Origin of the sequence: Streptomyces sp. AC512_CC834 (genome assembly GCF_019049325.1) — a bacterium.
In the GTDB taxonomy this organism is placed as follows: domain Bacteria; phylum Actinomycetota; class Actinomycetes; order Streptomycetales; family Streptomycetaceae; genus Streptomyces.
The window spans coordinates 42,630-98,461 of the sequence record NZ_JAGMUO010000113.1; the positions used below are offsets into that span (position 1 = coordinate 42,630).

General features: G+C 71.7%; 51 protein-coding genes and 2 pseudogenes (1 of these 53 only partly in view). 19 read left to right on the plus strand and 34 right to left on the minus strand.

Features of this window, described 5'->3' with window-relative positions; all coding sequences use genetic code 11:
- From KUM40_RS41825 to uvrC, 11 genes and pseudogenes are all read right to left on the minus strand, one after another.
- A pseudogene (locus KUM40_RS41825) lies at positions 1-523 on the minus strand (glucose-6-phosphate isomerase); the annotation flags it as partial.
- 103 nt (positions 524-626) lie between these two features.
- A complete protein-coding gene (locus tag KUM40_RS35195) occupies positions 627-962 on the minus strand; it encodes an RNA polymerase-binding protein RbpA (RefSeq protein ID WP_078491545.1) in 336 nt (111 codons plus the stop codon).
- Positions 963-1,162: 200 nt separating this feature from the next.
- On the minus strand, positions 1,163-1,399 hold the full coding sequence (gene secG / locus KUM40_RS35200) for a preprotein translocase subunit SecG (protein ID WP_078535794.1): 237 nt from the start codon (positions 1,397-1,399) through the stop codon (positions 1,163-1,165).
- A gap of 135 nt (positions 1,400-1,534) precedes the next feature.
- Entirely contained in the window at positions 1,535-2,311 is a 777-nt protein-coding gene (gene tpiA / locus KUM40_RS35205) for a triose-phosphate isomerase (RefSeq protein WP_217170371.1), read from the minus strand.
- Between the two features lie 4 nt (positions 2,312-2,315).
- The gene (pgk, locus tag KUM40_RS35210) at positions 2,316-3,527 is read right to left on the minus strand and encodes a phosphoglycerate kinase (RefSeq protein WP_217170372.1); all 1,212 of its coding nucleotides are present in this window, start codon (positions 3,525-3,527) and stop codon (positions 2,316-2,318) included.
- Positions 3,528-3,660: 133 nt separating this feature from the next.
- Positions 3,661-4,671, minus strand: a complete 1,011-nt coding sequence (gene gap / locus KUM40_RS35215; protein WP_217170373.1) for a type I glyceraldehyde-3-phosphate dehydrogenase — start codon at positions 4,669-4,671, stop codon at positions 3,661-3,663.
- Positions 4,672-4,897: 226 nt separating this feature from the next.
- Complete coding sequence (locus KUM40_RS35220) at positions 4,898-7,897, minus strand: M14 family metallopeptidase (RefSeq protein ID WP_217170374.1); 3,000 nt, start codon at positions 7,895-7,897, stop codon at positions 4,898-4,900.
- 318 nt (positions 7,898-8,215) lie between these two features.
- Entirely contained in the window at positions 8,216-9,208 is a 993-nt protein-coding gene (whiA, locus tag KUM40_RS35225) for a DNA-binding protein WhiA (protein ID WP_217170375.1), read from the minus strand.
- Positions 9,199-10,290, minus strand: coding sequence for a uridine diphosphate-N-acetylglucosamine-binding protein YvcK (yvcK, locus tag KUM40_RS35230; protein ID WP_217170376.1), 1,092 nt, complete (start codon positions 10,288-10,290; stop codon positions 9,199-9,201). The genes whiA and yvcK overlap by 10 nt, the downstream gene beginning before the upstream one ends.
- Positions 10,291-10,297: 7 nt before the next feature.
- The gene (gene rapZ, locus KUM40_RS35235) at positions 10,298-11,368 is read right to left on the minus strand and encodes an RNase adapter RapZ (RefSeq protein WP_217170377.1); all 1,071 of its coding nucleotides are present in this window, start codon (positions 11,366-11,368) and stop codon (positions 10,298-10,300) included.
- Positions 11,365-13,884, minus strand: coding sequence for an excinuclease ABC subunit UvrC (gene uvrC / locus KUM40_RS35240; RefSeq protein WP_217170378.1), 2,520 nt, complete (start codon positions 13,882-13,884; stop codon positions 11,365-11,367). Before uvrC ends, rapZ begins: the two co-directional genes overlap by 4 nt.
- 350 nt (positions 13,885-14,234) lie before the next feature.
- On the opposite strand from uvrC, the gene KUM40_RS35245 reads away from it, so the two are divergent.
- Positions 14,235-15,185, plus strand: a complete 951-nt coding sequence (locus KUM40_RS35245) for a hypothetical protein (RefSeq protein ID WP_217170379.1) — start codon at positions 14,235-14,237, stop codon at positions 15,183-15,185.
- 17 nt (positions 15,186-15,202) lie between these two features.
- Here KUM40_RS35245 and KUM40_RS35250 read toward each other — a convergent pair whose 3' ends face one another.
- Positions 15,203-15,628, minus strand: a complete 426-nt coding sequence (locus KUM40_RS35250; protein ID WP_217170380.1) for a Rieske (2Fe-2S) protein — start codon at positions 15,626-15,628, stop codon at positions 15,203-15,205.
- Positions 15,629-15,853: 225 nt separating this feature from the next.
- On the opposite strand from KUM40_RS35250, the gene KUM40_RS35255 reads away from it, so the two are divergent.
- Together KUM40_RS35255 and KUM40_RS35260 are read left to right on the plus strand one after the other, a co-directional pair.
- Positions 15,854-16,999: a LacI family DNA-binding transcriptional regulator gene (locus tag KUM40_RS35255; protein WP_217170508.1), complete on the plus strand. Its 1,146-nt coding sequence runs from the start codon at positions 15,854-15,856 to the stop codon at positions 16,997-16,999.
- Positions 16,980-17,888: a carbohydrate kinase gene (locus KUM40_RS35260; RefSeq protein ID WP_217170381.1), complete on the plus strand. Its 909-nt coding sequence runs from the start codon at positions 16,980-16,982 to the stop codon at positions 17,886-17,888. The genes KUM40_RS35255 and KUM40_RS35260 overlap by 20 nt, the downstream gene beginning before the upstream one ends.
- 34 nt (positions 17,889-17,922) lie before the next feature.
- Here the strand turns inward: KUM40_RS35260 and KUM40_RS35265 are convergent, their stop codons facing one another.
- On the minus strand, positions 17,923-18,786 hold the full coding sequence (locus tag KUM40_RS35265) for a helix-turn-helix domain-containing protein (protein ID WP_217170382.1): 864 nt from the start codon (positions 18,784-18,786) through the stop codon (positions 17,923-17,925).
- Positions 18,787-18,887: 101 nt separating this feature from the next.
- On the opposite strand from KUM40_RS35265, the gene KUM40_RS35270 reads away from it, so the two are divergent.
- Positions 18,888-19,451 (plus strand): YceI family protein, encoded by a 564-nt coding sequence (locus KUM40_RS35270; protein WP_217170383.1) that lies wholly within the window; start codon positions 18,888-18,890, stop codon positions 19,449-19,451.
- Between the two features lie 68 nt (positions 19,452-19,519).
- On the opposite strand, the gene uvrA is transcribed toward KUM40_RS35270, so the two are convergent.
- On the minus strand, positions 19,520-22,591 hold the full coding sequence (uvrA, locus tag KUM40_RS35275; protein WP_217170384.1) for an excinuclease ABC subunit UvrA: 3,072 nt from the start codon (positions 22,589-22,591) through the stop codon (positions 19,520-19,522).
- A 223-nt stretch (positions 22,592-22,814) separates the two neighbouring features.
- Here uvrA and KUM40_RS35280 point away from each other — a divergent pair, with 223 nt between their 5' ends.
- Together KUM40_RS35280 and KUM40_RS35285 are read left to right on the plus strand one after the other, a co-directional pair.
- Positions 22,815-23,501, plus strand: coding sequence for a maleylpyruvate isomerase family mycothiol-dependent enzyme (locus KUM40_RS35280; protein WP_217170385.1), 687 nt, complete (start codon positions 22,815-22,817; stop codon positions 23,499-23,501).
- 54 nt (positions 23,502-23,555) lie between these two features.
- Positions 23,556-24,212, plus strand: a complete 657-nt coding sequence (locus KUM40_RS35285; protein ID WP_217170386.1) for an MBL fold metallo-hydrolase — start codon at positions 23,556-23,558, stop codon at positions 24,210-24,212.
- 205 nt (positions 24,213-24,417) lie between these two features.
- On the opposite strand, the gene aroQ is transcribed toward KUM40_RS35285, so the two are convergent.
- Entirely contained in the window at positions 24,418-24,891 is a 474-nt protein-coding gene (gene aroQ, locus KUM40_RS35290) for a type II 3-dehydroquinate dehydratase (RefSeq protein ID WP_217170387.1), read from the minus strand.
- Positions 24,892-24,995: 104 nt separating this feature from the next.
- On the opposite strand from aroQ, the gene KUM40_RS35295 reads away from it, so the two are divergent.
- Positions 24,996-26,042 (plus strand): S66 peptidase family protein, encoded by a 1,047-nt coding sequence (locus KUM40_RS35295; RefSeq protein ID WP_217170388.1) that lies wholly within the window; start codon positions 24,996-24,998, stop codon positions 26,040-26,042.
- 48 nt (positions 26,043-26,090) lie between these two features.
- On the opposite strand, the gene KUM40_RS35300 is transcribed toward KUM40_RS35295, so the two are convergent.
- The 6 genes from KUM40_RS35300 to KUM40_RS35325 all read right to left on the minus strand — a co-directional run bounded on the left by KUM40_RS35300 (position 26,091) and on the right by KUM40_RS35325 (position 34,546).
- Positions 26,091-27,191, minus strand: coding sequence for a calcium:proton antiporter (locus KUM40_RS35300; protein ID WP_217170389.1), 1,101 nt, complete (start codon positions 27,189-27,191; stop codon positions 26,091-26,093).
- A gap of 169 nt (positions 27,192-27,360) precedes the next feature.
- Positions 27,361-28,362 carry a TerC/Alx family metal homeostasis membrane protein gene (locus tag KUM40_RS35305; RefSeq protein WP_217170390.1) on the minus strand — a complete coding sequence of 334 codons (1,002 nt, stop codon included), beginning with the start codon at positions 28,360-28,362 and terminating at the stop codon, positions 27,361-27,363.
- A 251-nt stretch (positions 28,363-28,613) separates the two neighbouring features.
- Positions 28,614-30,674 carry a TerD family protein gene (locus KUM40_RS35310; RefSeq protein WP_217170391.1) on the minus strand — a complete coding sequence of 687 codons (2,061 nt, stop codon included), beginning with the start codon at positions 30,672-30,674 and terminating at the stop codon, positions 28,614-28,616.
- A gap of 94 nt (positions 30,675-30,768) precedes the next feature.
- On the minus strand, positions 30,769-31,347 hold the full coding sequence (locus tag KUM40_RS35315; protein WP_217170392.1) for a TerD family protein: 579 nt from the start codon (positions 31,345-31,347) through the stop codon (positions 30,769-30,771).
- Positions 31,348-31,488: 141 nt separating this feature from the next.
- Complete coding sequence (uvrB, locus tag KUM40_RS35320; RefSeq protein WP_217170393.1) at positions 31,489-33,627, minus strand: excinuclease ABC subunit UvrB; 2,139 nt, start codon at positions 33,625-33,627, stop codon at positions 31,489-31,491.
- A gap of 40 nt (positions 33,628-33,667) precedes the next feature.
- Positions 33,668-34,546, minus strand: coding sequence for an MHYT domain-containing protein (locus KUM40_RS35325; protein ID WP_217170394.1), 879 nt, complete (start codon positions 34,544-34,546; stop codon positions 33,668-33,670).
- A gap of 291 nt (positions 34,547-34,837) precedes the next feature.
- On the opposite strand from KUM40_RS35325, the gene KUM40_RS35330 reads away from it, so the two are divergent.
- Positions 34,838-35,707, plus strand: coding sequence for a glycerophosphodiester phosphodiesterase family protein (locus tag KUM40_RS35330; RefSeq protein ID WP_217170395.1), 870 nt, complete (start codon positions 34,838-34,840; stop codon positions 35,705-35,707).
- 37 nt (positions 35,708-35,744) lie between these two features.
- The gene (locus tag KUM40_RS35335) at positions 35,745-36,299 is read left to right on the plus strand and encodes a methylated-DNA--[protein]-cysteine S-methyltransferase (protein WP_217170396.1); all 555 of its coding nucleotides are present in this window, start codon (positions 35,745-35,747) and stop codon (positions 36,297-36,299) included.
- Positions 36,300-36,340: 41 nt separating this feature from the next.
- On the opposite strand, the gene KUM40_RS35340 is transcribed toward KUM40_RS35335, so the two are convergent.
- Positions 36,341-36,769: a VOC family protein gene (locus KUM40_RS35340; RefSeq protein WP_217170397.1), complete on the minus strand. Its 429-nt coding sequence runs from the start codon at positions 36,767-36,769 to the stop codon at positions 36,341-36,343.
- A 149-nt stretch (positions 36,770-36,918) separates the two neighbouring features.
- Between KUM40_RS35340 and KUM40_RS35345 the strand changes: the two genes are divergently transcribed.
- Both KUM40_RS35345 and KUM40_RS35350 read left to right on the plus strand, forming a co-directional pair.
- Positions 36,919-37,824, plus strand: a complete 906-nt coding sequence (locus KUM40_RS35345) for a pseudouridine-5'-phosphate glycosidase (protein ID WP_217170398.1) — start codon at positions 36,919-36,921, stop codon at positions 37,822-37,824.
- On the plus strand, positions 37,821-38,741 hold the full coding sequence (locus tag KUM40_RS35350) for a carbohydrate kinase family protein (protein WP_217170399.1): 921 nt from the start codon (positions 37,821-37,823) through the stop codon (positions 38,739-38,741). The genes KUM40_RS35345 and KUM40_RS35350 overlap by 4 nt, the downstream gene beginning before the upstream one ends.
- A gap of 192 nt (positions 38,742-38,933) precedes the next feature.
- Here the strand turns inward: KUM40_RS35350 and KUM40_RS35355 are convergent, their stop codons facing one another.
- Complete coding sequence (locus tag KUM40_RS35355; RefSeq protein WP_217170400.1) at positions 38,934-39,728, minus strand: methyltransferase domain-containing protein; 795 nt, start codon at positions 39,726-39,728, stop codon at positions 38,934-38,936.
- 235 nt (positions 39,729-39,963) lie between these two features.
- Here KUM40_RS35355 and KUM40_RS35360 point away from each other — a divergent pair, with 235 nt between their 5' ends.
- The gene (locus KUM40_RS35360; protein WP_217170401.1) at positions 39,964-41,091 is read left to right on the plus strand and encodes a magnesium and cobalt transport protein CorA; all 1,128 of its coding nucleotides are present in this window, start codon (positions 39,964-39,966) and stop codon (positions 41,089-41,091) included.
- Between the two features lie 34 nt (positions 41,092-41,125).
- Here the strand turns inward: KUM40_RS35360 and KUM40_RS35365 are convergent, their stop codons facing one another.
- On the minus strand, positions 41,126-41,758 hold the full coding sequence (locus KUM40_RS35365; protein ID WP_217170402.1) for a uridine kinase: 633 nt from the start codon (positions 41,756-41,758) through the stop codon (positions 41,126-41,128).
- 172 nt (positions 41,759-41,930) lie between these two features.
- On the opposite strand from KUM40_RS35365, the gene KUM40_RS35370 reads away from it, so the two are divergent.
- Positions 41,931-42,410 carry a DUF1772 domain-containing protein gene (locus KUM40_RS35370; RefSeq protein WP_217170403.1) on the plus strand — a complete coding sequence of 160 codons (480 nt, stop codon included), beginning with the start codon at positions 41,931-41,933 and terminating at the stop codon, positions 42,408-42,410.
- A 150-nt stretch (positions 42,411-42,560) separates the two neighbouring features.
- Positions 42,561-44,051 carry a glutamate synthase subunit beta gene (locus KUM40_RS35375; protein ID WP_217170404.1) on the plus strand — a complete coding sequence of 497 codons (1,491 nt, stop codon included), beginning with the start codon at positions 42,561-42,563 and terminating at the stop codon, positions 44,049-44,051.
- A gap of 141 nt (positions 44,052-44,192) precedes the next feature.
- Here KUM40_RS35375 and KUM40_RS35380 read toward each other — a convergent pair.
- From KUM40_RS35380 to KUM40_RS35390, 3 genes and pseudogenes are all read right to left on the minus strand, one after another.
- A pseudogene (locus KUM40_RS35380) lies at positions 44,193-44,595 on the minus strand (SAM-dependent methyltransferase).
- Between the two features lie 44 nt (positions 44,596-44,639).
- Complete coding sequence (locus KUM40_RS35385; protein WP_217170405.1) at positions 44,640-44,915, minus strand: DUF397 domain-containing protein; 276 nt, start codon at positions 44,913-44,915, stop codon at positions 44,640-44,642.
- Positions 44,916-45,776 (minus strand): helix-turn-helix transcriptional regulator, encoded by an 861-nt coding sequence (locus KUM40_RS35390; protein ID WP_217170406.1) that lies wholly within the window; start codon positions 45,774-45,776, stop codon positions 44,916-44,918.
- 257 nt (positions 45,777-46,033) lie between these two features.
- On the opposite strand from KUM40_RS35390, the gene KUM40_RS35395 reads away from it, so the two are divergent.
- A complete protein-coding gene (locus tag KUM40_RS35395) occupies positions 46,034-46,675 on the plus strand; it encodes an ATP-binding protein (RefSeq protein WP_217170407.1) in 642 nt (213 codons plus the stop codon).
- Entirely contained in the window at positions 46,672-47,106 is a 435-nt protein-coding gene (locus tag KUM40_RS35400) for a hypothetical protein (protein ID WP_217170408.1), read from the plus strand. Before KUM40_RS35395 ends, KUM40_RS35400 begins: the two co-directional genes overlap by 4 nt.
- Before the next feature lie 45 nt (positions 47,107-47,151).
- Here the strand turns inward: KUM40_RS35400 and KUM40_RS35405 are convergent, their stop codons facing one another.
- The 5 genes from KUM40_RS35405 to KUM40_RS35425 all read right to left on the minus strand — a co-directional run bounded on the left by KUM40_RS35405 (position 47,152) and on the right by KUM40_RS35425 (position 52,750).
- Positions 47,152-47,340, minus strand: coding sequence for a hypothetical protein (locus tag KUM40_RS35405; RefSeq protein ID WP_217170409.1), 189 nt, complete (start codon positions 47,338-47,340; stop codon positions 47,152-47,154).
- 155 nt (positions 47,341-47,495) lie between these two features.
- Positions 47,496-48,185 carry a DUF899 domain-containing protein gene (locus tag KUM40_RS35410; protein WP_217170410.1) on the minus strand — a complete coding sequence of 230 codons (690 nt, stop codon included), beginning with the start codon at positions 48,183-48,185 and terminating at the stop codon, positions 47,496-47,498.
- 141 nt (positions 48,186-48,326) lie between these two features.
- Positions 48,327-49,691 (minus strand): amidohydrolase, encoded by a 1,365-nt coding sequence (locus KUM40_RS35415; protein ID WP_217170411.1) that lies wholly within the window; start codon positions 49,689-49,691, stop codon positions 48,327-48,329.
- 53 nt (positions 49,692-49,744) lie between these two features.
- On the minus strand, positions 49,745-51,634 hold the full coding sequence (locus KUM40_RS35420) for an FUSC family protein (protein ID WP_217170412.1): 1,890 nt from the start codon (positions 51,632-51,634) through the stop codon (positions 49,745-49,747).
- A gap of 342 nt (positions 51,635-51,976) precedes the next feature.
- The gene (locus KUM40_RS35425) at positions 51,977-52,750 is read right to left on the minus strand and encodes a nucleotidyltransferase domain-containing protein (protein WP_217170413.1); all 774 of its coding nucleotides are present in this window, start codon (positions 52,748-52,750) and stop codon (positions 51,977-51,979) included.
- Positions 52,751-52,935: 185 nt separating this feature from the next.
- Here KUM40_RS35425 and KUM40_RS35430 point away from each other — a divergent pair, with 185 nt between their 5' ends.
- Positions 52,936-53,349: a RidA family protein gene (locus KUM40_RS35430; protein WP_217170414.1), complete on the plus strand. Its 414-nt coding sequence runs from the start codon at positions 52,936-52,938 to the stop codon at positions 53,347-53,349.
- Entirely contained in the window at positions 53,346-53,630 is a 285-nt protein-coding gene (locus tag KUM40_RS35435; protein ID WP_217170415.1) for a hypothetical protein, read from the plus strand. The genes KUM40_RS35430 and KUM40_RS35435 overlap by 4 nt, the downstream gene beginning before the upstream one ends.
- 26 nt (positions 53,631-53,656) lie before the next feature.
- On the opposite strand, the gene pip is transcribed toward KUM40_RS35435, so the two are convergent.
- A complete protein-coding gene (gene pip / locus KUM40_RS35440; RefSeq protein ID WP_217170416.1) occupies positions 53,657-54,622 on the minus strand; it encodes a prolyl aminopeptidase in 966 nt (321 codons plus the stop codon).
- Between the two features lie 57 nt (positions 54,623-54,679).
- Entirely contained in the window at positions 54,680-55,393 is a 714-nt protein-coding gene (locus KUM40_RS35445; protein ID WP_217170417.1) for a uracil-DNA glycosylase, read from the minus strand.
- Between the two features lie 112 nt (positions 55,394-55,505).
- Here KUM40_RS35445 and KUM40_RS35450 point away from each other — a divergent pair, with 112 nt between their 5' ends.
- A protein-coding gene (locus KUM40_RS35450; protein WP_217170418.1) for an RNA-binding S4 domain-containing protein crosses the window boundary here: on the plus strand, positions 55,506-55,832 show its 5' portion. 216 nt of this gene lie beyond the right edge of the window; 327 of the gene's 543 nt are visible here — the first part of the coding sequence; it begins with the start codon at positions 55,506-55,508; the stop codon falls past the right edge of the window.

The following is a 55,832-nucleotide window of genomic DNA, read 5'->3' on the forward strand; positions in this document are numbered from 1 at the left end:
CGAAGGCGCGCAGCGCCTCGTACGCCATCGCAGGGCCCAGGTCGGAGCCGCCGATGCCGATGTTGACGACGTTGCGGATGCGCCTGCCGGTGTGGCCGGTCCACTCACCACCGCGGACCCGGTCGGCGAAGTCGGCCATCTTGTCGAGCACGGCGTGGACCTTGGGGACGACGTTCTCGCCGTCGACCTCGATCACCGCGTCCCGCGGGGCGCGCAGGGCGGTGTGCAGGACGGCGCGGTCCTCGGTGATGTTGATCCGCTCGCCGCGGAACATGGCGTCGCGCAGCCCGAACACGTCGGTGGCGGCGGCCAGTTCCTGGAGCAGGGCCAGCGTCTCGTCGGTGACGAGGTTCTTCGAGTAGTCGACGTACAGGTCTCCCACGCGGAGCGTGCGGCCGGTGGCGCGCTCCGGGTCGGCGGCGAACAGCTCGCGCAGCCGCACCTCGCCGAGCTGCTCGCGGTGCTTGGCCAGCGCGGCCCATTCGGGCGTCTGGTTGAGCCTGGTACGGCCGTCTGCGTTCATGTCGGACGTCAGCCTTCTTCCTCGGGTGTCCCAGCCGTCCCTGCTGTCCCGGCTGTTCCAACCTAGTTGATCAGGAAATGAAGGCGATCGGCGCGGACGGAGGCTAGATCTCGCCGCGCAACTTGGCGAGCGCCTCGGCGAGGATCGCCTCGCCGTCCTCGTCGCTGCGGCGCTCGCGCACGTACGCGAGGTGGGTCTTGTAGGGCTCGGTGCGCGGCGGGTCCGGTGGGTTGTCCCGGTCCTGTCCGGCGGGGAAGCCGCAGCGCGGGCAGTCCCAGGTCTCCGGGACCTGGGCGTCGCTCGCGAAGCTCGGCTGTGTCTCGTGTCCGTTGGAGCACCAGAAGGAGATGCGCAGACGCGGCGCGGACTCGCCACGCTCGGCCTCGCCCATCGGCCCCGCCCCGACCCGGCTTCCCCGGATCGCGTTGCCACTTGCCACGGTCGTAACTCCCTGCGTGATGGTGCCGCGAAGCGAGTCGGCGTTTCGCTTCGCTGCGAGCGCCTCAGTCTACGTAAGGCCCAACGCGCGTCCAGTGATTGGAGTTACAAGCCCCAGCACGCAGACGCAAGCCCCATGATAGGCGGCGCCGTGGAGCGCGTACCGGACATGGGGCTTTACGTGCACAAGTGCGGGACGGGTCAGTTGTTCGCCTTCATCAGCAGGCCGAGCACCATGATGCACGCGAACCAGCACAGACCGACCACCACGGTGATCCGGTCGAGGTTGCGCTCGGCGACCGAGGAGCCACCGACGGACGACTGCATGCCGCCACCGAACATGTCGGAGAGGCCGCCGCCCTTCCCCTTGTGCATCAGCACCAGCAGCATCAGCAGCAGGCTGAAGACGATCAGGGCGATCGAGAACCCCAAAACCACGGCTGGACCAACTTCCTCGGATTCGGATGAACGACGGGGGCACGGTGACAGCAGGCCACCATGCCCCCGCAAGGGTACGACGTATCGCGGCTGGCGCATACTCACTGGTCGATCTGCCGACCGACCTGCCGCCGGCTACTGGTCGCGGAAGCGGACGATCTTGACGAACTCGTCCGAGTCCAGCGAGGCGCCGCCGACCAAGGCGCCGTCGATGTCGGGCTTCGACATGATCTCGGCGACGTTGCCGGACTTGACGGAGCCGCCGTACTGGATGCGGACCTTGTCGGCCAGCTCCTGCGAGTACAGCTCGGCGAGCTTGCCGCGGACGGCCGCGCAGACCTCCTGGGCGTCGTCGGCGCCGCAGACCTTGCCGGTGCCGATGGCCCACACGGGCTCGTAGGCGATCACGACCGTCTCGGCCTGCTCGGCCGGGAGGTCCTTCAGGCCGCCCTCGACCTGGGCGAGGGTGTGGTCGACGTGGTTGCCCGCCTCACGGACGTCCAGCTCCTCGCCGACGCACAGGATCGGGGTCAGACCGTGCTTGTAGGCGGCCTTGACCTTGGCGTTGACGAGCGTGTCGCTCTCGCTGTGGTACTGGCGGCGCTCGGAGTGGCCGATCGCGACGTAGGTGCAGCGCAGCTTGGCCAGCATCGGGCCGGAGATCTCGCCGGTGTAGGCGCCGCCGTCGTGGGCGGAGATGTCCTGGGGGCCGTACTTGATCTTGAGCTTGTCGTGCTCGACCAGGGTCTGCACCGAGCGCAGGTCGGTGAAGGGTACGAGGACGGAGACCTCGACGGCGTCGTAGTCCTTGTCCGCGAGGGCGAAGGCGAGCTTCTGGACGTGGGCGATGGCCTCGAGGTGGTTGAGGTTCATCTTCCAGTTGCCCGCCATCAGCGGCGTGCGGGTGGTCATCGGGTCAGTCCTCCAGTGCGGCGAGGCCGGGGAGCGTCTTGCCCTCGAGGTATTCGAGGGAGGCGCCGCCGCCGGTCGAGATGTGGCCGAATGCGTTCTCGTCGAAGCCGAGCGTGCGCACGGCCGCGGCGGAGTCGCCGCCGCCGACCACGGTGAAGCCCGGGCCGTCGACGAGTGCCTGGGCGACCGCTTTGGTGCCCTCGGCGTAGTCGGGGTGCTCGAAGACGCCCATGGGCCCGTTCCAGAAGACGGTGGCGGCGTCGGCGAGCTTGGACGCGTACAGATTGCCGGACTCGGGACCGATGTCCAGGCCCATCCGGTCCGCCGGGACGGCGTCCGCGGCGACGGTGGTGGCGTCGGCCGGGGCCTTGGTCTTGAGGTCCGGGAACCCGGGCCCGGCCACGACGTCGACGGGCAGGACCAGCTCGACGCCGTTCTTCTCGGCGCGCTCCATGTACTCCTTGACGGCCGGGATCTGGTCCTCCTGGAGGAGGGAGATGCCGACCTCGTACCCCTTGGCCTTGAGGAAGGTGTACGCCATGCCGCCGCCGATGAGGATCCGGTCGGCCTTGCCGAGGAGCTGGTCGATGACGGCGAGCTTGTCGGAGACCTTGGCGCCGCCGAGGGCGACGACGTAGGGGCGCTTGACGTCGTCGGTGAGCTTCTTGAGGACGCCGACCTCGGTGGCGATGAGGTAGCCGGCGTAGTGCGGGAGCCTCTTCGGCAGGTCGAAGACCGAGGCGTGCTTCCGGTGCACCGCGCCGAAGCCGTCACCGACGTAGACGTCCGCGAGGCCGGCCAGCTTGTCGGCGAAGGCGGCGCGCTCGGCGTCGTCCTTGCTGGTCTCGCCTGCGTTGAAGCGCAGGTTCTCGATGACGGCGACGCCGCCGTCGGCGAGGCCGGACACCGTGGACTCGGCGGAGGTGCCGACCGTGTCGGTCGCGAAGGCGACGTCGGCGCCGAGGAGTTCACCGAGGCGGGCAGCGGCCGGGGAGAGGGAGAAGGCCGGGTCCGGGGCGCCCTTGGGGCGGCCCAGGTGCGAGGCGACGATCACGCGGGCGCCCGCGTCGGCCAGGGCCTTGACGGTGGGCACCACGGCGCGGATGCGGCCGTCGTCGGTGATGGTGGTGCCGTCCAGCGGCACGTTCAGGTCGGCGCGGACGAAGACGCGCTTGCCCGCGACGCCTTCGGAGAGCAGTTCGTCGATCGTCTTCAAGAGGGCTCCTGGGTTCTCGGATCGCTCGTGATCCTACGAGGGCTGGTCGCTGCGGACGCGACGCAGGGCCCGGACGGCGCGACCTTGCGCTGCCCGAGCCCTGCTACCGCATCGCGGTGCCTGCTGAAGTCGCTCAGAGCTGGTTGCCGACGAAGACCGTGAGGTCGACGAGGCGGTTCGAGTAGCCCCACTCGTTGTCGTACCAGCCGAGGATCTTCACCGACTTGCCGTCCTGGACCATGGTCAGGGAGGAGTCGAAGGTGCAGGAAGCCGGGTCGCCGACGATGTCCGAGGAGACGATCGCGTCCTCGGTGTAGAACAGGAAGCCCTTGAGGTCGCCGTCGTCGGCGGCCTTCTTGAACGCGGCGTTGACCTCGTCCTTGGTGACCTCGCGCTGGAGCTCCACGACCAGGTCGGTGGCCGAGCCGGTGGGGACCGGGACGCGCATCGCGATGCCGTCGAGCTTGCCCTTGAGCTGCGGGAGGACCAGCGCGGTGGCCTTGGCGGCACCCGTGGTGGTCGGGATGATGTTCTCCGCGGCGGCACGGGCGCGGCGCAGGTCCTTGTGCGGGAAGTCCAGGATGCGCTGGTCGTTGGTGTACGCGTGCACCGTCGTCATCAGGCCCTTGACGATGCCGAAGTTCTCGTCGAGGACCTTGGCCATCGGCGCCACACAGTTGGTGGTGCAGGAGGCGTTGGAGATGACGTGGTGGTTCGCCGCGTCGTACTTCTCCTGGTTGACGCCCATCACGATGGTGATGTCCTCGTCCTTGGCCGGAGCCGAGATGAGGACCTTCTTGGCGCCACCGGCGATGTGCTTCTCGGCGTCCGCCTTCTTGGTGAAGATGCCGGTCGACTCGATCACGATGTCGACGCCCAGCTCACCCCAGGGGATGTCGGCCGGGTTGCGCTCGGACAGGACCTTGATGGTCCTGCCGTCGACGGTGATGGTGTCCTCGGTGTGCGTGACCTCTTGCTTGAGGCGGCCGAGGATGGTGTCGTACTTCAGCAGGTGGGCGGTGGTCGCGGTGTCACCCAGGTCGTTGACAGCCACGATCTCGATGTCTGCACCCTGCTCCAGCAGCGCGCGGAAGTAGTTACGACCGATGCGGCCAAAGCCGTTGATGCCTACGCGGATCGTCACGAACCGATCTCCTCGTTGGTACGCCGGCCCGATGTGCCGGCGAGCTGTATTTGGGATGTCCCCGACCACGTCCGACCCTACCTCTCCGGGGCCTCGGGGGTGACATCGAGACGGCCCGTACCCGGCAGGGCGGTCCGTACCCGCCAGTAGGGGTACGGACCGCCCTGGTCCCGGGGACCGATCACCCGATTTGGCTACACCGGGTCAGTCCCCCGCGGGCCGGGATTCACTCGTCCAGGGCACGCAGCGCCCGGCGGAGCAGTGCCGCGCGGGCGTCCGGTTCGGTGAGGTGTTCCAGACCGAAGCCCAGCAGCACGGTGTCGTCCGTGGTGACCGCGCCGTACGTCTGGAACAGGGTTCCGGTGCGGGTCCAGTCCTTCAGGACGGCGGGGCTGCCCGCCGGGGGTCCGGAGACCTGCCAGGCACCCAGCGAACTCTCGAAGCCCTCGGTCTGCGTAGCCGTGCCTCCGACGACCAGGGAGGCCTCGTCGGCGAGGACGCCGCGGCCGCCGCTGCCGGGGTCGGTGACGTAGGCGATCGAGACGTCGACGGACTTCCCGGCGTAGGCGCTCAGGTCGAACTCGACCTGTTTCCAGCCGCCCGAGGAGCCGGTGAGGCTGTTCCACTGTCCGGTCGTGCCGGTCGCGGTGCAGCCGTCGTCGGAGAGGGTCAGGTAGTGCTCCAGCCAGGGGTGCCCGGCCAGGTAGAACCCGGCCGCGCACTCCGCGGGCACGGCCGTGCCGGTGGCGCCGCCCGCCTCGGGGAGCGTGGTCCAGTCGTCGGCGCCGGTGGTGTGCGCCTCGACCAGGGCGTTGTCGTAGCCGGTTTCGGTGTCCCACAGCAGTTGGGTGCGGAGCGTGGGGCGGTCGGAGGCGGTGACGCCGGTGAGGTCGACGGTGCGGGTGAGGCGCTTGTAGGCGTCGTCGGTGTGCACTGCGGCGGCCATCCACTCGCCCGCGTAGGGCCCGTACGGGTTGACCGTCCCGGCGAACTTCCCGGCGCCCTCGCTCGCGAACTGCGGGTAGGTGTCGGGGTCCAGCTCGTCGGAGGTCACGCTGTAGGTTCCGGCGGCGTCCAGCGGGTTGCCGGGGGCGTCGCCGAGCGTGCCGTCGGCTCCGTCGAGCGTGCCGGAGCCGGTGAACCCGGTGGCGCCGGAGGTCGAGGTGCGGGTGTAGGCGCCCAGGTAGTACTGGCTGAAGTCGTCGGACAGGGTGCCGCCGCCGAGGTCGACGTCGCCGCCGGCCTGCTCGCCGGCCTCGATCAGCTTGCCGCCCTCGTTGAGGAAGGCGCGCAACTGGAGCTGGGTGGCGTTGCCGGGCACCGCGGCGCCCGTGTAGTGGACGACGGTGTCGAAGTGCCCGAGGACGCCGAGCGAGTCGGGAGCGCCCTGCGTGGCGACGTCCCAGACGGCCGCGCGCCGGCCGTTGGCCTTGAGGGCGTCCACGTACGTACGGGTCCGCGTGGCCTTCGCGCCCTCCTCGGCGACGACGAGGACGTCGGCGCGGGGCCGCTCGGCGATCGTGTATGTGAAGTGCTCGCTCTCGGTGCGCTTGCCGTGCCTGCCGTGCTTGTCGGGGTTGCCGTGCTTGTCGCGGCTTCCCCGCTCCGTCTCGCCGGTGAACCAGACCTCGACGCGGTCACCGGGGCCGCCGCGCCTCACCTTGGCCCGGTACTCGTCGAAGTAGAGGTTGTCCTCACCGCCGTACGTCTCGCCGCCCCGCCAGGGCCGCAGCCTCACGTCGTGCGTGCGCCCGCCGTTGACGCGGTACTTCAGCTCCTTGTCGCGCACGGACTTGCGTACGACGACGGAGACCTCCTGGTCGGCGCCGCGCGCGTAGGAGGTGGTGAAGGGGGCCGGGGTGAAGTCGGCGGCGTCCAGGCCGACCGAGGAGGACGGCCGGTCGGGGTGGGCGGCGGACTCGGCGACGGACAGCGCGAACGGGATGTTCTTCGCGAACTCCTGCTGGATCAGCTTCTCGTCGTCGGGGAAGTTGAAGCCCGACTGGCAGTCGCGCGCGTTCCACTGGTCGTCGGGGTCCACGTCGGAGGCCGTCTTGCAGGTCGACATCTCCGGGGTGAACATCGCCATGCCGTTGACGTTGGCCGCGTGTCCGTCGGCCTCGCCGTTGGTGGTGTACAGCTCCGAGGAGACCTGCGGGTGGTAGCCGGGGATCGCGGAGTTGTCGGGGGTGCCGGCGAGTGCCTTGTAGAGGACGTCGTCCGGGGTGTTGGTGGCCACCTGCCAGCCGACTCCGTAGAGGAGGAGTTCGGCGGCGGAGTGGTAGTTGATGCCGTACGTGAAGCCGATCCGCTTCTGGAAGGCGTCCAGGGCCTTGGTCTCGGGCTCGGAGCCGGGGCTCGCGCCGCGGTAGGTCTCGCTGGTGGGGTTGGGGGACGAGCCCTCGTCGTCGTAGCCCCACTTGTAGGCGAAGTTGCGGTTGAGGTCGACGCCGTCTCCGGTGCTGATGGTGCCGTCGCCGTTGACGTCGCGCAGGTTCTTGCGCCAGAGGCGGTTGTCGGTGTTCTCGAAGGTGTAGTCGTAGCCGTCGGGGTTGGCCGACAGGACGAACCACAGCTCGGTGGAGTCGACGATCTTCCTGATCCGCCGGTCCTTCTTGTAGTTGTCCAGGTAGTGGTGCATCAGCCGCCGGGTCATCTCGGGGGTGATCCACTCGCGCGCGTGCTGGTTGGACATGTAGAGGACGGCCGGCTTGGAGCCGTCCTTCGACTTCTTCGCGTGTTTGGTGAGCTTGAGCGCCAGGATGTCCTGGCCGTTCACGGTCTTCCCGATGGAGACGACCTTGGTGAGCCGGGGGTTGTCCCGGGCGGTCCGCAGGATCTCCTCGCGCAGGCCGCCGCTGCCGCTGTACGGGCGGAAGACGCCGTCGGCGGCGTCCTCGACGCGCTCCTCGGCCTGGGTGGACAGGGTGTGCTCGGTGAGGTCGACGCCCTGTTTCTCCAGCGTGCCGGCCTGCTTCTCGGTGAGGTAGAGCTCGACGGGGGCCGTACCCCGGTCGGGTACCTGCTCGCCGAGTTCGTGGCCGTCCTGCCCGGCGGCCAGCAGCAGGGGTACCTGCTCGCGGGTGACGTCGGCGCGGAAGACCTTCACTTCGTTCGCGTCCGGGGTCCCCGGATCCGCGGGTTGTGCCTGGGCGATGGGTGCGAAGCTCGCTCCGCCGATCAGGAGCGCGCCGACGGCGAGGATCGATCTCGCTCTTCGTCTCATGAAACCCCCTGGATGGGGCCTGTCCGACAGGCCTGGGTTCGCCACAGCAGCGAACAGATGCCAGGCTCATGACAGCTCATGATCGAGTCAAGAGTGCGGCAAGGACACGCGAAAGCCGGTGCCGGTCACCCAAGTGGGCGACGGCACCGGCTTGTTGACGCCTTGTTGAAGCCTGGTTGACCGCCTTGTCGACGGCCTTCTGATGGCCTGCTGACTGCCTTGTTGACGGCCTGCTGATGGCCTGCTGACTGCCTGTCCAGGGCCTTTCCAGGGCCTGTCCACGGCGCGGCCCGTCGGCCGTCCGCGGCCCGGACTCGCTCAGCCGACGAGGTTGTCGGCCATTTCCTCCTCGCCGAGGTTGGCGTCCGTGCCGGCGATACCGAGGTCGGAGGCGCGCTTGTCCGCCATGGCCAGCAGGCGGCGGATGCGGCCGGCGACGGCGTCCTTGGTCAGCGGCGGGTCGGCGAGGGCGCCCAGCTCCTCCAGGGAGGCCTGCTTGTGCTCCATGCGGAGCCGGCCCGCGGCGGCGAGGTGCTCGGGCACGTCGTCGGCGAGGATCTCCAGGGCGCGCTGGACCCGGGCGCCGGCGGCGACGGCCGCGCGGGCCGAGCGGCGCAGGTTGGCGTCGTCGAAGTTGGCGAGGCGGTTGGCGGTGGCCCGGACCTCGCGCCGCAGCCTGCGCTCCTCCCAGGCCAGCACCGCGTCGTGGGCGCCGAGCCGGGTGAGCAGGGCGCCGATCGCGTCGCCGTCGCGGACCACGACCCGGTCCACGCCGCGCACCTCGCGGGCCTTGGCGGGGATCGAGAGCCGACGGGCGGCGCCGACCAGGGCGAGCGCGGCCTCGGGGCCGGGGCAGGTCACCTCCAGGGAGGAGGAGCGGCCGGGCTCGGTGAGCGAACCGTGCGCGAGGAAGGCCCCGCGCCAGGCGGCCTCGGCGTCGCAGGTGGCCCCCGAGACCACCTGCGGCGGCAGACCCCGGATCGGGCGGCCGCGGCCGTCCACCAGGCCGGTCTGCCGGGCGAGCTGGTCACCGCCCGCAACCACCCGAACGACGTAACGCGAACCGCGGCGCAGCCCGCCCGGCGCCATCACGATCAGCTCCGAGCTGTGCCCGAAGATCTCCAGGATGTCCTGCTTGAGCCGGCGGGCCGCCCGCGCGGTGTCCAGCTCCGCCTCGATCACGATGCGCCCGCTCACCAGGTGAAGGCCGCCGGCGAACCGCAGAATGGCGGAGACCTCCGCCTTTCTGCAGCAGGTCCGGGTGACGGGGAGCCGGGAGATCTCATCCTTCACCGCTGCCGTCATCGCCATGGGCCGATCCTTCCATGCATCCGAAAAATACGGTCGTACGCGGCGGCCAGCAGCTCCGGGTCGTGCCTCGGGGTCCCGTCGGTCCGGGCGACCGGAGCCAGCTCGACCGCGGCGCCGAACCGTTTCGCGGCGTCGGTGAGCGAGTCACGGTCGGGCACGGCGGCCTCGTCGGCCAGCACCACGTCCAGGGCGAGTTTAGGGGCGTGTCGTCCCAAAACCTCCAAATGACGCTGCGGAGAGAAGCCCTCGGTTTCTCCGGGCTGCGGGGCGAGGTTCAGCGAGAGCACCCGGCGGGCCTTCGTCTCGACCAGCGCGTCCAGCAGATCCGGCACGAGCAGGTGCGGAATGACGGAGGAGAACCACGAGCCGGGGCCCAGCACCACCCAGTCGGCGTCCAGGACGGCGTCGACCGCGTCGACGACGGCGGGCGGACCGCCCGGCACCAGGTGCACGGACTGCACCTCGCCGGGCGTGAGTGCCACGGTCGCCTGTCCCCGTACGGTCTCCACCTCGTCGGGCCGGTCGGGGTCGTGGCCCTTGACCAGGGCCTGGAGCTCCAGCGGGACGGCGGACATGGGCAGCACGCGCCCGTGCGCGCCGAGCAGCTTGCCCACCAGGTCCAGCGCCTGGACATGGTCGCCGAGCTGCTCCCACAGGGCGACGATCAGCAGATTGCCGACCGCGTGTTCGTGCAGGTCGCCCTGGGACTGGAAGCGGTGCTGGATGACGCGGGCCCAGGTCTGGCCCCAGTCGTCGTCGCCGCACAGCGCGGCCAGCGCCTTGCGCAGGTCGCCGGGCGGCAGGACGCCCAGCTCGTCGCGCAGACGCCCGCTGGAGCCGCCGTCGTCGGCGACGGTGACGACGGCGGTGAGGTCGCCGGTGATCCGGCGCAGTGCGGCGAGCGAGGCGGACAGGCCCATGCCGCCGCCGAGGGCGACCACCTTGGGCTGGGCGCCCCGGCGGCGCGGCTTGCCACCGCGCGCCTGTTCGGGCCGGGCGGTGCGGGCGTCGGCGGGTCTGCCGCCGCGTCCCTCGGGCACCACCCGGCGCAGCCTGCTCAGCCGCGGAGTACGTCCTGTCATTCCCCTGTCATTCCCGTCCCATGTCCCGGTGGACGACCACCGTCTCCACGCCCTCGGCGGCGAGCCGGGCGGCGAGCTTCTCCGACATGGCCACGGACCGGTGCTTGCCGCCGGTGCAGCCGACGGCGACGGTCACATAGCGCTTGCCCTCCCGACGGTAGCCCGCGGCGATCAGTTGGAGCAGCTCGGCGTAGCGGTCGAGGAACTCCTTGGCCCCGGGCTGGTTGAGGACGTAGCTCGACACCTCCTCGTTGAGGCCCGTGAAGGGGCGCAGCTCCGGCACCCAGTGCGGGTTGGGCAGGAACCGCATGTCGACGACGAGGTCGGCGTCGACCGGGAGGCCGTACTTGAAGCCGAAGGACATCACCGTGGCCCGCAGCTCGGGCTCCTCGTCGCCCGCGAACTGGGCGTCCATCTTGGCGCGCAGCTCGTGCACGTTGAGACTGGAGGTGTCGATCACCAGGTCGGCGTCGCCGCGCAGCTCGCGCAGGAGTTCCCGCTCGGCGGCGATGCCGTCGACGATGCGGCCGTCGCCCTGGAGGGGATGCGGGCGGCGCACCGACTCGAAGCGGCGTACCAGCGCGTCGTCGGAGGACTCCAGGAAGACGATCCGCCGGGTGACGCCGCGGGCGTCGAGGTCCGCGAGGGACTCGCGCAGGTTGTCGAAGAAGCGCCGGCCGCGGACGTCGACGACGACCGCGATGCGGGCGACGTTGCCCTGGGAACGGGCGCCGAGCTCCACCATGGTGGGGATCAGCGCGGGCGGGAGGTTGTCGACGACGAACCAGCCCAGGTCCTCCAGACACTTGGCGGCCGTCGAGCGGCCGGCTCCGGACATGCCGGAGATGATCACCAGCTCGGGGATGGCCGCCTCGTGCGCCCCGGCCGCTTCCTTGCCCGTACTCACCTGTGCTCCGTCGTCCTGGCGCGGCTCGGAGCCGGCCGTCTGCGGGCCCGTGTCCTCGCCGGTCGTGCCGTGGGCCCGTTCTGGCCCCGTGGTCGGCCCTGCCTGTTCTCGCCCCGTCGTAGGCCCGGTCTGTTCTCGCCCCGCTGTGGCCTGTGCCTCGTGCTCGGTCATCTCTCCTGCCCCCGTCGTTCGTCCGGGGTGCCCGCGGACACGGGCTCCCCCGGGGCATCCGCCCTCGTCTCGGGTGCCCCGTCCTCGTCATCCATGATCTCTCCGGTCGCCGTGTTCACGGCGGGAGCGGCCGGGGTGGCCCCGGCGAGGGCGACGGCCACGGTCTCGGCCGTCTTGCGGCCTATGCCGGGCACCTCGCAGATCTGGTCGATCGTCGCCGACCGCAGCTTCTTCACCGAACCGAAGTGCTTGATCAGCGCCTGCTTGCGGGTCTCCCCCAGGCCGGGCACGTCGTCCAGCGGACTGGAGCGGAAGCGCTTGGCGCGCTTGGCGCGCTGGTATGTGATCGCGAACCGGTGGGCCTCGTCGCGGACCCGTTGCAGCAGGTACAGGCCCTCGCTGGTGCGGGGCAGGACGACCGGGTCGTCCTCACGGGGCAGCCAGACCTCCTCCAGACGCTTGGCGAGACCACAGACGGCGATGTCGTCGATGCCCAGCTCGTCCAGCGCCCGCTGGGCGGCCGCGACCTGCGGCTGCCCGCCGTCGACGACGACGAGCTGGGGCGGGTAGGCGAAGCGCTTGGGACGGCCGTCGTCGTCCTTGAGCGCCGGGCCGTCCATGAGGTCGGCACCGTCGTCCGAAGCGGCTTGCCCGGACGTCCCGCCCACACGGCCAACGACACCCGGACCACCGGGCCCACCCTCCCCGTGCGGCGCACCTTCGCCGTGCGGTGCGCCCTGCCCGTGGGGCGCGGCTTGCCCGTGGGACGCGCCCTGCCTGTGCGGCGCGGATTGGCCGTGCGGCGCACCTTCGCCGTAGAGCGCGCCCTGCCCCTGGGGCGCGGATTGCCCATGGGGCGGGGTTGGGCCGTCCGTGACGGGTCGGCCGTCGGGCGCCGGTTCGCCGTTCGTGGTGCGTGTGCCGTTCATGGCGGCTGCGGTGTCCTCGGCTGCTTGGCCGTCCGTGGCGGGTGCGGCATCCCCGGCAGGTGCCGCGTCCCCGGCGGGTGCGGCACCCGCCGCGAGTGCGGCATCCGCGGTGGGTGCGGCGGGTGCCGCGTTCGTGTGTTGATCGCCGTTGTCCGGTTCGTCGCCGTCCACCCACTCGCCGGTCCTCTCCTTCTCGGCGAGATAGCGGCGGAAGCGGCGGGTGATGACCTCGTGCATGGAACGGACGTCGTCCTGTCCCGCGAAGCCCTTGATCTGGAATCGGCGGTATTCGCTCTTCCGGGCCAGCCCGTCCTCGAAGACGACCATGGAGGCCACGACGTCGTCGCCCTGGAGGTGCGAGATGTCGTAGCACTCGATCCGGAGCGGGGCGCTGTCCAGATCGAGGGCTTCGGCGATCTCCTCCAGGGCGCGCGAGCGCGTCGTCAGGTCGGAGGCGCGCTTGGTCTTGTGCAGCACGAGGGCCTGCTGCGCGTTGCGCTGGACGGTCTCCATCAGCGCCTTCTTGTCGCCGCGCTGCGGGATGCGCAGCGACACGCCCGACCCACGGCGGTCGGTCAGCCACTGCTGGACGGGCTCCACCGGGTCGGGCAGGGCGGGGACCAGGACCTCCTTGGGGACGGCGTCCCCGGTCTCCTCGCCGTACAACTGCTGGAGGGCGTGCTCGACGAGGGCGCCGGTGGTGACCTCCTCCACCTTGTCGGTGACCCAGCCGCGCTGGCCGCGCACGCGTCCGCCGCGTACGTGGAAGATCTGGACCGCGGCCTCCAGCTCGTCCTCGGCGACCGCGATCAGGTCGGCGTCGGTGGCGTCGGCGAGCACGACCGCGCTCTTCTCCATCGCCTTCTTGAGGGCTCCGATGTCGTCGCGCAGGCGAGCGGCCCGCTCGTACTCCATCTCCTCGGCCGCCTCGGCCATCCGCCCCTCCAGGCGGCGCAGGTAGGCGCCCGTGCGGCCGGCCATGAAGTCGCAGAACTCCTCGGCCAGCTCCCGGTGCTCCTCGGCGGAAACCCGCTCCACGCAGGGGGCGGAGCACTTGCCGATGTAGCCGAGCAGACAGGGTCGGCCGGTGCGGACGGCGTTCTTGAAGACGCCGGCGGAGCAGGTGCGCACCGGGAAGACGCGCAGCAGGAGGTCGACCGTGTCGCGGATCGCCCAGGCGTGCCCGTACGGCCCGAAGTAGCGCACGCCCTTCTTCTTGTGGCCGCGCATCACCTGTACGCGCGGGAACTCCTCGTTCATCGTCACCGCGAGGTACGGGTAGCTCTTGTCGTCGCGGTACTTGACGTTGAACCGGGGGTCGTACTCCTTGATCCAGGAGTACTCGAGCTGCAGCGCCTCGACCTCCGTGGACACCACCGTCCACTCCACGGACGCCGCGGTGGTGACCATGGTGCGGGTGCGGGGGTGGAGGTTCGCCAGGTCCTGGAAGTAGTTCGCCAGGCGCTGGCGCAGGCTCTTCGCCTTTCCGACATAGATCACCCGGCGGTGCTCGTCACGGAACCTGTACACCCCCGGGGAGTCCGGGATCTCTCCCGGCCTGGGGCGGTAGCTGGAGGGGTCGGCCATGACTCACACCCTACTGGCGAGGACCGACACTTCGACGGGGCTGTGGACGACGGGCCGCACCCCCTGTGGACGGCCCACCGGGAAGCCCGGAGAGGACGCAGCGGGGCCGTTCGGTCACGCCGCGTGGCCCCCGGGACGACGGGCCCGTGCGTTCTCGGCCAGGAGCGCGTGACGGTCGGGCGCCAGGTGTTGTCGGGACTAGGTCAACACGCTTCAATGCGGGGGGACTCGGGGCCCTGAAGCGCGGCGTACGGATGTGAAGACCTCTGCGCCGCGACCGGGGGGCGGCCCCGGCCGATCCGTGTCGACGGTCTGACCAGCCGCCGTGAACTTCACAGAAAGGCCCCTGCATGCCGCACGCCACACAGCTCGCGGACGTCGCCACCGCGCAACTCGACTCGGCCCTGCGCGGTGGCCCCTTCCACGTCGCTCTGCGCGCCGCGATCGCCGCTCGCGGACTGCCGCTCCAGCGCGTGCAGCACCATCTGTCGCGCCACGGGGTGAAGGTGGGCGTCACGAGTCTGAGCTACTGGCAGCAGGGCGCCCGCCGCCCGCAGCGCCCGGAGTCCCTGCGGGCCGTGCGGGCCCTGGAGGAGATACTCCAGTTGCCCGAGGAGTCGCTGATACGCCTGCTCGCCGAGGCCGACGAGGAGACCCCGGAGCGGCGGCCGGCCGCCCGCTCCTACCGCGCCCACCTGGCGGCCTCGGGCGTTCTGGACCAGCTCCTGGCCGAGCTGGAACACCCTTCGCCGGACGGCGGGGTGCACACCCTCGGGCACCACGAACGGATCCGGATCGGGCCGCGCCGCGAGCTGGCGGGACGCGAGTCGCACCACATCGTCCGCGCGCACCGCGACGGCGTCGACCGCTTCGTCGCCGTCCACTACGGCGATCCCGGATGCGCTCCCGAGCAGATGACCGTGCACGCGCTGGAGAACTGCCGCACGGGACGTGTCCGCACCCATCAGGACACCGGTGTGCTCGTGACCGAGCTGCTCTTCGACACGCGGCTGCGGGCCGGCGACACCCATCTCTTCCGTTACGGCGTCGAGGACGGTACGGCCGGGGTGTCGCGCGAGTACGTGCGCGGGTTCGCCACGGCGGGCGGGCAGTACGCGCTCCAGGTGCGCTTCGACGCCGCGGCCCTGCCGGTGCGCTGCCACCGGTTCACACAGCACTCGCCGGCGGCACCGCGCGGCGGCCGGCAGGAGCTGACTCTCAGCGGACAGCACCACTCGGTGCACCTCGTGGAGCCGCGGGTGCGGTCGGGGATGCTGGGGATCGGCTGGGACTGGGAGTAGGACGCCGGACGTGCCGGTCAGGTCCCGGGGCTCGCGACGATCCGGCCCTGCTCGACCTCGACCGGCAGTTCGATGAGCGGCGCGGTCGCCGGGGCGTGCAGCACCTCGCCGGTGCGGGCGTCGAACTCGCTGCCGTGGCAGGGGCAGACGAGCTTGGTTCCCTCCAGCTTCCTGATGGGGCACCCCGCGTGCGTGCAGACCGTGCTGAACGCCTTGAGGGAGCCGTCCTCGGCGCGGCTGACCACCACGTTCCCGTCCGTGTGGAGCTTGGTCGTGCCCTTGGCGACCTCTCCGTCCGCGCCGAGGTCCACGGGCGCGGTCGGCCTGGCCGGCGCGGCACCGTCGTCGCCCGGGGAGCAGGCGGCCAGGCCGAGTCCGGCGACGGGCGTGAGAGCCGCCGAGCGCAGGACGGTACGGCGACTCGGGGCGGGGCGGCCGGGCATGGAATCTCCACTGGTCGGGAGGGGCGTGCTGATGCAGGGCGACGATATCCGGAGCTTCCGGCCAGCGGGCGGGGCGGGTATGGACGACGGACGTAAACGCTTGCGCAATCGTTTACGTCCGTGCCCGGATGGGATACGGTCCCCGCCAGTACCCGCGCAAGCACACGCGGGGAGCCGGCACGACGGCAATACGCGACGGCAGTACGTGGGGAAGGGAGCATGCCGATGCCGACCATGGTCGATGTGGCGCGGAGCGCCGGGGTCTCCGTGGCGACCGTCTCGCACGTGCTCAACGACACCCGCCCGGTGCTGCCGCACACCCGCCAGGCGGTGCTGGACGCCGTCGAGGAGCTGGGCTACACCCCGAACACCCTCGCCCGTTCCCTGGTGACCGCGCGCACCCGCTCCATCGGGCTCGCGGTGTCGGCGATCAGCAACCCGTACTTCACGGAGATCCTCCAGGGCGTCGAGGCCAGTGCCCTGGAGCACGGTTACAGCCTGCTCATCGCCGACCCGCACGACGATCCGGGGCACGAGCGCAAGGTCGTCCAACTGCTGCACGAGCGGCGCGTGGACGGCATGATCGTGGCGCCCTCCGCCGACCCGCGCGACCTCCTGGCCTACCTCGGACGCCACCGTGTGCCGGCCGTGTTCCTCGACCGGATCGTCGACGCGCCCAAGAGCGACGGTGCGCCGCGCTTCGACCAGGTCTGCGCCGAGAGCGCCGAGCCGACGACCCGGCTGGTCGGCCACCTCGCCGGCCTCGGCCACCGCCGGATCGGCCTGGTCGCGGGCCGGCCTGGGCTCAGCACCACCCGCGAGCGGATCACCGGGTACCGGCACGGCCTCGCCGCCGCCGGGCTGCCCTTCGACGAACGGCTGCTGGTCCACGGCGACTCCGAGGCGGCCGGCGGCGAACGAGCCACGGCGGACCTGCTGTCCCTGGCGGTGCCGCCCACCGCGCTGGTCACCGCCAACAACGCGATGACGATCGGTGCCCTGCGCGCGCTCCGGGACCGGGGCCTGTCCGTGCCGGGTGACCTCGCGCTGTGCTGCTTCGACGACTTCGCCTGGGCGGACCTCTTCTCGCCCCGGCTCACCGCCGTCGCCCAGCCCAGCAGGGACCTGGGCGCGCAGGCCGTCCGGCTGCTGCTGGAACGCCTCGCCGCACCGGACCGTCCCGCGCGGACCGTGCGGCTGCCCTGTGCCTTCGTCCACCGCACCTCCTGCGGCTGCGAAGAGCGGCCCGGACGGAACGAGCAGCCCGAGCAGTCCGAGCAGTCCGAGCAATTCACGCAATTCGCGCAGTCCGAGCAAGCCCCTATGCCAAGGCTCACGAAAGGACCGTCCCGTGATCGTCGTCGCCGGTGAGGCACTGATCGACCTGGTACCGCAGGGCACGGGCGCCCTCGCCGCACTGCGGCCGGCGCTCGGCGGCGGTCCGTACAACACGGCCGTCGCGCTGGGCCGTCTCGGCTCGCCCGCCGCGTTCTGCTCGCGGGTGTCGTACGACGCCTTCGGCGAGGCGCTGCTCGACCGGCTGCGGGAGACCGGGGTGGACGTCTCGCCGGTGCAGCGCGGGCCCGAGCCGACGACCCTCGCCGTGGCCTCGCTCGACGCGGACGGCTCGGCCGCGTACTCCTTCTACGTGGACGGGACGGCCGACCGGCTGTTCACGGTGCCCGACGCGCTGCCGTCCGGTACTCGGGCCGTCTCCTTCGGGACCTGTTCGCTGGTGCTGGAGCCGGGCGCGAGCGCGTACGAGGAACTGCTGCGCGAGACGGCCGCGCGGGGCGTGTTCACGGCGCTGGACCCGAACATCCGGGCCGGGCTGATCGCGGACCCGGACGCGTACCGGGCCCGGTTCAAGAGCTGGCTGCCGTCCGTGTCGCTGCTGAAGCTGTCCGCCGAGGACGCCGAGTGGCTCGGCGGCACACCGCGGGAGTGGCTCGCGGCGGGCCCGGCCGCGGTCGTGGTCACCCGGGGCGGTGCCGGTCTGACGGCGTTCCCCCGTGACGGAGGCGAGTACACGGTGGCGGGCGAGCGGGTGGAGGTGGTGGACACGATCGGCGCGGGCGACACGGTGAACGCGGCGCTGCTGCACGGTCTCGCGGCGCGCGGCGCGCTCGACGGACCGGCTCTCGCCGCCCTGGGTCCGCAGGGCTGGGCCGGGCTGCTGGGCTTCGCCGCCCGCGCGGCGGCGGTCACCTGTTCCCGCGCGGGCGCGCAACCGCCGTACGCCCACGAGGTCGCCGTCTGACGGGCTCGGCCGGCAGCGGCTACGGTCCCGTCCTTCAGACCGCCGGGCGGACGGCCCGCAGGGCTCCCGGGCGGCGACCGTTCAGACGGTCCAGGCCGGCGGCCGTGGCGTCGTCCGCGGGCAGGTGTACGACGATGCGCTGGCCCTCCTCTGGCAGCGCCAGCGTCTCGTGCAGCAGCCGAAGCGGTCCGGCCTCCGGGTGCTCGAGGTGCTGGGTGCCGACGCGCCGGGCCGCCACGCCCAGGTCGGCGAACCGGTCGGTGAACGCCGCCCCCGCCGTCACCGTCAGCTCGTCGGCCAGGTCGTTCACGTACGGGTCCCGCAGCGGCGCCGCGTGCCGGAGCTGGGCGACCAGGTCGTCGGCCACGTGGTCCCAGTCGGGGTAGGCGACGCGGGCACGTCTGTCGGTGAACAGGTACCGGAGCAGGTTGGGCCGCTCGTCGTCCAGCAGCCCGATCGGGCCGGTCAGCCGGGCGTAGCCGCCGGTGTGGGCGAGGACGTCGCCGATCCGGTTGAGCACCACGGCGGGACTCGGCTCCAGCCGGTCCAGTACGGCCCGCACGGTGGGGCGCGCGCCGCTGCCGAGCGGCGGGGCCGCGGCGCAGAGCAGCGGGTCGCCGCCGTCGGCCTCCGCGGTCAGGCGGCGCAGCAGCATCCGCTCCCGCAGGGACAGGTTGAGCGCGTCGGCGAGGGCGCCGAGCACCTGGGCCGACGGGTTGCGGTCGCGGCCCTGTTCCAGCCGGGTGAGGTACTCGACGCTGACTCCGGCGAGCGTGGCCAGTTCGGCGCGGCGCAGGCCGGGGGTGCGGCGGCGCGGGCCGGTGGGGAGCCCCACCTCGGCCGGGGTGACGGACTCGCGCCAGGTCCGCAGGAACGTGCCCAACTCGTTGTCGCTCACCTCTGGAACGTACCAATGCGGGCGGGAGAAAGGGTGGCCCTGCCACTACCACGCTCGGGCCGGTCTCCCTGGCGGGGCGCTCGGCCCGCAGGGTGGACGGCATGACGAACGACATCGGCGCCTCCGCCGCCGCTCTGCCCATCGCTCCTGGTGAGTGGGTCCTGGACCCGTTCCACTCCTCGGTGAACTTCACCATCCGCCATTTCGGCATCGCCAAGGTCCGGGGCCGCTTCACGGGGTTCGAGACCGAGCTTCACGTCGGTCGGAGGGCCGAGGACGTCCGGGTGTCCGCGACGATCGACCTGTCCTCCATCGACACCGGGAACACCGACCGGGACGCGCACGTGCGCGCCTCGGACCTGCTCGACGTCGGAAAGCGGCCGACGATGGCCTTCCGCTCGAAGCGGGTCTCGGGCGAGGGCGAGGACTGGACCATGGAGGGGGAGCTGACGATCGGCGACGTGACCCGTCCGGTGGCGCTGGCCGTGGAGTTCGGCGGGCTGGTGGACGTGCCGATGGGCGGGAACCGGCACGCGGGGTTCGAGGCGACGGGTGAGATCCGGCGCAGCGAGTTCGGCCTGGACTTCGCGCCGGGGCTGCTGGGAGAGGTCGTGAAGATCCAGCTCGACATGCAGTTCGTGGAGCCGGAGCCGGCGGGCGCCTGAGGGGCGTGCGCCGCGCGGACGACGCCGGGCCCCACGGATGATCCCGTGGGGCCCGGCGCTGTCGGAACTCAGGCCTTGCTCGTCCGCGTGGTCTTCTTCGCGGCGGGCTTGGCGGCCTTCTTGACCGTGTCGGCAGTCTTGGCCGTCTTGGCCGCCTTGGCCGTCCTGGTGGCGGTCACCTTATTCGCGGCCGTGCCGGTGACCGTCTTCGTGGCGGTCTTCTTGGCGGTGGCCTTGGTCGCGACCGTCTTCGCCGCCGCCTTGCGCGGCAGGGTCACCGAGGCCGCGTCGCTGACCCGGTCGGCACCGAGGACGTCCTGCAGGAACTTGCCGGTGTGGCTGGCGGGGATGCCGGCGACCTGCTCGGGCGTGCCCTCGGCGACCACAAGGCCGCCGCCGCCACCGCCCTCGGGGCCCATGTCGACGACCCAGTCGGCGGTCTTGATCACGTCGAGGTTGTGCTCGATGACGATGACCGTGTTGCCCTTGTCGACCAGGCCCGCGAGGACCGTCAGCAGCTTGCTGATGTCCTCGAAGTGCAGACCGGTGGTCGGCTCGTCCAGGACGTAGACCGTGCGTCCGGTGGAGCGGCGCTGCAGCTCGCTGGCGAGCTTGACGCGCTGGGCCTCGCCGCCGGACAGGGTGGTCGCGGACTGGCCGAGCCGGACGTAGCCGAGGCCGACGTCCTTCAGGGTCTTCATGTGCCGGGAGATGGCGGGGACCGCCTCGAAGAAGTCGGTCGCCTCCTCGATCGGCATGTTCAGGACGTCGGCGATGGACTTGCCCTTGTAGTGGACCTCCAGGGTCTCCCGGTTGTACCGGGCGCCGTGGCAGACCTCGCACGGGACGTAGACGTCCGGGAGGAAGTTCATCTCGATCTTGATTGTGCCGTCGCCCGCGCAGTTCTCGCAGCGGCCGCCCTTGACGTTGAAGGAGAACCGGCCGGGCAGGTAGCCGCGGACCTTCGCCTCCGTGGTCTCGGCGAACAGCTTACGGACGTGGTCGAAGACGCCGGTGTACGTCGCCGGGTTCGACCGCGGGGTGCGGCCGATGGGCGACTGATCGACGTGGACGACCTTGTCGACGAGGTCGTCGCCGTCCACGCGCGTGTGCCGGCCGGGGACGCTCCGCGCCCCGTTCAGCTCGCGCGCCAGGTGTGTGTACAGGATGTCGTTGACCAGGGTCGACTTGCCGGATCCGGAGACGCCGGTGACGGCCGTGAAGACGCCCAGCGGGAAGGACACGTCGATGTCCTGGAGGTTGTTCTCACGGGCGCCGTGCACGGTGAGCCGCCGGGAGGGGTCCTGCGGGCGGCGGATGTCGGGCAGCGGGATGGCCTTCTTGCCGGACAGGTACAGGCCGGTCTGCGACTCGGCGTTGTCCAGCAGCTCCTTGAGGGAGCCGCTGTGCACCACCTTGCCGCCGTGCTCGCCCGCGCCGGGGCCGATGTCGACGATCCAGTCGGCGACCTTGATGGTGTCCTCGTCGTGCTCGACGACGATGAGCGTGTTGCCCATGTCGCGGAGCCGGACGAGGGTCTCGATCAGCCGGTGGTTGTCGCGCTGGTGCAGGCCGATGGACGGCTCGTCGAGGACGTAGAGCACGCCGACGAGTCCGGAGCCGATCTGGGTGGCCAGGCGGATGCGCTGGGCCTCGCCGCCGGAGAGGGTGCCTGCCGCGCGGTTCAGCGAGAGGTAGTCCAGGCCGACGTCGACCAGGAACCGCAGCCGCTCGTTGACCTCCTTCAGCACGCGCTCGGCGATCTTCTTGTCGCGGGCGCTGAGCTTCAGCTCGCGCAGGAAGTCGGCGCAGTCGCTGATGGACATCGCCGAGACCTCGGCGATGGACCTGCCCATGACGGTGACCGCGAGGACGAGGGGCTTGAGGCGGGTGCCCTCGCAGGTGGGGCAGGGCACCTCGCGCATGTAGCCCTCGAAGCGCTCGCGGCTCGAGTCGCTCTCGGCCTCGCTGTGCCGGCGCTTGACGAAGGGGATCGCGCCCTCGAAGGCGGTGGTGTACCGGCGCTCGCGGCCGTACCGGTTGCGGTAGCGGACCTCGACCTGCGTCTTGTGGCCGTGCAGCAGGGCTTTCCTGGCGCGCAGCGGCAGCCCCGCGAAGGGGATGTCCGTCCGGAAGCCGAGGGCGTCCGCGAGGGCGCCGATCAGGCGGCCGAAGTAGTCCTTGGTGTGCCCGTGCGACCAGGGGTGGATGGCGCCCTCGTCGAGGGACTTGTCCTCGTCCGGGACGATCAGCTCCGCGTCGACCTCCATGCGGGTGCCGATGCCGGAGCAGTCGGGGCAGGCGCCGAAGGGTGAGTTGAAGGAGAAGGAGCGGGGCTCCAGCTCCTCGAAGGACAGGTCGTCGTTCGGGCAGTACAGGTGCTCCGAGTACATGCGCTCGCGCTCGGGGTCGTCCTCGGGGAGATCGACGAAGTCGAGCACGACCATGCCGCCGGACAGGCCGAGCGCGGTCTCGACGGAGTCGGTGAGGCGGCGCTTGGCGGTGTCCTTGACGGTGAGGCGGTCGACGACCACCTCGATGGTGTGCTTCTCCTGCTTCTTCAGCGTCGGCGGGTTGGACAACTGGACGGTCTCGCCGTCCACCCGCGCGCGGGAGTAGCCCTTGGTCTGGAGGTCGGCGAAGAGGTCGACGAACTCGCCCTTGCGCTCGCGCACCAGCGGGGACAGCACCTGGAAGCGGCTGCCCTCCGGCAGCTCCAGGACCTTGTCCACGATGGCCTGCGGCGACTGGCGCGTGATCGGCCGGCCGCACTCGGGACAGTGCGGCTTGCCGATGCGGGCGAAGAGCAGGCGCAGGTAGTCGTAGACCTCGGTGATGGTGCCGACCGTGGAGCGCGGGTTGCGCGAGGTCGACTTCTGGTCGATGGAGACCGCCGGGGAGAGGCCCTCGATGAAGTCCACGTCCGGCTTGTCCATCTGGCCGAGGAACTGCCGGGCGTAGGAGGAGAGGGACTCCACGTAGCGCCGCTGGCCCTCGGCGAAGATGGTGTCGAAGGCCAGGGAGGACTTGCCCGACCCGGACAGGCCCGTGAAGACGATGAGCGAGTCACGAGGCAGGTCGAGCGAGACGTTTTTCAGGTTGTGCTCGCGCGCGCCACGGACGATGAGACGGTCGGCCACGCCGGTCCGCACCTTTCTTGAGAGAAGTGACAGGGGCGGGGCCCCCGTCTTTCTCAGACTAGGGGGAGCCACTGACAACGCCGGTCGGATTCACCGGTTGTCAACAAACCCCGACTTCCCAGCATGCCCGACGCCGCATCCGACCTTATAGCACGCGCATTCGAATTACGGGGGTCGTTCACAACCTTCACCCGAAGGTGTGGCCCGGTCTAGGGTCAGCAGCATGATTGATCACGCTCATGACCTGGCGTCTGTACGTGACGCGACCGATCGGCTGCTCACCGCGGTCGGGAAACTGGACAACGCGTCCGTGACGCAGTCGTCACGGCTTCCCGGCTGGAGTCGCGGCCACGTCCTCGCCCACCTCGCCCGGAACGCCGACGCCCTCGTGAACGTCCTCGAAGGACGCCCCATGTACGTCTCCGGCGAGGTCCGCGACGCCGACATCGAGCGGGACGCCCCGCGCCCACTCGACGAGCAGCTCGCCGACGTGCGCGAGAGCGCGGACCGGTTCCAGGAGACGGGCGCCACGCCCGCGGACTGGTCGCGCACGGTGGAGCTGCGGGGCGGAGTCACCGACTCCGCGTCCAGGGTGCCGTTCCGGCGGTGGATCGAGGTGGAACTGCACCACGTGGACCTGGGCATCGGGTACGAGTTGGAGGATCTTCCGGCGGAGTTCACCGAGCGGGAGACCGCGTTCCTCGCCGCCCGGTTCTCCGGACACCCCGATGTGCCGCCCACCCGGCTCACGGACGGCACGCGCGCGTGGCGCACGGGACGGGAGGCCGACGCCCCGGAGGTGACCGTCACCGGTCCCCCGGCCGGTCTGCTCGGCTGGCTCGCCGGTCGCCGTGAGGGCTCCGCGCTCGCGGTGGAGGGCGGCCCGCTGCCGGTGGTGCCGCCGCTGTAGCCGGCGGGGGGCGGTCCGCGGACCGGGCCGCCCTCCCGGCGCTAGGCTGCCGTCATGACGTACAGCGGAGAGGTCAGGGTCGGCGGACCCGCCGACGTGCACGAGCTCAAGGACCTGATGATCACCAAGGTCGCGGTCGGTCCGATGGACAACAACGCCTATCTGCTGCGCTGCCGGGCCACCGACGAGCAGTTGCTGATCGACGCCGCCAACGACGCGCACACGCTGCTCGGCACGATCGGCGACGACGGCATCGCGTCCGTCGTCACCACCCACCGGCACGGCGACCACTGGCAGGCGCTCGCCGAGGTCGTCGCGGCCACCGGGGCCCGCACCCACGCCGGCCGGCACGACGCCGAGGGCATCCCCGTGCCGACCGACGTGCTGGTCGACGACGGCGACACGATCCGGGTGGGGCGGGTGGAGCTCACCGCGCGCCACCTGGTCGGGCACACGCCGGGCTCCGTCGTCCTGGTCTACGACGACCCGCACGGGCATCCGCACGTGTTCACTGGGGACTGTCTCTTCCCGGGTGGTGTGGGGAACACCTTCAAGGACCCGGAGGCGTTCGCGAGCCTGATCCACGACGTGGAGGCCAAGGTCTTCGACCTGCTGCCGGACGAGACCTGGGTCTACCCCGGGCACGGCGACGACACGACGCTCGGCGCGGAGCGGCCGCACCTGCCGGAATGGCGGGCCCGCGGCTGGTGACCGGTGGCGCGGGAGTGCGAGCCCGGCGCTCGAAGCCTCCGTACGCGCCCCGTGTGAAGCGTTCGCACACACCCGCGGGCCGCGCGCGCTCCCCGCGCACGGGGCGGCGCGGTCGACTGGAGGCAGCCCCGCGCAGGACGACGGCTCCTGGGGCGGCACGGGCCGCCGGCCTCCCGATCCCCGCCCTCGGCCGGCGGCCCCGGCCTCAGGCCCTGGCCGCCCCTGCCCCGGCGAGGGTCGCGATCCGCTCCACGCCGAACACGTACCCCTGCACCCCGCATCCCGCGACGACTCCGTCGGCGCGCTGCGAGACGTAGGAGTGGTGCCGGAACTGCTCACGCTGGTGGATGTTGGAGATGTGGACCTCCACCACCGGCAGCCCGTCGCAGGTGTTGAGCGCATCCAGGATGGCGACGGACGTGTGCGAGTACGCGGCGGGGTTGATCACGATCCCGCAGTGGTTCAGCCGGGCCTCGTGGATCCAGTCGACCAGTTCACCCTCGTGGTTGGACTGCCGGAAGTCCACCGTGCCGCCGTGCCCGGCCGCCGCCTTCACACACAGGGCCTCGACGTCGGCGAGGGTGTCCGAGCCGTAGATCTCCGGCTGGCGCTGGCCCAGCAGGTTCAGGTTGGGGCCGTTGAGGATCATGATCGGGGCGTTGGCCAGGGTGCGGGGCACGGTTCCTCCGGTCCGTGAGAGGGGCGGCGGTCCTTGCGCGACCGCTGCTCGGTCCCCGGTTTATCACGGTGCGCCGACACGCCGGGCCGCCGTACCCTCCGCGCATGACGAGGATCGCGTACCCGCCCAAGCCCTCCCCCGGCGACCGTGTCGCCGTGCTGTCCCCCGCGTCCGGGCTGCCGGGACTCCTCCCGCTCCCCCACGAGTTGGGCCTGGATCGGCTGCGTAAGGAGTACGGTCTCGAGCCGGTCGAGTATCCGGCCACGCGGAAGATGGGTTCGACGCCCGCCGAGCGTGCCGCCGACCTCCACACGGCCTTCGCCGACCCCGGCATCAAGGCGGTGTTCACCTCGATCGGCGGTGACGACCAGATCACCGTGCTGCCGCTCCTTGACCGGGAGCTGATCCGGGCCAACCCGAAGCCGTTCTTCGGCATGAGCGACAACACCAACCTGCTCGCCCACCTGCGCAACACGGGAATCGTCGGCTATCACGGCGGCAGTGTCATGGTCCAGCTCGGACGCCCCGTCGCCATGCACCCGCAGACCGCCGACTCCCTGCGCGCGGCGCTGTTCACCTCCGGCCCCTACGAACTGCGGCCGGCCGAGCGCTGGAACGACGTCGGCCGTGACTGGGCCGACCCCGCGACCTTCGACGCCGAGCCCGAGATGCGGCCCGGGGCGGGCTGGTCGTGGGTGAACGCCGACCGGGTGGTCGAGGGGCGCACGTGGGGCGGCTGCCTGGAGATCCTCGCCTGGCTGCTGATGGCCGACCGCGAGATCGCCCGCGATCCGGCGGAGTACGACGGCGACGTGCTCTTCCTGGAGACGTCCGAGGAACTGCCGGGCGCCGAGGAAGTGTTCCGCATCCTGCGCAACATGGGCGAGCGCGGGCTGCTCGGCCGCTTCTCCGCACTGCTGATGGGCCGCCCCAAGACGTGGTCCTTCGAGCGCCCCAACAGCCCCGAGGAGGCCGCCAGATACGCGGCGGAACAGCGGGCGGCGGTGCTGCGCGCGATGCGGGTCTACGCTCCCGACACCTTGATCGTCTTCGACGTGGACCTCGGACACACCGATCCGCAGGTGGTCGTCCCGTACGGAGGCACCGTGCGGATCGACGGACCCGCGCGGCGCATCACCGTGACCTACTGACGCTTCGCCGTCGCCGGCCCGACAGGGCCTACTGCCCGACTGTGCCTTCTAGGGGTTGACGGCGAGTTCCAGGTACGCCGCGAACAGCACCAGGTGAACGCCTCCCTGCAAGGGCGTGGCCCGGCCCAGCACGACCGTCAGCGAGGCCACCACCACGGTCAGGGCGAGCAGCACCATGTGGATGGAGCTGAGGCCGAGAATCAGTGGTCCGGTGAGCCACACGGAGGCCAGGGCGACCGCCGGGATGGTCAGGCCGATGCTGGCCATGGCGGAACCCAGGGCGAGGTTCAGGCTGGTCTGCACCCGGTCGCGGCGCGCGGAACGCACGGCGGCGATGGTCTCCGGGAGGAGCACCAGCAGCGCGATGACGACGCCGACCACGGCGTGATGGAGTCCGGCGGCCTGCACTCCGTCCTCGATGGTCGGCGACACCCCTTTCGCGAGGCCGACCACGCCGATCAGCGCCAGGCCCAGCATCCCCACGCTGATCAGGGCCGTACGGGAGGACGGCGCGTTGGCGTGCCCCTCGACCGTGATCACCTCGCCCTGCCGGGTGATCGGCTGGAAGTAGTCGCGGTGCCGCACGGTCAGCGTCGCGATGAACAGGCCGTAGAGGACGAGCGAGGACAGTGCCGCGAAGGTCAACTGCACGGTGGAGAACTCCGGGCCGGGCGCGCTGGTGGTGAACGTCGGCAGGACCAGGCTGAGGGTGGCCAGGGTCGCCACCGTGGCGAGGGCGGCGCCGGTGCCCTCCGGGTTGAACACGGCGGTCCCGTGCCGCAGGGAGGCGACCAGGAGGCTGAGACCGACGACCCCGTTGCAGGTGATCATGACGGCCGCGAAGACCGTGTCCCTGGCCAGGGACGCGCTCTTGTCGCCGCCGTCCGCCATCAGGGTCACGATGAGCGCGACCTCGATGACCGTGACGGCGATGGCGAGGATTAGGGAGCCGAAGGGCTCCCCCACCCGGTGTGCGACCACCTCGGCATGGTGCACGGCGGCCAGGACGGACGCCGCCAGAACGATCGTGAGCAGTGCGACGACCGCGCCGGGCAGGTCGCGGCCCCAGGTGAGGGCCAGCAGCACGACCGCGATCACGGGCGTGACGGTCGTCCAGTGTGTGAGGAACGCCCTCGGACCAGTGACCATGCGCTGATCGTCGCAGAGGGTGACGGGCCCCGCATTCCGTGTCCCGCCCCCATCCCCATCACCTGCGCCGGGAGCGGCGCACGGCTTCTCGCCGTACGCCGCTCCCGGTATCGGTGTCGGTGTCGGTGTGTGTCGGTGTCGGTCTTCCCCCCGACCGGGGTGTACTCGGTCAGGCCTCGACGCTGTCCTTCGAGGCGTCGTCGCTCCCGGCGGCCGCCGCTTCCGCCTCGGCCTGCTTCTTGGAGGCGCGGAGGCTGGTGATCGTGGTGACGATCAGGACGGAGCAGATCACGCCGAGCGAGACCGGAATGCTGATCTCGGGGACGTGGACGCCGGATTCGTGCAGGGCGTGCAGCACCAGCTTGACGCCGATGAAGCCCAGGATGACCGACAGGCCGTAGGAGAGGTGCACCAGCTTCCTCAGCAGACCGCCGATGAGGAAGTAGAGCTGCCTCAGACCCATCAGGGCGAACGCGTTGGCCGTGAACACGATGTACGGGTCCTGCGTCAGGCCGAAGATCGCCGGGATGGAGTCGAGTGCGAAGAGCACGTCGGTGGTGCCGATCGCGAGCATCACGACCAGCATCGGGGTCATGATCCGCTTGCCGTTCTCCTGGATCCACAGCTTGGTGCCGTGGTACCGGTCGGCGACGCCGAAGCGACGCTCGACGGCCTTGAGGAGCTTGTTCTCCTCGAACTCCTCGTCCTCGTCGTCGGCCCGGGCCTCCTGGATGAGCTTCCAGGCGGTCCAGATCAGGAAGGCGCCGAAGATGTAGAAGACCCACGCGAAGCTGGCGAGGATCGCGGCGCCCGCGGCGATGAAGATGGCCCTGAGGACCAGGGCTATGAGGACACCGATGAGCAGAACCCGCTGCTGGTACTGCGAGGGCACCGCGAACTTCGCCATGATCAGGACGAAGACGAACAGGTTGTCCACGCTCAGCGACTTCTCGGTGATGAAGCCCGCGAAGAACTCGCCGGCGGGTTGGCCGCCGCCGAAGAGGAGCAGCCCGAGCCCGAAGAGGCCCGCCAGGGCGATCCAGACGCCCGTCCAGATCCCGGCTTCCTTGATGGATACGTCGTGCGGCTTGCGACCGATGAAGAAATCGACCGCGATGAGGGCGGCAAGGCCCACGATGGTCAGGACCCACAGGGTCACGGAAACTTCCACTTTGCCTCCGGCAGTACGTCACACGGCGGATGTCAGCGTCGTCGCTGCCGGAGGTCTCTTCCACCCGGGTCCGGGACGCGTGACGCGCCCGGAAGCCACGGGCCGACGCCCCGGGATCTGGCCTGATCCGTATTGACGGGTACGCCGCACAGACAGGGAGTACTCCCCTCCGTACGGACGACAGTACCCCATTCCCCAAGGGAAGGTAAAGAGATTTGCAAATAAAGCTCAAATGCCCAGCTCGGGAGGGGTCACCGACCCCACGAACGGCGGGCCGCCGCGACCTGGGTGAGCACCTGCTGAAGCACCTGGCTGCCGGCCGGGACGAGCGGCGGCTCGTACGTCCAGGCATGCCCGACCCACGGGTCGGCGAGGTGGTCGTCGGCCACGGGTGTGAGCCGCAACAGCGAGCGCCACAGCGGGTCGAGCAGCGGCCCGTACCCGGCGGCCTCCTCACGGTCGGCGACCATCATCAGGTGGACTCCGACGGCGGGACCTTCGTCGGCGAGGTAACGCAACTGGTTGACCGCCCGGTCGTCGAAGCCGTGCGGGAAGTCGTTGACGATCAGTAGCTGCTGGGAGGTGTCGAGACCGGGCGGGAGCGCGTCGGGAGCGCCGCCGCGCAGCGCCATCTGCACCAGGTCGACGCGCTGGGTGAGACGGGCGAGTACGTCCGCCGTCCCGGCGGCACCCAGGGCGGGCGGGGCGGCGAGCACCCCGGTCTGCACCAGCGGCGCCAGTGCCTGTGCCCCGGATCCGGCCGGATCGATGACGTGCACGGTGAACTCGCCCGCGGGGTGGATGGCGAGCAGCCGGGCCGCGTGGGCGACGGCCGTCTCCAGGCCCAGGCGCCGCGTTTCGTGCGAGTCGGCGAACGAGCCGTCCAGCGAGGCGGAGCGCCCGCTGTCGATCCACAGGCCCCGCTCCAGCGGCAGCCGGATCAGCATCGGGACGCGTATGTGCTCCGCCTCGGGCAGATGGAGATCACCCAGCCGCAGGGCCATCGGGATCTCCATGGGGACGCGGTAGGCGTGCCAGACGGGGTTGTCCCAGCGCGCGTAGGCCGCCGGCAGGGCGGGCTCGACCACCTCGGCCTCCGCGACGAGCTGAGCGACGTCCCGGTCCAGGACCTCCTTGGCCTGGGACACGAGCTGGCCGTGCCGGGCGCGCGCCGCTTCACGGGCGGCGTCGCTCTGCCCGCCGATCCGGCTGCGGGGGTCGGACAGGGCCTGGTCGAGCTCCTTCTCCATGCGGGAGTCGGCGAAGTCGACGGCGCTGCGGTAGGCGGCCGTGGTCCTGGCCAGGTCCTCGAACATGCCCCACACCTGGTTGTAGAGCCGCTCCTCCATGGACCAGCCGGTGGCGTCACCGGCGACGGGCCGGGCGGGCTGCCCGGGTTCCGCCGGGGGCGCGGTCGGCGGCGGCGAAGGCGGGGCCCCGGTGTGCCTGCGTGGGTGGCTGTAGTCGATCGGGCCGCCTCCGGCGGGCGCGGACGACTGGCCGGTGCCGGCGGAGTCCCCCGCCGGTCCGCCCGGGTACGGCTGCTGCGCACCGTGCTGTCCCGGCCCACCGGGTGCGTGCGGGCCGGGCGCGTGCGGGTGGGGCGCGTCGCTCTGGGCGTCGTACGGGGACGCCGGCGCCGCGGGGCCGGGGCCGGCCTGGGGCGCGGCGCCGTGGTCCGGGCCGTGCGCCGGGGCGGCGGCCGGCCGGGCGCGGTCACCGTCCGCGGTGCGTCCCGGAGGGGCCGGCACGGAACGCGCCAGCCCGCTCGCCACCGCCTCGTGGATGTTCCCCGCGAGTTGGTGGGCCTGGGCCAGGTTCTGGTCGGTGAGCAGCTCGGCGAGGCCGCCCGCGTAACCCTGACCGACGGCGCGCACCTTCCAGGCGCCCTGCCTGCGGTAGAGCTCCAGCGCGACGACGGCGGACTCGGCCTCCAGGCCGGTGACGGTGTAACTGGCGACTTCGTCGCCGTCGAGGCCGGTGACGGCGACGAAGGGGGCGGCCACGGACCCGAACCGGGCCGGGCCCTGCCCGCCGACGGGCAGGGCGAGCAGCACACTGACGCGGTGCACGGCGTCCGGCACGGCGTCCAGGTCCACCGCGAGGCGATGCTCGGCGGCAGCCTGCCGGGAGACCTCCAGGCCCGGCAGGGTGGGTGTGCCCGGGTGGGCGACCCAGTCGACGCCGTGGATGGTGCCGTTCTCGTCGCCGAGCGTGGCTCCGGCCACGATCGGCGTGCCGGCCGAGACCCGGATCTCGAGACGGGCCCGGGGAAGCGGGTGGTTCTGTCCCCGCGTCAGCTCGGCCGTCATCGCCTTCCCCCTGTGTCACTCATGTGTCACTCGTGATGTGTCGTGCGTCGTTCGCCCGTCCCCGCGCGGGGACGGGCGGTTCGAGTCGGGCCCGCTACAGGACGGGCAGGATCGCCGGCATCAGGTCCTGGAAGGTGCGGCCGTTGGCCGGGGTGCCGATGGCGGTCATGGACCAGCCCTGGCCCACGCGGTGCACCTTGGCCATGATCTGGGCCGTGAAGGCCCCGCCGCCGGCCAGCGTGTAGCGGGCGAGTTCCTGGCCGTTGGTCTCGTCGACCAAGCGGCAGAACGCGTTCTGCACTTCCTGGAAGGTCTGGCCGGTGAAGGAGTTCACGGTGAAGACGATCTGGTCGATGTGGACCGGAACACGCTGCAGGTCGACGAGGACCGCCTCGTCGTCGCCGCCCTGGCCGACACCGCCGACGAGGTTGTCCCCGGTGTGGCGCACCGAACCGTCGTCGCTCACCAGGTGGCGGAAGAAGACGACGTCGACCGGCTGCTTGTCCGCGAACAGGACCGCGGAGGCGTCCAGGTCGATCTCCCGGGTGCGCGAACCGAACAGGCCGCGCCGGGGAGCCGCCTGCCAGCCGAGACCCATGCGCACCGACGTCAGGCTGCCGCCGTCGCTCTTCTGCAGACTGATGGCCTGACCCTTGGTCATGTTGACGGTCACGCGCTGATCCCCTCTCGGACTGTCCCCTGTTGCCGCGGTACCCGCGGTTGACCAGAACCCTACGCAGGGGCACTGACAGCGCCCCACCCCGGTCCGCGCTTTGTGTCGGTCTTGCAACACAGCGCGTGCCCGGGCGGGCCGTCAGGCCAGGCCCGCCTCCTTCATCTGGCGCAGTTCCTTCTTCATCTCGGAGACCTCGTCACGCAGCCGGGCCGCGATCTCGAACTGGAGGTCGGCAGCGGCGGCCCGCATCCGGGCGGTGAGGTCCTCGATCTGTCCGGCGAGTTCCGCCGCCGGGCGGTCGGTCACCGCCGTCTCCTTGGCCCTGCCCCTGGCCGCCTTGGCGCCGCCCGTCGCCTGGCCGCCCAGCGCGGGCACGGGAGCCTTGGCACCCTTGCCGTCCTTCGACTGCCGGTAGCCCGAGCCGAGGAGCTGTTCGGTGTCGACGTCCTCACGGGCGATCTGGGAGACGATGTCGTTGATCTTCTTGCGGAGCGGCTGGGGGTCGATGCCGTTCGCCTTGTTGAACGCGACCTGCTTCTCGCGGCGGCGGTTGGTCTCGTCGATGGCCCTCTCCATCGCCGGCGTGATGCTGTCCGCGTACATGTGGACCTGACCGGAGACGTTGCGCGCCGCGCGGCCGATGGTCTGGATGAGGGAGGTGCCGGAGCGCAGGAAGCCCTGCTTGTCGGCGTCGAGGATCGCCACCAGGGAGACCTCGGGCAGGTCGAGGCCCTCACGCAGCAGGTTGATGCCGACCAGGACGTCGTACTCGCCCGCGCGCAGCTCACGCAGCAGTTCGACGCGGCGCAGCGTGTCGACGTCGCTGTGGAGGTAGCGGACCTGGATGCCGAGCTCCAGGAAGTAGTCGGTGAGGTCCTCGGCCATCTTCTTGGTGAGGGTGGTGACCAGGACGCGCTCGTCCTTCTCGGTCCGCTTGCGGATCTCGTACACCAGGTCGTCGATCTGGCCCTCGGTGGGCTTGACGACGACCTCCGGGTCGACGAGGCCGGTGGGGCGGATGATCTGCTCGACGGCGCCGTCCGAACGGGAGAGCTCATAGGCGCCCGGGGTCGCCGACAGGTACACGGTCTGTCCGATGCGTCCCTGGAACTCCTCCCACTTCAGCGGGCGGTTGTCGAGCGCGGAGGGCAGCCGGAAGCCGTGGTCGACCAGGGTCCGCTTGCGGGAGGCGTCGCCCTCGTACATGGCGCCGATCTGCGGCACGGTGACGTGCGACTCGTCGATGACGAGCAGGAAGTCGTCCGGGAAGTAGTCCAGCAGGGTGTTCGGCGGGGAGCCGGGCAGGCGGCCGTCGAAGTGCATCGAGTAGTTCTCGACGCCGGAGCAGGAGCCGATCTGGCGGAGCATCTCGAGGTCGTACGTCGTGCGCATCCGCAGGCGCTGGGCCTCCAGGAGCTTGCCCTGCTTCTCCAGCTCGGTCAGGCGCTCCGCCAGCTCCTTCTCGATGTCGTTGGCGGCCCGCTCCAGGCGCTCGGGACCAGCGACGTAGTGGGAGGCGGGGAAGACGTAGAGCTGCTGGTCGTCGCTGATGATCTCGCCGGTGACCGGGTGGAGCGTGGACAGGGCCTCGATCTCGTCACCGAACATCTCGATGCGGACGGCCAGCTCCTCGTAGACGGGGAAGATCTCGATGGTGTCGCCGCGCACCCGGAAGGTGCCGCGGGCGAAGGCCATGTCGTTGCGCGTGTACTGAATGTCGACGAAGCGGCGCAGCAGCTCGTCCCGGTCGTGCTCCTCGCCGACCCGGAGCGGGACCATGCGGTCCACGTACTCCTGCGGGGTGCCGAGGCCGTAGATGCAGGAGACGGAGGCGACCACGACGACGTCACGGCGGGTGAGCAGCGAGTTGGTCGCGGAGTGGCGCAGGCGCTCCACCTCCTCGTTGATCGAGGAGTCCTTCTCGATGTAGGTGTCCGACTGGGGGACGTAGGCCTCGGGCTGGTAGTAGTCGTAGTACGAGACGAAGTACTCGACGGCGTTGTTCGGCAGCAGCTCGCGGAACTCGTTGGCGAGCTGGGCGGCCAGTGTCTTGTTCGGCGCCATCACGAGGGTGGGGCGCTGGAGCTTCTCGATCATCCACGCGGTGGTGGCGGACTTGCCGGTGCCGGTCGCGCCGAGCAGGACGACGTCCTTCTCGCCTGCCTCGACGCGCCGGGCCAGCTCGGCGATGGCCGCCGGCTGGTCGCCGTTCGGCTGGTAGGGGCTGACGACCTCGAAGGGCGCCACCGTGCGTTCGATCTGGGAAACGGGCCGCATGGGTTCCACCGTACGACCCCGCACTGACAACCGGTCCCGATCAGCGGTTCTGCGGGGTGCGGGGGCGCCGGTGGACGAGGGGGCGGCGGGTGTGGCGCACGGGGTGGTGGGCCGGGTGACGGACATTGCGCGGGAGCGCGGTGTGGGCGGGGATGCCCGGCTTCCGCTCGACGGGGACCCCGGCGGGCTTCCCCATGACCATCAGCGGGTCGAACAGGACGACGACACCGGCGACGACGAGGAAGGCGAGGGGGCCGATCAGCATGGGGGCGAGCAGTTCGGCGGGGGACCCGCCGACGGAGGGCGCGGACGTGCCGGCGGCATGGACGTCGAGGGCGGCCATTCCCGTGTAGTGCATGCCGGTGACGGCCAGTCCCATGATCAGGGCGGCGCCCACGCTCCACCAGAAGCCCCGGACCTGTCCGGCCGCCCAGAGGGCGGCGGTGGCGGCGGCCATGGCTATGACGACGGACACGCCGACGGTGAACGTGTTGTACGTGAGCTGCCCGTCCAGATGCATTCCGGCCATCCCCAGGTAGTGCATCGAGGCGATGCCCAGGCCGGTGATGGTGCCGCCGGTGAACAGGGCCGTCCCGCGCGCGCCCCGGTAGCCGACGATGAAGATCCCGACGCCCACCATGACGATGGCGACGGCCAGGCTGGCGAAGGTCGTCAGCCAGTCGTAGCGGATCGGGGTGTGTTCGATCGTGAACCCCATCATCGCGATGAAGTGCATGGTCCAGATGCCGGAGCCGATCGCCGCCGAGCCGAGGGCGAGCCACCCGGGGCGCCAGGAACGGGTGACCAGCATGGCCCTGGTGGTGCAGCGAAGACCGAGGGCACCGCCGAGGCAGGCCATGAGGTAGGCCACGAGCGGTGTGACGAGTCCGTAGCTGAATCCGTCGACCGTGCTTTGCATGTGCGGCTGCCCTTCCGCCTACTTACGCCCCGGTTACGTCCCGGATTCTCCTGATGTGCGCCCCCTCCCGGGACCGCGCGAACGGTCAGGGCCGAGTGCAGAGAGTATGACTTCCACCGGAATGGTCGAACGATTCTCCGGCAAAGAATCACGGTCTCGCCCCAGTTGTGCCGCCCCGGTGTGCGTAGTTGAGCAACTCCATTCAGCCTGTGGCCATTCTGCACCCCTCTTCTGTTGACTCTCCGATGTCACAGTGGTGCTGTCCGTGATCGTTCGACGCGAGGAGTACGCATGCACGTGCGCGCAGTTGCCGTCACGACCACCGCCCTGCTGGGGGTCGCCCTCACCGCTCCCCTGTCGCACGCCCAAGCCGACGAGGCGGGCGACAGGGGGCCCACGGTGGTCGCCCACCGGGGTGCTTCCGGGTATGCGCCGGAGAACACGCTGGCCGCCGTCGACCTGGCGGCCGAGCTGGGCATCCGCTGGGTGGAGAACGACGTCCAGCGCACCCGGGACGGCGAACTCGTCGTCCTCCACGACGAGAGCCTGAAGCGTACGACCGACGTGGAGGAGGTCTTCCCGGACCGGTCGCCCTGGAACGTGAAGGACTTCACCGCCGCGGAGATCGCGCGGCTGGACGCGGGAAGCTGGTTCGGGTCCCAGTACGCGGGCGCGCGCGTGCCGACGCTGAAGCAGTACGTGGACCGCGTGGAGCACAACCACCAGAAGCTGCTGCTGGAGCTGAAGAGCCCCGGGCAGTACCCGGGCATCGAGCAGCAGACCCTCAAGGTTCTCGCCAACGAGGGCTGGCTCGACCGGCGGCATGTGGCGGGGCGGCTGGTCGTGCAGAGCTTCGACGCCGACAGCATCCGGACGGTCCACGATCTCAAGCCCGCCGTGAAGACCGGGTTCCTCGGCACCCCGCCCGTGTCGGACCTGCCCGCGTACGCGGAGTTCACCGACCAGATCAACCCGTCGCACGGCTCCCTCTCCATGAGCTACGTGTCGTCGGTCCACGCGTTCACGGGGCCGCACGGCAGGCCGCTGGAGGTCCTCACCTGGACGGTGAACGACGCGGACACCGCGCGCCGGGTCGCCGGGTACGACGTCGACGGCATCATCACCAACAAGCCCGACGTGGTGCGGGACGCCGTGGGCTGACCCGGGCGTTGTCAGTGGCCGGCCGTACGGTGGGCGCATGGACAGCCATGGGCACTACGAGCAGCAGGTCGTGTGGACCGTCGTCGGCACCGGCATCGGTCCGCTGCTGCTGGCCGCCACCCGCGACGGTCTGGTCAACGTCGTGTTCCACGCCACCGGCGCCGCGCGCGACCGGGCGCTCGAAAGGCTCGCGGCCCGGCTGGGCACGGAGCCCGTCGAGGCGCCCGGCTCACCGTTGCTGGCCGAGGCGATACGCCAGGTGGCGGCGTACTTCGCGGGCGACAGGCGCGACTTCGAGCTGCCGTTGGACTGGTCGCTGATCTCGGGCTTCAACCGGCAGGTGCTGCGCGAGCTGGCGTCCGGCGTCCCCCACGGCTCGGTCGTCGGCTACGGCGACCTGGCCGGCCGGGTGGGCCGGCCAGGCGCCGCACAGGCGGTGGGCATGGCCATGGGAGCCAATCCGCTGCCGGTCGTCGTGCCGTGCCACCGGGTCGTCGAGAGCGACGGCGGCATCGGCGGGTTCGGCGGCGGCGTGGACACCAAGCGGCGGCTGCTCGCGCTGGAGGGCGTGCTGCCCGAGCCCCTGTTCTGACCCGCGCCCTTGTTGTGAGAGGCGGCACCGGACGGGTGGGGCTACTCGTAGTGCCGGGCCTCGATGATGTTGCCGTCCGGGTCGCCGAAGTAGAAGCTTCGCCTGGCCATGCCGCGGGCTCCGTAGGAGTCGTAGGAGAGTTCCGAGACCGGAATCGACTGCTCCGTCAGCCGGACGCGCAGTGCGTCGAAGTCGTGCGCTGCCAGGGACAGGCAGATGTGGTTGACGGGATGTCCCGCACTGGCGTCGGCGCCGGGGACCACGCGCATGCGTTGCGCCATGGAGCGCGGTGCGAGGTCGAGGATGGTCTCGTCGTTGAGGCGCACGGAGGGGAAGCTCACGGTTCCCGCGGCGTACTCGGTGACCCGCAGGGGCTCCAGCCCCAGGTTCTTCTCGTAGAAGCCGGCCGCGGCGACCGGGTCGCGCACCCAGAGGACCACGTGGTCGAGACGTGTCGTGTTGTCCGTCATGGTTTCCAGACTCCTGCCCTGTCCCGAGAGCCGCAAGGGCCCGCCGCTGCACTGGCGGGGGTTTGGCCCGGTCCCCCGCCCGCCAGAGATGAGGGAGACCGGGCAGCCGAGGGAGAACCGTCGGACAGTCGGACAGGAAGCAGGCGCTGATGCTGGTGGTGTCGGAAGAGGTACGGGCGGCGGTCGACGCGCGTCGCCCCGTGGTGGCCCTGGAGTCCACGATCATCGCGCACGGCTTGCCGCGCCCGCGCAATCTGCTGGTGGCGCGGGAGCTGGAGGAGGCGGTGCGGCGGGAGGGCGCCGTACCGGCGACGATCGCCGTGCTGGACGGACGGCCCCATGTCGGCCTGGACAAGGAGCAGTTGGAGCGGGTCGCCAATGAGGACGGCATCCGCAAGCTGGGGCACCGGGACCTGCCGCTCGCGCTGGCCACCGGCGCGAGCGGGGCGACCACCGTGTCGGCGACCGCCCGGCTCGCGGCCCTGGCCGGCGTACGGGTGTTCGCGACCGGTGGACTGGGCGGCGTCCACCGGCAGTGGACGGTGACGCAGGACGAGTCGGCCGACCTGGGCCTGCTGGCCCGCACCGGGATCACGGTGGTCTGCGCGGGCGTGAAGTCCATCCTGGACGTGCCGGCGACCCTGCAACGACTGGAGACGCTGGGGGTCGCGGTGGCCGGATACGGCACGGACCGCTTCCCCGGCTTCTACCTGTCCGACTCGGGGCATCCGGTGGACTGGACGCTGGACGATCCGGAGCAGGTGGCGGCGGTCATGCGGGCGCAGGACGCGCTGGGCGGGCCGCACTCCGCGCTCGTGGTCGCCAACCCCGTTCCTCAGGAGGCACAGCTCGATCCCGCGCTCCACGCGCGTGTGCTGGCCGACGCGCTGCACGCGTGCGAGGCGGAGGGGATCACGGGCCAGGCGGTCACGCCGTTCCTCCTCGACCGTCTGGTACGTCTCACCGACGGCGCCTCGCTGAACGCCAACCTGGCGGCGGTGCGCGGGAACGTGCGGCTGGCGGCCCGGATCGCCGCGGCCTGGACCGGGGCATGACCGCGAAGCCGGACGGTGCGCTGCTGGTCGTCGGGGACGTCGTCACGGACGTCGTCGCCCGGCACCGGGGACCGCTGGCCGCCGGCACGGACACCGCCGCCTCGATCCGGCGGCTGCCCGGCGGGGCGGGTGCCAACGTGGCCTGCTGGGCCGCGTACGGAGGGTGCGGGGACGTGCGGCTGCTGGGCCGGGTCGGCGCCGACGCGTCGGTCTGGCACGAGCGGGAGCTGGCGGCGCATGGTGTACGTCCGCTTCTGGTCGTCGACGCGGCGGCGCCCACGGGGACGGTGATCTGCCTGGTCGACACGGGTGACGAGGCCGAGCGGACGTTCCTGACGGACAGCGGGGCGGCGTTGCGGATCGGGCCGGACGACTGGTCGGACACGCTGCTCGACGGCGTGGGCCGGCTGCACCTCTCGGGCTACCTCCTCTTCTCGGAGCCGAGCCGCGCCCTGGTGTCGGCCGCCCTGGCCGCGGCCCGCGCGCGTGGGGTGCCGGTCAGCCTGGACCCGGCGTCGGCCGGGTTCCTCACCGGACTGGGCGTCGACCGTTTCCTCGGCCTGGTCGAGGGTGTGGACGTCCTGCTGCCCAGTCGTGACGAGGCATGCCTGCTCACCGGGCTGCCCGACACGGCGGACGCGGCGGCGAAGCTCAGCCGGCACGTTCCGCTGGTGATCGTCAAGCAGGGCGCGGAGGGGGCCCTGGTGGCCCGGTCCGGCACCGTGAGCACGCGGGTCGCCGCCGTCACGGCGTCGCCGCGGGACAGTACGGGCGCCGGTGACGCCTTCACCGGCGCGTTCCTCGCCGCGCTGCTCGCGGGCGCGGAGCCCGAGGAGGCGGCGGTCGCGGGGTGCCGGGCAGGGGCGCGGGCGGTCGAGCGGGTGGGCGGGAGACCGCCACGGACGGCCGACCTGTGACCGGCTGACCTGTGACCGGCTGACCCGTAGGTGCGGGAAGCGGCGACAGATGCGGGAGGTGCGGGAGCCGGCGGATGCGTCGGGAGCCATCGAGGCTGCCTGCGGCGCGGGTGGGACCGGGCCGAGACCGGGGCCCGCTCCCGCGGGCCTCCTTGTTCTTCTTATCCTTTGCGGTTCTTCTTATCCTTTGCCTTATCCTTTGCGCCCCCACGCCGAGATCATCGGGGCCGTCGCGAGGTCCATGTCCCCGGACGCGACGTTCGCGAGGTGGCGGTCGATGTCGTCGTGGGTGGCCACCCCAGCGGCGACCAGTTGTTCGCGGATCTGACGGACCGTCGCGGACTCCAGAGCGGCGCACGCGGGTGAGGTGAGCGGAAAGTAGGCGTCGGCCTCCACCCGGCGCAGCCCCGCCTCCCGGAGCAGACGGGGCAGCCGACGGCCGTAGGAGAGGTCGGCGCCACGACGGGAGAGCAGCTCGCGGAAGCCGTGCCGCAGCCGGTTCGCCAGTTGCTGCTCGGGGCCGTGCTCGTCGGGGCAGAGCAGGGGCTGGAGCGCCGGGTCGGCGTCCTCGACCAGGAGGCGGCCGCCGGGACGCAAGGCCTTGATCATCGACTGCAACGCCCTTTCCCGGTCGGGGACATGGACGAGTACGAGCCTTGCGTGCACCAGGTCGAATCCCTCCCCCGGCGGTTCCTCCGCGCCCGCGTCGTGCACCCGCACCTCGACCGGTGGCCGGCCGGCCGGCGCGACCCGCGAGGTGTCGATGTCCGTCGCGAGGACCCTGCCGGTCGGGCCCACCTTCTTGGCCAGCCACGACACCACGGAGGTGCCTCCGGCCCCGACCTCCCAGCAGCGCCAGCCGGGGCCGACGCCGAGCGTCTCCAGGTGCCGGAAGGTCGTGGGGTCGAAGAGCGTGGCGAAGGCGTCGAAGCGCTCCGCCGCCTCGGCCTGCCCGTTGTCGAGGAGGTATCCGTCGGTTCGCGTCATGCTGGGATCATCCCAGTTGTCCCGCTCGTCCGAAGGGGGCGACGCTCCGGCACGAGGGGCCCTCCGAGCCGGCCGGGCGGAGAGCGCGTGCGGGCCCGAACGGCCCGTCCACAGGCGGGAACAAAGCGGAATCCTCCGTTTCCACAGGCTCGTTCGCCGTATCCGCCGACCTGGCAAACTGGCCTGCCAAGGCGCGGGAAGCACGGCGCGAGGGGACCCACGCGAGGAGATTCGGATGACCATGGCAGGCAATCTGCGGAAGGTCACGGGGCTGGGCAGGGCCGGCGGCCTCCGGAAGGTGGCACGGCTGGCTCGGCGGCGGCCGCGGGTGGACCTGAGCCACCCCGCCCGCTCCCCGCTGGGTTCCTCGGTGGTGAACTGCGTGACCTACCGGGACGGTGTCCGCACCCCCGAGGGCGGCGATCCGGTCGACGTGGTGGCGCGGATGCGCAGGCGCGGAGCGGGCTTCGTCTGGCTCGGCCTGCACGAGCCGACGGACCAGGAGTTCGAGGGCGTCGCGGAACTCTTCGAGCTGCACCCGCTGGCGGTCGAGGACGCGATCGAGGCCCACCAGCGGCCCAAGGTGGAGCGGTACGAAGAGACGCTCTTCGCCGTGTTCAAGACGGTCTGCTACGTGGAGCACGAGGAGCTCACGGCCACGAGCGAGGTGGTGAGCACCGGCGAGATCATGGTGTTCGTCGGCCAGGACTTCGTGATCACCGTGCGGCACGGGCGGCACGGCTCGCTGGGACCGTTGCGGGAGGGGCTGGAGTCCGATCCCGCGCAGCTCGCCAAGGGGCCGTCGGCGGTACTGCACGCGATCGCGGACCATGTGGTGGACGACTACCTCGGCGTCATCGAGTCGGTCCAGGCGGACATCGACCATGTCGAGACGGAGGTGTTCGCGGAGAACGGCGCACGGGTCGACCCCGGGCGCATCTACCAGCTCAAGCGTGAACTTCTGGAGCTGAGGCGGGCCGTGGTGCCCCTCGGCCGGCCGCTGGAGGAACTGGCCACGCGGCCGTTCCGCGTGGTCGAGCCGGAGATACAGGCCTACTTCCGCGACGTCGCCGACCACCTTCTGCGGGCCACCGAGCAGATCGCGGCCTTCGACGAACTCCTCAACTCCATCCTCCAGGCGCATCTCGCCCGTGTGACGGTCGCGCAGAACGAGGACATGCGGAAGATCACGGCCTGGGCCGCGATCGTCGCCGTGCCCACGATGGTCTGCGGCGTCTACGGCATGAACTTCGACCACATGCCTGAGCTGGGCTGGCGGTACGGCTACGGCCTGGTCATAGGCGTGATAGCCGTCGCCTGCCTGGCGCTGCACCGTGGCTTCCGGCGCAACGGCTGGCTCTGAGCCGCCGCGACGGACCTGCCGTGCACCGCGGGCGTCAGCCGTTCCACGCGGGATGCCGTGGGTCGTCGGCACGCACCAGGACGTCGGCGGAGGAGGAGGGGTCGGTCTCCTCGTCGTAGCGCTCGTAGGCGGGCAGGGTCCAGTGCTCGGTCCCGGGGGTGCGGCGGCGCAGGGCGCCGGGGGTGAGGAAGAGATGGACGCTCAGATCTAGGGGGAACCAGTGGCGCAGCAGGAAGGGACCGTGGAGCAGCAGCGCACCGCCGGGCGGGAGCTGGGCATAGGGGCTGCGGGTGGCGCGGTCGGTGACCGGGTCCCACAGGTCGGGCAGGACCCGCCCGTTGCCGCCGGGCCCGAGGGGGTCGAAGACCTCGCGCCACAGGGCGCCGGTGTCGTACCAGCCGTTGTAGTAGGACTCGACGTCCTGGTGCCCGTACTCCAGACGGAGCGAGGCGGGGCGCAGGAAGCCCTCCGTCGCGACGACGAGGGCGGGGCGGCCGCGGACGCGCAGCGCCTCGGAGACCCGTTCGGCGAGGTCGCCGGGGCGGGCGGCAGGGGCGCCGTCGAGGGCGACGCGGGTCCAGGCGCCGCCGTCGGCGGGCTCGAGGTCGAGCAGGCGCTCGGCGAGCCGCTCGCCGAGCCGGTCCCAGGTGATCGCTTCCAGTCGCACCCGCCCATCATGCGTCAGTCGCCGCTGCGTCCGCGTGGACGTTCGCGCATGGGCTCGCGGCGCTCGGCCATGGTCACCGTGCCGGTGCGGAGGTTGACTTGGGGTGATCGGCGGCCGGGCGAGCCGGGCGGGCAGCTACTCGACGGGTGGGACGGGTGGGAGTGGACACGACATGATCGACGGACCGTACTTCGTGCTGACGGTGCTGGGCTTACTCGGGACCGGACTGGCGGCCGGGGTCTTCTGCGCCTTCTCGACCTTCGTCATGCGGGGGCTCGCCGCGCTGCCGCCCGCGCAGGGGGTCGCCGCGATGAACGCGATCAACACGGCCGCGGTACGGCCGGCCTTCATGTGCGTGTTCCTCGGGACGGCGGTGCTGGCGGCGGTGATCGCCGTGGTGACGTTCGTGCTGTGGCCCGAGGAGACCGCGGTGGAGCTGCTGCTGGGCAGCGCGCTGTACCTGGCCGGGTCGTTCGGGGTGACCATCGCCGCCAACGTGCCCCGCAACGCGGCGCTGCTCCGGCTGGAGCCGGGTTCCGCGCAGGCGGCCGCGCGGTGGCCGTCGTACGTGCGCGAGTGGACGGCCTGGAATCACGTCCGTACGGGCGCCTCGGCCGCCGCGGCGGTGGCGTACGTGCTGGCCCTCACCTGAGGGAAGGACGGCGCGCCGCCACCGCCGGGGGTGCCGTGGTCGAGGAGTCGTCTGGTGCTCTGCGCGCGGGGCGGGCCGGTCGTATCGTGGAGCGCGAGAGCGCCGCCCGACGGCGCACGGCCAGCCACCCCGTACGCAAGGAAGACGGCCATGGCCGATCCCAAGGGTTTCCTGACGACGCCCCGCGAGGAGTGGCCCCGCAGGCCTGCCGGGGAGCGGGTCCGGGACTGGAACGAGGTGTACGTACCGGGCGCGCTGCTGCCGATCGTCGGCCGGCAGGCCGACCGCTGCATGGACTGCGGCGTCCCCTTCTGTCACGAGGCCTGTCCGCTGGGCAACCTGATCCCGGACTGGAACGATCTGGTCTCCCGGTCGGACTGGCGCGCGGCGAGCGAGCGGCTGCACGCCACGAACAACTTCCCGGAGTTCACCGGCCGGCTGTGCCCGGCGCCGTGCGAGGCGGGCTGTGTGCTCGCCATCAACCAGCCCGCCGTCACCATCAAGAACGTCGAGTGCGCGATCGCCGACCGGGCCTGGGAGGAGGGCTTCACCCCGCCGCGGCCGCCGGACCGGCTGTCCGGGAGGACGGTGGCGGTGATCGGGTCGGGACCCGCGGGTCTCGCGGCGGCGCAGCAACTGACCCGGGCCGGGCACACCGTCGCCGTGTACGAGCGGGACGACAGGGTCGGTGGGCTGCTGCGGTACGGCATCCCCGAGTTCAAGATGGAGAAGCGGCACCTAGAGCGGCGCACGGACCAGATGCGGGCCGAGGGGACGAGATTTCGTACGTCGACGGCGGTCGGACGGGACGTGGGCGCCGCCGAGCTGCGGACCCGGTACGACGCGGTGGTGATCGCCACCGGGGCGACCGCGTGGCGGGAGCTGCCCATGCCCGGCCGGGAGCTGGCCGGGATTCATCAGGCGATGGAGTATCTTCCGCTGGCCAACCGGGTGTGCGAGGGCGACCTGGAGTCCTCCCCGCTGTCCGCCGCCGGGAAGCACGTCGTCATCGTCGGCGGTGGCGACACGGGCGCGGACTGCCTCGGTACGGCGGTGCGGGAGCGGGCCGCGTCCGTGACTCAGTTGGACATCTACGCGCAGCCGGGCGCGGAGCGTGACGAGGAGGCCGAGCCCTGGCCGACGTATCCGCGGCTGTACCGGTTGTCGGCGGCGCACGAGGAGGCGCGGGACCTGCGGTCGGCGCCTGCGGCGGACGCGGACGCGCGGCTGTTCGCGGCGTCCACACTCCGCTTCGCCGGCGACGCGAAGGGGCATGTGTGTTCGCTGCACCTGGTCGGGGTGGACGCCGGGCGCCGTCCGCTGCCCGGCACGGAGCGCTCGCTCCCCGCGGACCTGGTCCTCCTTGCCCTCGGTTTCTCGGGGCCCGACCGCGAGGACGGGCTCGTCGAAGGGCTGGGGCTGGAGATGGAGCCCCGTGGCACGATCGCCCGGGACCGGGACTTCGCGACCAACGTGCCCGGGGTGTTCGCCGCCGGGGACGCCGCCCGCGGGCAGTCGCTCGTCGTATGGGCGATCGCGGAAGGGCGGGCGGTGGCGGCGGCCGTCGACCGCCACCTGTCCGGCGGCAGCACCCGGCTACCGGCCCCGGTCGGCCCGTACGACCGACCGATGACGGCCTGACCGACCGATGACGGCCTGACCGACCGACGACGGCCTGACCGGCCGACGACGGCCTGACCGTTCGATGACGGCCTCACCGGCCGGTGACAACCTCACCGTCCGGTGACGGCCGAGTGCCCGTCACCGGCAACCCCGCCCCCGTCACGGCTTGCGGGCCACCGCGCCGTACCCCGGGATGACCCCGTCCTCCTGTCCGGCGGCCGGTTCGCCCAGTCCCGGGTGCCGCACCTGTGGCACCTCGGGCGTGAAGTCGCGGGCGTCGCGTGGGTCATCACCAGGTGACTGCCGGAGGGCACCCCGGCCAGCAGCCGGCGGACCAGGGACAGCGCGACGGTCCGCTCGAAGTCCAGGATCATCCCGCGAGCGTCGGGTGCGATCTTCTGGGCGACCTGGTGCAGGTTGGGCTCGGTAGGGATACCCGTGCCGACGTCCAGGACTGCCGGATGCCGTCGACCGGGTGGTTGTCCTTTCCGCCGGGATACCAGTCGACGCACTCCCAGGTGTTGAGTCCTCGTCGCGATGGGTGATGAACTCTGTGCCAAATCCGTGCCAAACAGCTTAAAAACAACAATCAACAGGGCGCACGTCTCAAGACAGCAGGAAGTCCGCCTCTCCCGCCTTCGCCCCCTCGATGAAGGCCGTCATCTCGGCCGAGGTGTAGATCAGCGCCGGCCCGTCCGGATCGGTGGACTGCCGGACCGCGACCCGGCCGTCGGAGAGCTTCATCGCCTCCAGGCAGTTGCCTCCGTTGCCGCCGCTCCACGGCTTGTGCCAGCCCTCGCTGCCCAGGTCACGTGCGGGCATGCCGTTGTAGATCCGCTCGGCGCGGTTGCGTGGCGCGCGCTGGGGTTTGATGCGATTCATTCACAGCTCCTTGCGGAGATCCCGGAGGATCTCCTTCGTGCGATGTGCCGTGGCGGCCTGCGCCGCCATGCGGTCCATGACCTCGAGGTGGGTCGCCACCTCGGAGCGCGCATCGAGATAGACGGCGCCGGTCAGGTACTCGCTGTAGACCATGTCCGGCAGTTCCGGCATGGCGAATCGGAAGAGCACGAAGGGCCCGTACGTGCCGGGGTGCGGCCCGCTGGCGAACGGGGCGACCTGCAGTGTCACGTTGGGCAGCTTCGTGGCCTCGAGCAGCCGGTCGATCTGGGCGCGCATCACCTCCGGGCCCCCGACGGGGCGGCGCAGCGCGGTCTCGTCCATCACGACCCACAGCCGGGGTGCGTCCTCACGGGTGAGCAGTCCCTGGCGTTGCATGCGCAGGTCGACATGGCGCTCGATGTCGTCGGGCCGGGTCTGCCCGATGGCGCCGGAGCGCAGCACCCCGCGCGCGTAGTCCTCGGTCTGCAGCACCCCGGGGACGAAGTGGGGCTCGTAGGCGCGGATCAGGGCGGCCGCGCCCTCCAGGCTGACGTACAGCGAGAACCAGCCGGGGAGGATGTCGTGGAAGCGCTGCCACCACCCCGGTTTGTTGGCGTCCTCGGCCAGCCGGACGAACGCGTCGGCCTCCTCGTCGCCGACACCGTAGGCCTTCAGCAGTAACTGGAGGTACGGGATCTTGAGGGCGACCTCGGCCATCTCCATCCGGCGGACCGTGGCGGGGGCGACACGCAGGATGCGGGCGGCTTCCTCGCGCTTGAGACCGGCACGTTCCCGCAGTTCCAGCAGGCGTCGGCCGAGTACGACCTGGCCGACCGTCGGCGCGGACCGCGGCTCGCTCACCGCCCACCTCCTGAAGAGTCCCGAAAGAGTCCTTGCGTCCCTGTGCCCTGGTGCGGACAACCCCCGCGTGCCCTGGTGCGGACAGCCCGGCGGCGCCATTCGAAGACCTGTTCGAAAACCGGGGAAGGTCTTCGACGGCCTGAAGTGGCGCCGCTCGACGTGCTGTTGCGAGCAGTGTGCCACGACCGTCCAGAGCGTCACACAGCACTCTGCATTTTTCAGAGTGACACTTGCCAAGTGTTCACGGCGGGGCGATAGTGGCAAGCGTGATTCCGTCCGCGCCCTTAGGAACAGACGCCACCGCGGGCTCCCTGGGCCTCGGTGCCGCCATGGGAGCCGGCTCCTCGGGAGCCGCCGCCGCCGAGCGCCGGTTCCGTTTCGAGCTGGCCGCTCATCCGGGCTCTCCCTCACAGGCCAGACGCCTGACCCGGGCCCGGCTGAGCGGCTGGTCGGTGTGCGAGGACACCTGTGACACGGCGGCCCTGGTGGTCTCCGAACTGGTGACCAACGCGATCGTGCACACCGCGAGCAGACACATAGTGTGCGAACTGCACGACATCGACGACCTGGTCCGCATAGCCGTGCGGGACGAGGGCTGCGCCCCCGGCCAGCCCCACCCCACGGCCGATCAGCAGCCCGAGGACGAGCACGGCAGGGGACTGCTCCTCGTCGACGCCCTGTGCGACGCCTGGGGCGCCCACGAGCACGGTCCCGGACTGCTGGTCTGGGCCGAGCTGCCGCGCAAGGCCGACGGACCGCGCGACCCGTCGGAGCCCCACAACGACCTGGGCTGGGGAGCCCGCCCGAAGCCCGGCCCCGCGGACGACGCGGGGGACGAGGGCGAGGCGGAGGCAAGCCGTCGCGAGGTATTCCGCGGAACGGGGACCGAATGGCTATGAGGGCTGCGTCCGGGATCCGGCCGCTGGGTCTGGACACGATGATCCGCCTCCAGCGCGGACGAACCGCTCCCGGGACGCCCCTGAGGCTGCCCGTGCCGGACGGCATGACGGCGCCGCTGGGCTGCGACGCGGTGGCGGTGCCCGCCCGGCTCGGTCCCCTCGTACTGCCCCGGCTGCCGCGGGTGGGATGCGTCTACGGCGACGAGGCGCACTGGTGGTGGATCGTTCCGTCCGACTCCGACTACGCCCTGGAGTGGCCCGCGCCCGCGCGCTACGCCACCGGTGCGGTCATACCCGACAGCCCGGGTCTGCCCGGCCTCATCCACCGCTCGGACGGCACGGTCCCCTACACCCCGCCCATTCCGCTGTACCTGGCCCTGTGCCGGCTGACGAACACGACGCCGACCTGGTCGCGCCCGGTGAGCGCGTAGGCGCCTGCGAGCGACGGCACCGGACCGCGTACCCCTACCGGGGCGTCAGGCCGCCGCGCCGCCGACGGCGGCGTCGCCACCGCGCACGACGACCAGGAACATGTCCGTGGCGAGGTCCATGACGACCTCGGCGGGCAGCCCCTCAAGACGCCGCGCCTGTGCGAACTCCTCCGCCGGCCAGGACCCTCGCGGCCCGCCGGCGGGAAAGCGTTCGAGCACCGTTCGCCCGTTCACCTCGCACCTCCATGTAGCGCTGTACTCGTAGAGTTAAACGCCAACCATGGAGCGAACGCCTCGCGCGGTGATGGTACTGAGACATAGTTGACACCCGTTCACCGCAAAGTGTGAGCCGCGCCTCAGCCGTTCGGCCGCTTTCGCTACGGAGCGTCTCAGTCGTCGTACTCGTCGTGGTGGCGGACTCTCCCGCGGCCCGCGGGCGCGCCGAGAGCCGACGCGCGTCCCTCGGGTTTCTCCCACGGCTCCTGCCGGCCGAGCGCGGTCAGGTCGAGCAGGCTGGTGGTCGAGCCGAGCCCGTCGAGGCCGCGCTCGTACGTCGAGTAGGTGTGGAAGACCCGGTCGCGGTCCCGCAGGAAGCAGCTCACCCCCGGCCGCTCGACCAGCTCGCCCTCGTGCTCGACGGTCACCTCGAAGTCGGTGTTGAAGTCGCTCACGTACGACGAGTACCAGGGCAGTGTCCAGCCCATCCGGGCCTTGAACGGCAGGATCCTCGGATACGGCGCCCGGGAGACGGCCGCGAACGAGGTGCCGCGTGCCCTCAGGTGCGCGAGGTGCCCGATCTGGTCCAGGAAGGCCGAGCAGCCGGGGCAGCCGGCGTCCCACTCGGGCGCGAACATGAAGTGGTGGACGACGAGCTGGTCGCGGCCCTCGAAGAGGTCGAGCAGGGTGGCCTTGCCGTCGCCGCCCTCGAACACGTACTCCTTGTCGATCTCCACCATGGGCAGCCCGCGTCTGTCGGCGTTGAGGGCGTCACGCGCGCGGGTGGCCGCCTTCTCCTTGGCCAGTAAGGCCTCGCGCGCCGCGCGCCAGTCCGCGCGGGTGACGATCTCGGGCAGCGACATGGCTCCAGCCTCCTGTGCGACGTGCTTCGGTCCGAGGACCCGACGGTCCGTCGGGGTGGTGACCGAAGGCCGCAGCGGAACTCATCGCTGCCCGGCAGGATTCTTTTCCGCAGGGTGCCGAATCGCCGTTGAGCCGGTCTTTCAGGTGTCGTACTCCTGGACGCGCCGGCCGTGCCCGCGGTCGGTCAGGGCGGGCAGCCGCTCCCCCAGTTCCCGCGCCACCTCGGCCACGTCGACGGTGAGCAGTTCGCGGTCCCGCATGAGGACGCGCCCGTCGACGATCGTCGTGCGCACGTCGGCGGAGCGCGCGCTGTGCACCAGGGTGGCGGCGAGGTCGTGCACGGGCTGGGTGTGCGGACCTGTGAGGTCGACCAGGACGAGGTCCGCCCGCCGCCCCGGCGCGATACGGCCGACGGTGTCCCCGAGCCCGACCGCGTGGGCGCTCTGCACGGTGGCGTGGTGGAGGGCCTGACGGGAGGTCAGCCAGCGGGGGTCGTTCTCGGTGGACTTCTGGATCAGGGACGTGAGCGCCATCGACTCCCACACGTCGAGGGAGTTGTTGGAGGCGGCGCCGTCGGTGGCGAGCCCCACGGGGACGCCGATGTCGCGCAGGGCGCGCACGGGTGTCGTGGTGGGCCAGGCGAACTTGAGGTAGCCGCGGGGCGCGGTCGCCACCGCCGTACGGCCGCCCGCGCGCGCGAGGAGCGGCAGGTCGCCCTCGGTGATGCCGGTGCCGTGGGCGATGAGTACATCGGTGTCGAGGATGCCGGTGCGTTCCAGGACCTCGATGGGGGTGACCCCGTGCCGGGCGAGGCTCGTGTCGGTCTGGTCGCGGTTCTCGGCGGCGTGCAGGTGCACGGGCAGGTCGTGGGCGCGGGCGAGTTCCGCGGTGGCGGCGAGGTCGGCGTCGGCCACCGTGTAGGGGGCGTGCGGGGCGAGGGCGGTGGTGATCCGGCCACCGGCCCCGTCACGGCGCCGCAGGGCGAACTCCAGTGACGCCGCCAGACCTTCGGGCCCCTGCGAGGAGAAGTACGCCTGTCCCAACTGCGCCCGCATCCCGCACTGGGTGACGACCGCGGCCACGGCGTCCATGTGGAAGTAGCTGTCCGCGAAGGTCGTGACCCCCGCGCGGATCATCTCGGCGCAGGCCAGTCGGGCGCCCAGGATCACGTCCCGTACCGTGAGGTTGGACTCGACGGGCCAGACGACGTCGTTGAACCACTCCTCGGTGGGCAGATCCTCGGCGAGACCGCGCAGCGCGACCATCGGCGTGTGCGTGTGGCAGTTGATCAGGCCGGGGAGGGCGACCTGGCCCCGGGCGTCGATGCGGTCGGCGGCGGCCAGGCCGTCCACGGCCGCGGCGGTCGTCACGGATTCGACGACCCCGTCCCGTACGACGACGGCGGCGTCCTCCCGGAAGCCGATCTCTTCCCGGTCGTCGTGCACGAGGACGGTGCAGCCGGTGATGACGAGATCCGCGGGCTTCCCGTGCGAAGAAGGCGTCATCACGCCAACGTACGGGGCGGGCGACGCTGCGGCACCCGGTCCGGCGCGGACGCTCACCCCGCGAGCGGCAGTTCGGGGCCGTGCCGGCCCACGCGTCCGCGGCGCTCGGCGAGTTCGTCCCGCAGGGCGGCGAGCCGTTCGGTGTGGCGCGGGGTGAGCCGGCCGGTGTCGTCGAGGTGCACGGCGCAGGCGGTGATGGTGTCGACGAGCCGTTCGAGGACCGCGGCGACCTCGTCCGAGCCCGCGGAGTGCCGGGCGAGGGCGGGCAGTTCGGCGGCGGCCCGGGAGCCGGCGGCACGGGCCTGAGCGAGCGTGCGGTAGGCCTCACGGCGCAGCGTCCACCGGGCGGTCCGGTCGTCGGACTCGCTCAGTACGTGCGCGAGGTAGGCGTGCGCGGCGGAGTCGGCGGCGTCGATGCCGGCCCGGATGCCGGCACCCCGCCGCCCCGGCATCGGCAGGTGCCCGACGACCAGCACGATCGCGCAGGCCAGCAGCGTCTCCCCGATGCGGCCGGCGGAGGCCTGGGGTTCGCCGCCCACCATGACCAGGGCGAGGACGAGGACGGTGACGACGGTGGTCTGGGCGGCGAAGTGCCGGGCGGCGACCGGCACCAGGGCCCCGCAGACCGCGATGAGCGCGACAAGTCCCCCGGGCCGGGGCAGCACGGCCGCGAACCCGGCGAACAGCAGCGCCCCGAGGACGGTCCCCGCCGCCCGGCACAGCACCCGGGACACGAGCGGGCCGAGGTCGGGCTTGACGAGGAAGACGGCGGTGGCGGGCAGCCAGTACCAGTGCTGGTGCGACCCGTGCCACTGGCCGTGGTGCAGCGCCTGGGCGACGGCGGCGCTCGCCCCGAAGCACAGCCCGACCCGCATCCCGTACTCCCTCCCGCCGGCCCCGAGGACGGCGCGGGCCAGGGTGCGGGGCGACCGCCTGCGGGTGTGCAGGTCCTGTCCGCCGCCCCGGTCGAAGGCCTCGGCGGCGTGCAGCAGGGCGTCGTCCAGGGCGCGCAGGGCGGGTTCGGTGCGGCTGGGCGCGGGCAGCGGGCCGGCGGGGGCGTTGCCGCGGACGGCCGCCGCAAGCCGCCGGGGTCCTTCGGCGGCTCGGGCGGGCACGGCCTGCCCCGCCCAGGCGAGCGCGGTCGCCGCCTCGCCCAGGGGCAGTGCCGCGGCGTACTGGGCGTGCAGCCGCCGTTCGGCCGCGGTGGAGGCACGGCGCCGCAGCCGGGGTCCGGCGAGCGCGTCCTGCGCGTGGTCGAGCGCGGCGGTGAGCGCGGCCCGGCGGGCCACGGCGTGCTCCGTGCCGACCGCGTCGAGGAGCGTGGCGACGGCCTCGTAAACGTCGGCGACGGCCGCCCGCTCCCCGTCGAAGCGGTAGTCGAGACGGAGATCGAGCCGCAGTTCGCCGCTGAGGGAACCGGGAGTGGGCAGGACCAGCCGCAGCGCGAGCAGCCATCCGGCACCGGCGAGAAAGGCCAGCATGCTCTGCCACCCGGGGTCGGGCAGCGGCATCCCCGCGCCCACGGCACCTCCGACCAGCAACTGCGTCCCGGTCGCGGACGCCACCGGCCCGACCGCACTGACACCTCCGGCGACCAGCCCGAGCCCGGTCAGCACCAGGGTCAGCGCGACGGCTCCCAGGTGCTGCCCGGCGTACGTCCCGACGAGCAGCCCGGCCGCTCCCGCGAGCGCGGGGACGCCGATCCGTCGCACGGAGGTACGCCGGCTGCCCGGCCGGTCGTTGATGCCGGCCAGCATGGCGGCGACGGCGGCGACGACTCCCAGGGAGGCCCGGTCGGCGAGCAGGGCGGCGAGCAGCAGCGGTCCGCCGGCCAGCGCACCCCGCGTCACCGCGCTCCAGGGCACGGGACCGCGCTGGGCGCTCAGGGGGTGCGCGAGCCAGGGCGGAAGCGCTTGGGCGGCGCGGCGAGCGGTACGGAACACGGGGTGCGGGGCTCCTGTCGTCCGGTCGAGGGCGGGGGCGAGCCTTCGGACGACGGTGGCCGGGCTTGGGTGCGTGGTTTCAACGATAGGGGAGCCACCGGGGCGAGCGGGAACGTGCGTGTTTCGCGGAGGTGACGGTCCGCGGGAGGAGCGGCCGGCGTCGGATGTCGGCTCTGCCACGATGCGGGCCCTGGGGCGGGTGCCAGGGCCGGACCGGTGGCTCAGATCGCCACGCTCGTTTTCCTCGTCAAGCCCGACCTCGACCCGTGGATCAACTGGATCAACTGGATCAACACGAACGAGCGGGCGGACTTCACCGCTTGTCCGCGCACCGCAACCGCCTCACTGCGGGACGCCATGTACGGCTCGGCCGAGCAGCGTCTCACAGTCCCCGATCGCCCGTGCCAGGCTCTCCGTATCCGGCGTCAGGCCCGCCACCAATGCGTCGACCGCGCGCAGCCCGGCCCGCCGGACCAGCCCCTTCTCGTTGGTGACCCACTCCCCGCGGGCCGCCAGCACCGCGTGTGCCGTCTGGGTCGCGGCGAGGGCGATCGCGCCGGCGACCTGGGTGAGGGCGCCCCTGGGTGCGTGGCCCGCCTTGGCGTAGGCGAGGGTGGCCGTGGCCGCGCCGTACCAGCGTTCCGGAGCGGTCGCGCGCAGGGCCTGCGGGTGGGCGGGGCGGGGCAGTTCGCCGCGCAGCACCTCGTTGATGGCCAGTTCCGCGACGAGAAGATACGTCGGGATGCCCGCCAGGTGGAACATCAGCGGCTCGACGCCGAAGCGGCCGGCCTCCGCCTCCGTCACCTCGTGCTCGACGACGTCGAGGTCGCGGTAGTGCACGTCGACCCGGCGCTCGTCGATCGTCAGCCAGGCGCCCCCGTTGAAGACCCCGCCGCCCCACGCGCCGATCTCCGAGACCTCCCCCGCCCAGCCGAGGGCGCGCAGGTCTTCCGGGTCGAAGGCGCCCCGGTAGTAGACCGCCAGGTCCCAGTCGCTGTCCGGTCCGTGGGTGCCCTGGGCCCGGGAGCCGCCGAGGGTGACCGCCCGGACGGTGGGCAGGGCGGCGAGCCGGGTGGCGGTCGTGTCGAGGAAGGCCTGGTCCGTGCGGGTGGGCACTGCTGCGGGCTCCTGACGATGAGGGCGGGACGGGGAGTGAGAGCGGGCGGGGAGGCGACGGGGACGCCCCGCGCCCCCGGAAGCCTAGGCGGCCGGGGGTGCGGGTCGCGAGGGAAATTCGGGTGCGCCGGGCGGGCGGAGAACGGACGATCGGGGGGTTGTCCGTCCGTCTTCAAGGAGCCCTCGTGATTCAGCGCGTCACCGTGCCCGGTCTGTTCCCGCCGCCCACCTACTCCCACGCCTCCGTCGTCGAGGCCGGGACGAGGCTCGCCTTCCTGGCCGGGTCCGTACCGCTGGACGCGGAGGGGAAGCTGGTCGGTGAGGGCGACCACGTCCGGCAGGCCGAGCAGGTGATCGCGAACCTCACCGAGCAGTTGCGTGCCGTCGGGAGCGGCCTGGAGCACGTGCTGTCGACCGACGTGTACGTCGTGAGCACCGAGACGGCCGCGCTGTCCGCCGTCTGGGACGTCGTCGAGGCCTCGGGCCTCAGTGCAGGTCCGCACTCCTCGACGCTGCTCGGGGTGAGCTGCCTCGGCTATCCGGGGCAACTGGTGGAGATCACGGCGACCGCGGTCGTGCCGGACGAGAGCCGTCCGTGAGACGGGAGGCGGGCGTCGAGGCAGTCGCCGCGGCGGGCGGCGAGGCGGTCGTCCTGCGGCGCGCCTCCGGCGCCGACGCGCGTGCGGGCGCCGACGTCTGGCTGCGCTCCTTCGCCGTCGCACTGCCGACCGTGGCCCGGCCCCGCACCGACGCGGAGGTCCGGGAGTACTTCCGGCACGTGCTGGTGCCCCGGCACGGTTTCACGGCCGTGGAGTGGTCGGACGGCGCCCGCAACGAGGAGCGGGAGCCGGATGTGCGCTACGTGTGGCGGCCCCAGTAGTGCTTCGCTCCTTGGGTGAGCGGGCGTCAGGCGTCGCCGCGCGCGTAGCTGTCCGTCGCCGCCAGCAGGGCCTCGTCCCCGGTCGCCCCGGCGTCGTGTCCGGCCTCGTCCACGATCACCAGCTCACTGTCCGGCCAAGCGTGATGGAGCCGCCAGACGATGCCGAGGAGGTTGCCGAAGTCGAGGCTCCCCTGGACCAGGGTGCCGGGAATGCCCTTCAGCAGGGGTGCGTCCCGCAGGACCACGCCCTCGTCGTTGCCGTCACCGAGGAAGTGATCGTTGCCCCAGTAGTGGGTGGCGGTACGGACGAAGCCCATGCGGAAGTCCGGGTCCTCGAAGCGGGCGACCGAGCGGGGCGGCGCCGGGATCGTGGCCGTCTCCCAGTCGGTCCAGGCGCGCGCGGCCCGTTCGCGCACCGCCGCGTCCGGTGACTCCAGCAGCCGGTTGTACGCGGCGGCCACATTGCCGTCGCGTTCGTCCGGGGGCAGCTCGGTGAGGAACCGCTCGTGTGCCTCCGGGAAGATCTTTCCCAAGCCCCGGGTCATAAGAGCCACCTCGGCGTTGGAGCCGGTCGCGACGCCGGTCAGTACCAGCTCGGACACCACCCCGGGGTGCGTCTGCGCGTACCGCAGGCCCAGGACCGATCCCCACGACACACCCCACACCAGCCACCGTTCGATGCCCAGGTGGGCGCGCAGCCGCTCCAGGTCCGCCATGAGGTGACGGGTCGTGTTGACGCTCATGTCCGTGCCGTAGGCGCTCGCGCGGGGCAGCGACCGTCCGGCGCCGCGCTGGTCGACGAGCACGATCCGGTAGGCCGCCGGGTCGAAGTACCGTCGGTGGCCCGGACTTGTGCGGGATCCCGGTCCGCCGTGCAGCACCAGCGCGGGCTTGCCGTGCGGGTTGCCGCTGGTCTCCCAGTAGACGTGGTTGCCGTCGCCGACGTCGAGCATGCCGTGGTCGTACGGTTCGATCTCCGGATACAGGCCCATCGGAGCACCGTATCCGCGGTGGCCCGGGTCGCTCACCTCCTTTGCCGGGCGGGCCACTCACCCGACGGGCAGCCCCGCCGTCTCCGCCGCCGTGCGCAGCACGTCCCGGAGCATCCCGGGAGTGAGCCGTCCGGTGAACGTGTTGCGCTGGCTGACGTGGAAGCAGCCGAAGAGACGCAGGCCGGGAGCGTCGGCGGCGTCCAGCGTGATCTGCCCGCCGTGCGCGAAGGCGGGGCGCGGGCGGGGCACGGTCCAGCCGGCCCCGGCGAACGCGGGCAACGCGGCCTGCCACCCGAAGGCGCCGAGTACGACCACCGCCCGCAGCGTCGGCCGCAGCAGCCCCAGCTCCTGGACGAGCCAGGAACGGCAGGTGTCGCGTTCGGTGGGGGTGGGCTTGTTGGCGGGCGGGGCACAGTGCACCGGCGAGGTGACGCGCACGCCGTACAGTTCCAGGCCGTCGTCGGCGGAGACCGCCGTGGGCTGCGAGGCGAGACCCACGTCGTACAACGCCTGGTACAGCACGTCTCCGGAGCGGTCGCCGGTGAACATCCGGCCGGTGCGGTTGCCGCCGTGGGCCGCGGGGGCCAGCCCGACGATCAGCAGCCGCGCGTCCGGCGGCCCGAAGCCCGGCACCGGCCGACCCCAGTACGTCCAGTCGGCGAAGGCCGCCCGCTTGGTACGGGCCACCTCCTCCCGCCAGTCGACCAGCCTCGGACAGGCCCGGCACCCCACGAGCCGCTGGTCGAGCACGGAGAGGCCGCCGGTGTCCATGTCTCCACCGTAGGCCCCTCTCCGGGTGCGCGACGGCTCCCGTACCCGAGGCCCGGACGGTTCCGCGGAAAATGCGGCTCCTCTCGCTCGGCGGGACGGTTAAGGTCGAAGCATGGCTTCCGAGCATGACGAAGGCAGGAGCGACGGGGTGGCCGCCCCGCGGGACGGCGCCGCTGCCGCCGCCGCCCGGACACCGGACCCCAAGACCACTGCCGCGATCGCCGCCGCCGAGGCGGCCGGGCCGCAGAACGGCGAGAGCGTCCGGGTGGATAGCTGGATCTGGGCCGTGCGCCTCATCAAGACCCGCTCCCTGGGCTCGACCGCCTGCCGCGGCGGCCATGTCCGGGTGAACGGCGAGCGGGTGAAGCCCGCGTACTCCCTGCGTGTCGGCGACGAGGTGCGGCTGCGGCAAGAGGGCCGGGAACGCGTCGTCGTCGTG

What these genes read in the sequence shown, in the direction of transcription:
- tpiA (WP_217170371.1), bottom strand. Translation starts at nt 2,311, where the DNA reads ATGACCACCCGCACGCCGCTGATGGCGGGCAACTGGAAGATGAACCTC.
- KUM40_RS35445 (WP_217170417.1), bottom strand. Translation starts at nt 55,393, where the DNA reads ATGGACACCGGCGGCCTCTCCGTGCTCGACCAGCGGCTCGTGGGGTGC.
- KUM40_RS35255 (WP_217170508.1), top strand. Translation starts at nt 15,854, where the DNA reads ATGCCGACCATGGTCGATGTGGCGCGGAGCGCCGGGGTCTCCGTGGCG.
- whiA (WP_217170375.1), bottom strand. Translation starts at nt 9,208, where the DNA reads ATGGCGATGACGGCAGCGGTGAAGGATGAGATCTCCCGGCTCCCCGTC.
- KUM40_RS35370 (WP_217170403.1), top strand. Translation starts at nt 41,931, where the DNA reads ATGATCGACGGACCGTACTTCGTGCTGACGGTGCTGGGCTTACTCGGG.
- KUM40_RS35355 (WP_217170400.1), bottom strand. Translation starts at nt 39,728, where the DNA reads ATGACGCGAACCGACGGATACCTCCTCGACAACGGGCAGGCCGAGGCG.
- pip (WP_217170416.1), bottom strand. Translation starts at nt 54,622, where the DNA reads ATGGGCCTGTATCCGGAGATCGAACCGTACGACCACGGCATGCTCGAC.
- KUM40_RS35270 (WP_217170383.1), top strand. Translation starts at nt 18,888, where the DNA reads ATGACGAACGACATCGGCGCCTCCGCCGCCGCTCTGCCCATCGCTCCT.
- KUM40_RS35340 (WP_217170397.1), bottom strand. Translation starts at nt 36,769, where the DNA reads ATGACGGACAACACGACACGTCTCGACCACGTGGTCCTCTGGGTGCGC.
- yvcK (WP_217170376.1), bottom strand. Translation starts at nt 10,290, where the DNA reads ATGACAGGACGTACTCCGCGGCTGAGCAGGCTGCGCCGGGTGGTGCCC.
- KUM40_RS35300 (WP_217170389.1), bottom strand. Translation starts at nt 27,191, where the DNA reads ATGGTCACTGGTCCGAGGGCGTTCCTCACACACTGGACGACCGTCACG.
- KUM40_RS35245 (WP_217170379.1), top strand. Translation starts at nt 14,235, where the DNA reads ATGCCGCACGCCACACAGCTCGCGGACGTCGCCACCGCGCAACTCGAC.
- KUM40_RS35295 (WP_217170388.1), top strand. Translation starts at nt 24,996, where the DNA reads ATGACGAGGATCGCGTACCCGCCCAAGCCCTCCCCCGGCGACCGTGTC.
- KUM40_RS35385 (WP_217170405.1), bottom strand. Translation starts at nt 44,915, where the DNA reads ATGAATCGCATCAAACCCCAGCGCGCGCCACGCAACCGCGCCGAGCGG.
- KUM40_RS35330 (WP_217170395.1), top strand. Translation starts at nt 34,838, where the DNA reads ATGCACGTGCGCGCAGTTGCCGTCACGACCACCGCCCTGCTGGGGGTC.
- KUM40_RS35325 (WP_217170394.1), bottom strand. Translation starts at nt 34,546, where the DNA reads ATGCAAAGCACGGTCGACGGATTCAGCTACGGACTCGTCACACCGCTC.
- KUM40_RS35360 (WP_217170401.1), top strand. Translation starts at nt 39,964, where the DNA reads ATGACCATGGCAGGCAATCTGCGGAAGGTCACGGGGCTGGGCAGGGCC.
- KUM40_RS35415 (WP_217170411.1), bottom strand. Translation starts at nt 49,691, where the DNA reads ATGACGCCTTCTTCGCACGGGAAGCCCGCGGATCTCGTCATCACCGGC.
- uvrB (WP_217170393.1), bottom strand. Translation starts at nt 33,627, where the DNA reads ATGCGGCCCGTTTCCCAGATCGAACGCACGGTGGCGCCCTTCGAGGTC.
- KUM40_RS35350 (WP_217170399.1), top strand. Translation starts at nt 37,821, where the DNA reads ATGACCGCGAAGCCGGACGGTGCGCTGCTGGTCGTCGGGGACGTCGTC.
- KUM40_RS35345 (WP_217170398.1), top strand. Translation starts at nt 36,919, where the DNA reads ATGCTGGTGGTGTCGGAAGAGGTACGGGCGGCGGTCGACGCGCGTCGC.
- KUM40_RS35250 (WP_217170380.1), bottom strand. Translation starts at nt 15,628, where the DNA reads ATGCCCGGCCGCCCCGCCCCGAGTCGCCGTACCGTCCTGCGCTCGGCG.
- KUM40_RS35280 (WP_217170385.1), top strand. Translation starts at nt 22,815, where the DNA reads ATGATTGATCACGCTCATGACCTGGCGTCTGTACGTGACGCGACCGAT.
- uvrC (WP_217170378.1), bottom strand. Translation starts at nt 13,884, where the DNA reads ATGGCCGACCCCTCCAGCTACCGCCCCAGGCCGGGAGAGATCCCGGAC.
- rapZ (WP_217170377.1), bottom strand. Translation starts at nt 11,368, where the DNA reads ATGACCGAGCACGAGGCACAGGCCACAGCGGGGCGAGAACAGACCGGG.
- KUM40_RS35220 (WP_217170374.1), bottom strand. Translation starts at nt 7,897, where the DNA reads ATGAGACGAAGAGCGAGATCGATCCTCGCCGTCGGCGCGCTCCTGATC.
- KUM40_RS35285 (WP_217170386.1), top strand. Translation starts at nt 23,556, where the DNA reads ATGACGTACAGCGGAGAGGTCAGGGTCGGCGGACCCGCCGACGTGCAC.
- KUM40_RS35335 (WP_217170396.1), top strand. Translation starts at nt 35,745, where the DNA reads ATGGACAGCCATGGGCACTACGAGCAGCAGGTCGTGTGGACCGTCGTC.
- KUM40_RS35400 (WP_217170408.1), top strand. Translation starts at nt 46,672, where the DNA reads ATGAGGGCTGCGTCCGGGATCCGGCCGCTGGGTCTGGACACGATGATC.
- KUM40_RS35410 (WP_217170410.1), bottom strand. Translation starts at nt 48,185, where the DNA reads ATGTCGCTGCCCGAGATCGTCACCCGCGCGGACTGGCGCGCGGCGCGC.
- KUM40_RS35310 (WP_217170391.1), bottom strand. Translation starts at nt 30,674, where the DNA reads ATGACGGCCGAGCTGACGCGGGGACAGAACCACCCGCTTCCCCGGGCC.
- KUM40_RS35375 (WP_217170404.1), top strand. Translation starts at nt 42,561, where the DNA reads ATGGCCGATCCCAAGGGTTTCCTGACGACGCCCCGCGAGGAGTGGCCC.